At 60.4% G+C, this 57,157-nt stretch carries 51 protein-coding genes (1 of these 51 cut by a window edge); 26 read left to right on the top strand and 25 right to left on the bottom strand.

Going from position 1 to position 57,157, the window contains the following annotated elements; all coding sequences use genetic code 11:
* Positions 1–72 carry the 3' portion of a single-stranded DNA-binding protein gene (locus tag QF010_RS30060; RefSeq protein ID WP_010467282.1) on the top strand. 456 nt of this gene lie to the left of the window's left edge, so 72 of the gene's 528 nt are visible here — the last part of the coding sequence; its start codon lies off the left edge, out of view; its stop codon occupies positions 70–72.
* A gap of 65 nt (positions 73–137) precedes the next feature.
* Here the strand turns inward: QF010_RS30060 and QF010_RS30055 are convergent, their stop codons facing one another.
* The gene (locus tag QF010_RS30055; RefSeq protein WP_033059460.1) at positions 138–2,342 is read right to left on the bottom strand and encodes an OsmC domain/YcaO domain-containing protein; all 2,205 of its coding nucleotides are present in this window, start codon (positions 2,340–2,342) and stop codon (positions 138–140) included.
* 140 nt (positions 2,343–2,482) lie between these two features.
* Positions 2,483–3,037: a cysteine hydrolase family protein gene (locus tag QF010_RS30050; RefSeq protein ID WP_033059459.1), complete on the bottom strand. Its 555-nt coding sequence runs from the start codon at positions 3,035–3,037 to the stop codon at positions 2,483–2,485.
* Positions 3,038–3,138: 101 nt separating this feature from the next.
* On the opposite strand from QF010_RS30050, the gene QF010_RS30045 reads away from it, so the two are divergent.
* The 3 genes from QF010_RS30045 to QF010_RS30035 all read left to right on the top strand — a co-directional run bounded on the left by QF010_RS30045 (position 3,139) and on the right by QF010_RS30035 (position 6,159).
* Entirely contained in the window at positions 3,139–4,125 is a 987-nt protein-coding gene (locus tag QF010_RS30045; protein ID WP_429534535.1) for a GlxA family transcriptional regulator, read from the top strand.
* Positions 4,126–4,301: 176 nt separating this feature from the next.
* On the top strand, positions 4,302–5,411 hold the full coding sequence (locus tag QF010_RS30040; RefSeq protein ID WP_033059457.1) for a DUF3182 family protein: 1,110 nt from the start codon (positions 4,302–4,304) through the stop codon (positions 5,409–5,411).
* Positions 5,401–6,159 carry an alpha/beta hydrolase family protein gene (locus tag QF010_RS30035; protein WP_429534534.1) on the top strand — a complete coding sequence of 253 codons (759 nt, stop codon included), beginning with the start codon at positions 5,401–5,403 and terminating at the stop codon, positions 6,157–6,159. The genes QF010_RS30040 and QF010_RS30035 overlap by 11 nt, the downstream gene beginning before the upstream one ends.
* Before the next feature lie 15 nt (positions 6,160–6,174).
* Here QF010_RS30035 and QF010_RS30030 read toward each other — a convergent pair whose 3' ends face one another.
* The 5 genes from QF010_RS30030 to QF010_RS30010 form a co-directional block, all read right to left on the bottom strand.
* On the bottom strand, positions 6,175–7,164 hold the full coding sequence (locus QF010_RS30030; RefSeq protein WP_429534533.1) for a lysylphosphatidylglycerol synthase domain-containing protein: 990 nt from the start codon (positions 7,162–7,164) through the stop codon (positions 6,175–6,177).
* A complete protein-coding gene (gene clsB, locus QF010_RS30025; protein ID WP_033059454.1) occupies positions 7,164–8,447 on the bottom strand; it encodes a cardiolipin synthase ClsB in 1,284 nt (427 codons plus the stop codon). The genes QF010_RS30030 and clsB overlap by 1 nt, the downstream gene beginning before the upstream one ends.
* Entirely contained in the window at positions 8,444–9,241 is a 798-nt protein-coding gene (locus QF010_RS30020) for an endonuclease/exonuclease/phosphatase family protein (RefSeq protein ID WP_429511787.1), read from the bottom strand. The genes clsB and QF010_RS30020 overlap by 4 nt, the downstream gene beginning before the upstream one ends.
* Entirely contained in the window at positions 9,238–10,164 is a 927-nt protein-coding gene (locus QF010_RS30015; protein WP_429534532.1) for a DUF72 domain-containing protein, read from the bottom strand. Before QF010_RS30015 ends, QF010_RS30020 begins: the two co-directional genes overlap by 4 nt.
* Before the next feature lie 113 nt (positions 10,165–10,277).
* Positions 10,278–11,489 (bottom strand): MFS transporter, encoded by a 1,212-nt coding sequence (locus QF010_RS30010; protein WP_429534539.1) that lies wholly within the window; start codon positions 11,487–11,489, stop codon positions 10,278–10,280.
* 360 nt (positions 11,490–11,849) lie between these two features.
* On the opposite strand from QF010_RS30010, the gene QF010_RS30005 reads away from it, so the two are divergent.
* Positions 11,850–13,979 carry a mechanosensitive ion channel family protein gene (locus tag QF010_RS30005; protein ID WP_429534531.1) on the top strand — a complete coding sequence of 710 codons (2,130 nt, stop codon included), beginning with the start codon at positions 11,850–11,852 and terminating at the stop codon, positions 13,977–13,979.
* Positions 13,980–14,004: 25 nt separating this feature from the next.
* Here QF010_RS30005 and QF010_RS30000 read toward each other — a convergent pair whose 3' ends face one another.
* On the bottom strand, positions 14,005–18,324 hold the full coding sequence (locus QF010_RS30000; RefSeq protein ID WP_429534530.1) for a DEAD/DEAH box helicase: 4,320 nt from the start codon (positions 18,322–18,324) through the stop codon (positions 14,005–14,007).
* A 325-nt stretch (positions 18,325–18,649) separates the two neighbouring features.
* Between QF010_RS30000 and QF010_RS29995 the strand changes: the two genes are divergently transcribed.
* Both QF010_RS29995 and QF010_RS29990 read left to right on the top strand, forming a co-directional pair.
* Positions 18,650–19,534, top strand: coding sequence for a sugar nucleotide-binding protein (locus QF010_RS29995; RefSeq protein WP_033059446.1), 885 nt, complete (start codon positions 18,650–18,652; stop codon positions 19,532–19,534).
* Positions 19,527–20,456 carry an NAD-dependent epimerase/dehydratase family protein gene (locus QF010_RS29990; RefSeq protein ID WP_056743686.1) on the top strand — a complete coding sequence of 310 codons (930 nt, stop codon included), beginning with the start codon at positions 19,527–19,529 and terminating at the stop codon, positions 20,454–20,456. The genes QF010_RS29995 and QF010_RS29990 overlap by 8 nt, the downstream gene beginning before the upstream one ends.
* A gap of 57 nt (positions 20,457–20,513) precedes the next feature.
* Here the strand turns inward: QF010_RS29990 and QF010_RS29985 are convergent, their stop codons facing one another.
* The 5 genes from QF010_RS29985 to QF010_RS29965 form a co-directional block, all read right to left on the bottom strand.
* Positions 20,514–21,212, bottom strand: coding sequence for an OmpW/AlkL family protein (locus tag QF010_RS29985; protein WP_429511793.1), 699 nt, complete (start codon positions 21,210–21,212; stop codon positions 20,514–20,516).
* Positions 21,213–21,315: 103 nt separating this feature from the next.
* The gene (locus QF010_RS29980) at positions 21,316–21,834 is read right to left on the bottom strand and encodes a DUF3299 domain-containing protein (protein WP_033059441.1); all 519 of its coding nucleotides are present in this window, start codon (positions 21,832–21,834) and stop codon (positions 21,316–21,318) included.
* A gap of 11 nt (positions 21,835–21,845) precedes the next feature.
* Positions 21,846–23,111, bottom strand: coding sequence for an ABC transporter permease (locus tag QF010_RS29975; RefSeq protein ID WP_024164579.1), 1,266 nt, complete (start codon positions 23,109–23,111; stop codon positions 21,846–21,848).
* 1 nt (position 23,112) lies between these two features.
* Entirely contained in the window at positions 23,113–23,823 is a 711-nt protein-coding gene (locus QF010_RS29970; protein WP_033059437.1) for an ABC transporter ATP-binding protein, read from the bottom strand.
* Positions 23,824–23,846: 23 nt separating this feature from the next.
* Positions 23,847–24,425 carry a DUF2796 domain-containing protein gene (locus QF010_RS29965; protein ID WP_429534529.1) on the bottom strand — a complete coding sequence of 193 codons (579 nt, stop codon included), beginning with the start codon at positions 24,423–24,425 and terminating at the stop codon, positions 23,847–23,849.
* Positions 24,426–24,560: 135 nt separating this feature from the next.
* Here QF010_RS29965 and QF010_RS29960 point away from each other — a divergent pair, with 135 nt between their 5' ends.
* Positions 24,561–24,908: a hypothetical protein gene (locus QF010_RS29960; RefSeq protein WP_033059435.1), complete on the top strand. Its 348-nt coding sequence runs from the start codon at positions 24,561–24,563 to the stop codon at positions 24,906–24,908.
* On the opposite strand, the gene trxA is transcribed toward QF010_RS29960, so the two are convergent.
* The 3 genes from trxA to QF010_RS29945 are packed head-to-tail and all read right to left on the bottom strand — an operon-like array spanning position 24,905 to position 26,934.
* A complete protein-coding gene (trxA, locus tag QF010_RS29955; RefSeq protein ID WP_429511797.1) occupies positions 24,905–25,777 on the bottom strand; it encodes a thioredoxin in 873 nt (290 codons plus the stop codon). The genes QF010_RS29960 and trxA overlap by 4 nt on opposite strands.
* Positions 25,778–25,816: 39 nt before the next feature.
* Positions 25,817–26,473 carry a class I SAM-dependent methyltransferase gene (locus tag QF010_RS29950; RefSeq protein ID WP_429534528.1) on the bottom strand — a complete coding sequence of 219 codons (657 nt, stop codon included), beginning with the start codon at positions 26,471–26,473 and terminating at the stop codon, positions 25,817–25,819.
* Complete coding sequence (locus tag QF010_RS29945; protein ID WP_429534527.1) at positions 26,470–26,934, bottom strand: hypothetical protein; 465 nt, start codon at positions 26,932–26,934, stop codon at positions 26,470–26,472. Before QF010_RS29945 ends, QF010_RS29950 begins: the two co-directional genes overlap by 4 nt.
* A gap of 128 nt (positions 26,935–27,062) precedes the next feature.
* Between QF010_RS29945 and nrdR the strand changes: the two genes are divergently transcribed.
* The 12 genes from nrdR to QF010_RS29885 all read left to right on the top strand — a co-directional run bounded on the left by nrdR (position 27,063) and on the right by QF010_RS29885 (position 35,905).
* The gene (nrdR, locus tag QF010_RS29940) at positions 27,063–27,527 is read left to right on the top strand and encodes a transcriptional regulator NrdR (protein WP_003228656.1); all 465 of its coding nucleotides are present in this window, start codon (positions 27,063–27,065) and stop codon (positions 27,525–27,527) included.
* The gene (gene ribD, locus QF010_RS29935; RefSeq protein WP_033059430.1) at positions 27,524–28,657 is read left to right on the top strand and encodes a bifunctional diaminohydroxyphosphoribosylaminopyrimidine deaminase/5-amino-6-(5-phosphoribosylamino)uracil reductase RibD; all 1,134 of its coding nucleotides are present in this window, start codon (positions 27,524–27,526) and stop codon (positions 28,655–28,657) included. The genes nrdR and ribD overlap by 4 nt, the downstream gene beginning before the upstream one ends.
* A gap of 46 nt (positions 28,658–28,703) precedes the next feature.
* Entirely contained in the window at positions 28,704–29,366 is a 663-nt protein-coding gene (locus QF010_RS29930) for a riboflavin synthase (RefSeq protein WP_008033746.1), read from the top strand.
* A gap of 16 nt (positions 29,367–29,382) precedes the next feature.
* Complete coding sequence (ribBA, locus tag QF010_RS29925; RefSeq protein ID WP_033059428.1) at positions 29,383–30,474, top strand: bifunctional 3,4-dihydroxy-2-butanone-4-phosphate synthase/GTP cyclohydrolase II; 1,092 nt, start codon at positions 29,383–29,385, stop codon at positions 30,472–30,474.
* Positions 30,475–30,565: 91 nt separating this feature from the next.
* The gene (gene ribH / locus QF010_RS29920; protein WP_003185938.1) at positions 30,566–31,042 is read left to right on the top strand and encodes a 6,7-dimethyl-8-ribityllumazine synthase; all 477 of its coding nucleotides are present in this window, start codon (positions 30,566–30,568) and stop codon (positions 31,040–31,042) included.
* Positions 31,039–31,539 (top strand): transcription antitermination factor NusB, encoded by a 501-nt coding sequence (nusB, locus tag QF010_RS29915; RefSeq protein ID WP_008153530.1) that lies wholly within the window; start codon positions 31,039–31,041, stop codon positions 31,537–31,539. The genes ribH and nusB overlap by 4 nt, the downstream gene beginning before the upstream one ends.
* An 18-nt stretch (positions 31,540–31,557) precedes the next feature.
* Positions 31,558–32,523, top strand: coding sequence for a thiamine-phosphate kinase (gene thiL / locus QF010_RS29910; protein ID WP_429534526.1), 966 nt, complete (start codon positions 31,558–31,560; stop codon positions 32,521–32,523).
* Positions 32,520–33,023 carry a phosphatidylglycerophosphatase A family protein gene (locus QF010_RS29905; RefSeq protein WP_003228639.1) on the top strand — a complete coding sequence of 168 codons (504 nt, stop codon included), beginning with the start codon at positions 32,520–32,522 and terminating at the stop codon, positions 33,021–33,023. Before thiL ends, QF010_RS29905 begins: the two co-directional genes overlap by 4 nt.
* A gap of 22 nt (positions 33,024–33,045) precedes the next feature.
* Positions 33,046–33,783, top strand: coding sequence for a substrate-binding periplasmic protein (locus QF010_RS29900; RefSeq protein WP_429534525.1), 738 nt, complete (start codon positions 33,046–33,048; stop codon positions 33,781–33,783).
* 288 nt (positions 33,784–34,071) lie between these two features.
* Positions 34,072–34,689 carry a GTP cyclohydrolase II gene (gene ribA / locus QF010_RS29895; protein ID WP_033059420.1) on the top strand — a complete coding sequence of 206 codons (618 nt, stop codon included), beginning with the start codon at positions 34,072–34,074 and terminating at the stop codon, positions 34,687–34,689.
* Entirely contained in the window at positions 34,686–35,105 is a 420-nt protein-coding gene (locus QF010_RS29890) for a hypothetical protein (RefSeq protein ID WP_033059418.1), read from the top strand. Before ribA ends, QF010_RS29890 begins: the two co-directional genes overlap by 4 nt.
* Positions 35,105–35,905 (top strand): cobalamin-binding protein, encoded by an 801-nt coding sequence (locus QF010_RS29885; RefSeq protein ID WP_429511803.1) that lies wholly within the window; start codon positions 35,105–35,107, stop codon positions 35,903–35,905. Before QF010_RS29890 ends, QF010_RS29885 begins: the two co-directional genes overlap by 1 nt.
* Positions 35,906–35,954: 49 nt before the next feature.
* Here QF010_RS29885 and QF010_RS29880 read toward each other — a convergent pair whose 3' ends face one another.
* The 5 genes from QF010_RS29880 to QF010_RS29860 all read right to left on the bottom strand — a co-directional run bounded on the left by QF010_RS29880 (position 35,955) and on the right by QF010_RS29860 (position 42,354).
* A complete protein-coding gene (locus QF010_RS29880) occupies positions 35,955–37,838 on the bottom strand; it encodes a TonB-dependent receptor domain-containing protein (protein WP_429534524.1) in 1,884 nt (627 codons plus the stop codon).
* Positions 37,839–38,001: 163 nt separating this feature from the next.
* The gene (gene dxs, locus QF010_RS29875) at positions 38,002–39,900 is read right to left on the bottom strand and encodes a 1-deoxy-D-xylulose-5-phosphate synthase (protein ID WP_429534523.1); all 1,899 of its coding nucleotides are present in this window, start codon (positions 39,898–39,900) and stop codon (positions 38,002–38,004) included.
* 92 nt (positions 39,901–39,992) lie between these two features.
* A complete protein-coding gene (locus QF010_RS29870; protein WP_033054108.1) occupies positions 39,993–40,895 on the bottom strand; it encodes a polyprenyl synthetase family protein in 903 nt (300 codons plus the stop codon).
* Entirely contained in the window at positions 40,892–41,134 is a 243-nt protein-coding gene (locus QF010_RS29865; protein ID WP_007894317.1) for an exodeoxyribonuclease VII small subunit, read from the bottom strand. Before QF010_RS29865 ends, QF010_RS29870 begins: the two co-directional genes overlap by 4 nt.
* Positions 41,135–41,211: 77 nt before the next feature.
* Positions 41,212–42,354, bottom strand: coding sequence for a Fic family protein (locus QF010_RS29860; protein ID WP_429534522.1), 1,143 nt, complete (start codon positions 42,352–42,354; stop codon positions 41,212–41,214).
* A 277-nt stretch (positions 42,355–42,631) separates the two neighbouring features.
* On the opposite strand from QF010_RS29860, the gene QF010_RS29855 reads away from it, so the two are divergent.
* The 6 genes from QF010_RS29855 to QF010_RS29830 are packed head-to-tail and all read left to right on the top strand — an operon-like array spanning position 42,632 to position 52,819.
* Positions 42,632–43,423, top strand: coding sequence for a YfaP family protein (locus QF010_RS29855; protein WP_033054111.1), 792 nt, complete (start codon positions 42,632–42,634; stop codon positions 43,421–43,423).
* Positions 43,424–43,460: 37 nt separating this feature from the next.
* Complete coding sequence (locus tag QF010_RS29850; RefSeq protein WP_429534521.1) at positions 43,461–45,173, top strand: DUF2138 domain-containing protein; 1,713 nt, start codon at positions 43,461–43,463, stop codon at positions 45,171–45,173.
* On the top strand, positions 45,158–45,808 hold the full coding sequence (locus tag QF010_RS29845) for a DUF1175 domain-containing protein (protein ID WP_095131398.1): 651 nt from the start codon (positions 45,158–45,160) through the stop codon (positions 45,806–45,808). Before QF010_RS29850 ends, QF010_RS29845 begins: the two co-directional genes overlap by 16 nt.
* Complete coding sequence (locus QF010_RS29840) at positions 45,805–50,379, top strand: alpha-2-macroglobulin family protein (protein WP_429534538.1); 4,575 nt, start codon at positions 45,805–45,807, stop codon at positions 50,377–50,379. Before QF010_RS29845 ends, QF010_RS29840 begins: the two co-directional genes overlap by 4 nt.
* A gap of 1 nt (position 50,380) precedes the next feature.
* Complete coding sequence (locus tag QF010_RS29835; protein WP_429534520.1) at positions 50,381–52,000, top strand: DUF2300 domain-containing protein; 1,620 nt, start codon at positions 50,381–50,383, stop codon at positions 51,998–52,000.
* A gap of 3 nt (positions 52,001–52,003) precedes the next feature.
* A complete protein-coding gene (locus QF010_RS29830) occupies positions 52,004–52,819 on the top strand; it encodes a YfaP family protein (RefSeq protein WP_429534519.1) in 816 nt (271 codons plus the stop codon).
* Between the two features lie 244 nt (positions 52,820–53,063).
* On the opposite strand, the gene darG is transcribed toward QF010_RS29830, so the two are convergent.
* The 4 genes from darG to QF010_RS29810 all read right to left on the bottom strand — a co-directional run bounded on the left by darG (position 53,064) and on the right by QF010_RS29810 (position 56,455).
* Positions 53,064–54,149, bottom strand: coding sequence for a type II toxin-antitoxin system antitoxin DNA ADP-ribosyl glycohydrolase DarG (gene darG, locus QF010_RS29825; RefSeq protein WP_429534518.1), 1,086 nt, complete (start codon positions 54,147–54,149; stop codon positions 53,064–53,066).
* The gene (gene darT / locus QF010_RS29820; protein ID WP_429534517.1) at positions 54,146–54,790 is read right to left on the bottom strand and encodes a type II toxin-antitoxin system toxin DNA ADP-ribosyl transferase DarT; all 645 of its coding nucleotides are present in this window, start codon (positions 54,788–54,790) and stop codon (positions 54,146–54,148) included. The genes darG and darT overlap by 4 nt, the downstream gene beginning before the upstream one ends.
* Positions 54,791–55,369, bottom strand: coding sequence for a DarT ssDNA thymidine ADP-ribosyltransferase family protein (locus QF010_RS29815; protein ID WP_429534516.1), 579 nt, complete (start codon positions 55,367–55,369; stop codon positions 54,791–54,793).
* Between the two features lie 165 nt (positions 55,370–55,534).
* A complete protein-coding gene (locus QF010_RS29810; RefSeq protein WP_429534537.1) occupies positions 55,535–56,455 on the bottom strand; it encodes a restriction endonuclease in 921 nt (306 codons plus the stop codon).
* Between the last annotated feature and the right edge of the window lie 702 nt (positions 56,456–57,157).

Raw genomic sequence — 57,157 nt, 5'->3', positions numbered from 1 at the left:
CCGCCTCCACAGCAAGCCGCTCCACAGCCGGCTCCTGATTTCGACAGCTTTGATGACGATATCCCGTTCTAAAAAGCAGCGATCCAGTCAGTAAAAAAAAGCGAAGCCATCAGGCTTCGCTTTTTTTGTGGGCGCCGTTAACTGGATAGCGTCGTCACGTTGGTCCGCGCGGTATGCAGTTTTTTGTAGCTCTCGATCAAGCGCAAGTGCCTGTCGAGCCCTTCCAGTTTGATGCTGGTCGGCGTCAAACCATGGAAGCGCACACGGCCTTCAACCGAGCCGATCACTGCATCCATTCGTTCGTTGCCAAACATCCGGCGGAAATTGGCCTCGTAGTCTTCCAGTTCCAGGTCTTCGTCCAGCTTCATCTCCAGCACCGCGTTGACGGCTTGGTAGAACAAGCCGCGCTCAACCGTGTTGTCGTTGTACTGCAGGAACATCTCCACTGCCTCTTTCGCCTCTTCAAATTGCTGCAAGGCGAGATAAATCAGCAGCTTCAACTCCAGGATCGTCAGCTGACCCCAGGCCGTATTGTCGTCAAATTCGATGCCGATCAGGGAGGTGATGTCGGTGTAGTCATCCAGCTCACTTTCCACCAGGCGCTCAACCAGCGCTTGCAGTTCGTCGTCGTCCAGGCGATGCAGGTTCAGGATGTCGTCGCGGAAGAACAGTGCTTTGTTGGTGTTGTCCCAGATCAGATCGTCTACCGGATAGATTTCCGAATAGTCCGGCACCAGGATGCGGCAGGCCGTCGCGCCGATATGCTCGTAGACCGCCATGTACACTTCTTTGCCCATGCCTTTGAGAATGCCGAACAAGGTCGCAGCTTCGTCGGTATTCGAGTTTTCACCTTGGCCGGAGAAGTCCCACTCCACGAATTCGTAATCGGACTTGGAGCTGAAGAAGCGCCACGACACCACGCCGCTGGAATCGATGAAGTGCTCGACGAAATTATTCGGCTCGGTCACCGCATGGCCTTCAAACGTCGGCTGGGGCAAGTCGTTGAGGCCTTCGAAGCTGCGGCCCTGGAGCAGTTCGGTCAGGCTGCGCTCCAGCGCCACTTCCAGGCTCGGGTGCGCGCCGAACGAGGCGAACACACCGCCGGTACGCGGGTTCATCAATGTGACGCACATCACCGGGAATTCACCACCCAGGGATGCATCCTTCACCAATACGGGGAACCCTTGCTCTTCCAGCGCCTGAATACCGGCCAGTATCCCGGGGTACTTCGCCAGCACATCGGCGGGCACATCCGGCAGTGCAAATTCACCTTCGATGATTTCGCGTTTTACCGCACGCTCGAAGATCTCCGACAGGCATTGCACCTGAGCTTCAGCCAGCGTGTTGCCGGCACTCATGCCGTTGCTCAGGAACAGGTTTTCAATCAGGTTGGACGGGAAATACACCACTTCGCCGTCCGACTGGCGCACGTATGGCAGCGAGCAGATGCCGCGCTCTTCATTGCCCGAGTTGGTGTCGATCAGGTGGGAGCCACGCAACTCGCCGTCGCGGTTGTAAATCTTCAGGCAGTACGCGTCGAGGATTTCGGTCGGCAGTTCATCTTTACGGCCAGGCTTGAACCAGCGTTCGTCCGGGTAATGCACAAACGGCGCGTTGGCGATCTCTTCGCCCCAGAACTGATCGTTGTAGAAGAAGTTGCAGTTGAGTCGCTCGATAAACTCGCCCAACGCCGACGCCAGCGCGCCTTCCTTGGTTGCGCCCTTGCCGTTGGTAAAACACATTGGCGAATGCGCATCGCGGATATGCAGCGACCACACGTTGGGAACGATATTGCGCCACGAGGCGATTTCAATCTTCATGCCCAGGTCCGCCAGAATGGCCGACATATTGGCGATGGTCTGCTCCAGCGGCAGATCCTTGCCCGCAATATAGGTGCTCGCCTCTGAGGCAGAAGCAGGCATCAGCAACGCTTGGGCATCGGCGTCGAGGTTTTCCACCTCTTCGATCACAAACTCAGGCCCGGCCTGGACCACTTTTTTCACGGTACAGCGGTCGATGGAACGCAGGATGCCCTGGCGGTCCTTATCGGAAATATCCGCCGGCAACTCGACCTGGATCTTGAAAATCTGGTTGTAGCGGTTTTCCGGATCAACAATGTTGTTCTGCGACAGGCGGATGTTTTCGGTGGGAATACTGCGAGTGTCGCAGTAGAGCTTCACGAAATACGCCGCACACAACGCCGACGAAGCCAGGAAGTAGTCGAACGGACCCGGTGCCGAGCCATCGCCCTTGTAGCGGATAGGTTGATCGGCCACCACCGTGAAGTCGTCGAACTTGGCTTCAAGTCGAAGGTTGTCGAGAAAGTTGACCTTGATTTCCATGGGGGATTACCAGAATAACGGCTAGACGATTTGGCCGCCATTATCCGGCTTTTCGGCCGTAAGTCTCAGAAAAAAGGCCAGTCACGTGCGCGCGTGACTGGCCTTCTTTGTTTCGGGCGCGTCGGATGCAAAAGCGTTGATCAGTGTTGCGCTGCCAGGAACTCGTCGGTGGACACTACGCTGGCATAGGCAAAACCCAGGGCCGACATGAAGGCGGCGTGAACGTGGGCGGCCGGAACGGTGAGGCCGTTGAACTCCAGGTCACGGGAGGCACAGGCGTCGTGAATGACGGTGACGGCGTAACCCATGTCGGCGGCTGCGCGGGTAATGCCGTCGACGCACATGTGGCTCATGCTGCCGACCACCACCAATTCCTTGATGCCTTGTTCGTCGAGGATCGATTTCAGTTGTGTTTCACGGAACGAGTTGACGAAGTGCTTGAGCACGACCGGCTCATCGGCGCGATTCAGGACTTTGGGGTGCAGCTTCGCGCCTTCCGAACCCGGGGTGAAGAAAGGGGCTTCGTCGGAGGTGAATTCGTGGCGGATGTGTACCACCGAATCCCCCGCATCGCGGAAGGCTTTGAGCAGACGAACGGCGTTGTCCGCGGCGGCATCGGCGCCGACCAGCGGCCACTTGCCTTGGGGGAAGTAGTCATTTTGGATATCGACTACGATGAGTGCTTGCTTGGCCATGACTGTTTCCTCGAAGTGCTTGTTGGTGTGGAATGAAGTATTGGGTCTGGCAGGCCTTCCGAGGATTGGCCGCACCGACAATAGAAGGGGGAAAACTGACAATGGACGCAGAAAGGCCAATCGCCGAGTTGGGCGTGCTGATCTATCCCGGTGCGCAGATGGCGGCGGTGCATGGATTGACCGACTTGTTCGGAGTGGCGAACCGGATTGCCGCCGAGCATCAGGCGGCGCAGTTGCCGTTGCTGCGGGTCAGCCATTGGCAGGTTGATGGCGAACAGACGCCCGAGCGGGTCTACGACAGTCATCCCGCTGCGGACGGTGCTTTGGTGGCGGTGTTGATCCCGCCGTCGATTGCCGGTTTTTCCGAAGGCCAGGCACCGCAGGCGCTGTTTCGCTGGCTGCGTCAGCAACACGCCAATGGCGCGACACTCGGCGGGGTTTGTGTGGGGTCGATTCTGTTGGCCGAGAGCGGCCTGCTCGACGGTCGCAGCGCCACCACCCACTGGACCTCGGCCAAAGCCTTCGCCGAGCGTTACCCGGCGATCAAGCTCAAGGTTGACACTCCCATCGTTGACGACGGCGACCTGATCACGACCGCCGGGCTGATGGCCTGGTCCGAACTGGGCTTGCGCCTGGTCAACCGCCTGCTGGGGCCAAGCATCGCCACCAGCACCGCGCGGTTTCTGGTGGTGGAACACAGCGACAGCGCGAGTGAATGCGGCAGCAATTTTTCACCGATTCTCAGCCATGGCGATGCCTCGATTCTCAAGGTCCAGCATTGGCTGCAGAGCACCGGAGCGACCGATGTGTCGGTAGCGACGATGGCCGAGCGGGCAGGGCTGGAAGAGCGCACGTTCCTGCGTCGATTTCGCGCGGCAACCGGGCTCAAACCCACTGAGTACTGCCAGCACCTGCGGGTCGGCAAGGCCCGGGAAATGCTGGAGTTCACCAACGGCACCATCGATCACATTGCCTGGACGGTGGGTTATCAGGACCCGAGTGCCTTCCGGGCGACGTTCAAGAAGATTACCGGGTTGGCGCCAAGTGATTACCGGACACGGTTTGGGGTTGGAGCGAGTCAGGGATGAGCGTCAGTCGTGCAAAATGCCAGAGTTGAAGCCCTTGTCGTGCAGAATCAAACAGGCAGGGTGCCATCATGTTTTTCGTAACGGGCTGATTTGAAAAACGTTTGTCTTTTGGCCCCCTTGGCCTGATCTCTGCACCCCTTCTACTACATTCATCAAGCGCAGATTGAGGGGGACGCATGACCCCGGCAAATCGCAAGAAACTGGTGGTCGCCCACTCCGTGCGCCCCGAGGCTCCGCTGCACGAAGTGGAAACCAATCGTGCGCTGGCCCGTTGGCTGGCGCAGATCCTGGGGCTTAAATACGGCGGCAGTTACGACCCCGAATTGCACAACGGGCGAGACCTGTATCTGTTGCCGACCCAGACGCTTGTGGGCGTCGCTGCCGCCCGGCAATTAGGCGTTAAAGGGCCGGAGGATTTGTGGGGCGGTTATGTCGACCATGATTTCATCTGCACCAAAGCCATCAGCCACGGATTGCGCAACAAAGATGCTCATGCACCGGAAGGCTGGTCACCGTTGTTTTCCGAACGCGTGCGCAGCGTGGTGCTCGACGGCCTCAGTGTTTTTTCCATGGACGATGCGCGTCCTGCGGCGGAGCATCTGCTCTACAGCGGCCCGATCCGCATCAAGCCGATTCATGCCTGCGCCGGACGCGGTCAGGAAGTGATCAAAAGCCTCGACCAGTTCGATGCCATCCTCGCCAGACCCGAGGCCAAAGCGCTGTTCACCGAAGGTGTGGTGCTGGAACAGGACCTGGACCAGGTGATCACCCACAGCGTCGGTCAGAGTTTTATCGGCGACACGGTGCTGAGTTATTGCGGTGATCAGTACTTGACCGAAGACGGTCAGGGCGAGCAGGTTTATGGAGGGTCCAACCTGCTGGTCGTGCGGGGTCATTACGACGATTTGCTCGAACTGGAAATACCGGACGATGTGCAGCTGGCGATCCGTCAGGCGCAAGTGTTCGACCGTGCCGCGGATGAGGCTTATCCCGGTTTCTACGCCTCACGGCGCAACTACGACATCGCCCAAGGCGTGGACAGTAACGGCAAAAAGCGCAGCGGCGTGCTCGAACAATCCTGGCGGATGGGCGGTGCCAGCAGCGCTGAAGTTGCCGCGTTGCAGAGCTTCGTCAACGACCCCGGGATGCGCGCGATTCGCGTGTCGTCGGTCGAGACCTACATCGACCAGCCGTTGCCGGCGGACGCCATCGAGGTGTATCGCGGGCCGGCGCAAAACAGTGACTTTCTCCTCAAGTACGTAACGGTTAAATCCTATGACGGCTAGAAGCGAAACCATTCAAATCGACATCGACGATGAACAGATGGTCGGGACCTTTCTCAGTCCCAAATCGAAAGTCCCCGGCGTGCTCTTTGTGCACGGTTGGGGCGGCAGTCAGGAGCGGGACCTGGAGCGGGCCAAAGGTATCGCCGGTTTGGGGTGCGTGTGCCTGACGTTCGACTTGCGCGGACACACCGGCGGGGCCGGTATTGCGCTAAGTCGAGTCACACGCGAAGACAACCTGCGCGACCTGCTGGCGGCGTATGACCGCTTGCTCGCACACCCGGCGCTCGATACATCGGCGATTGCCGTGGTCGGCACCAGTTATGGCGGTTACCTGGCCTCGATCCTGACCTCGTTGCGCCCGGTGCGCTGGTTGGCGCTGCGGGTGCCGGCGCTGTATCGCGATGATCAATGGCACACGCCCAAACGTGACCTGGACAAGCTCGATTTACGCGATTACCGCAGCACGTTAGTCCGCGCCGACAGCAATCGTGCGCTGCATGCCTGTTCGCAGTTCACTGGGGATGTGCTGCTGGTCGAATCAGAGACCGACGACTATGTGCCCCACGCGACGATCATGAGCTACCGCGCAGCCTGTCAGCAGACCCACTCGCTGACCCACCGGATTATCGACGGCGCCGATCACGCCTTGAGCGAACCTGTTTCGCAACAGGCATACACCTCGATTCTGGTGAGCTGGATCACCGAGATGGTGGTGGGCGAGCGGTTGAGCATTATTCAGTCATCGTGAAAACGTCGCAGCCTTCTAATCTCGGGGATTTTTCGAGATCCGCAACGACTTGGCCTTGGCTTCCACGATCAGGTACATCACCAAGGTAATCAGTAGCGGCAAGATGAAATAAATCGCCCGATACGCCAGCAATCCGGCCACCAGGCTGCCTCGGGACACTTCATGTTGCAGCAGCGCCACGAATACGGCTTCCAGCACGCCAAGCCCTGCGGGGATGTGCGTGATGACGCCGGCAATCGCGCTGATCAGCAACACCCCGAGCACCAGCGGGTAATCCAGCTTGCTCGGCAGCAAGGTGAAAATCACCGCCGCCATCAGCGCCCAGTTCAGCGCCCCGAGGGCCAGTTGCAGCACCGCCATGCGCAGGGACGGCAGGTTGATTTCCACCCCACGTATCGCCCACTCCCGCCGCTTGGAAAACTGACACGCTGCCAGGTACCCCGCGCTCACCAGCAGCAGCAACACGCCCACGCCTTGCAGCGCATCGCTGCTCAGCTTCCAGCCTGGCGGCATTCGCACCAGGCCGCTGCTGAATACTGCACCGGCAATCACCATGTAACCGAACCAGTTTGTCGCGAGGCTCAGCCCGAGAATTTTCGCGATGTTGCCCTTGCTCACCCCGAGTCGCGAATACAGCCGATAACGCATGGCAATACCGCCGACCCAGGCACTCAGGTTGAGGTTGAAGGCGTAGCTGATAATCCCCACCGGCAGGATCTGCTTCCACGTCAGGTCCTGGCGAATGTAGGTACGGCCGATCAGGTCGAAGCAGGCGTAGACCAGAAAACTCAGCACGGTCAGACCGGACGCGATGATCAGCGTGCGCACCTTGAAATCGGCGAGGTTGTCGAACACTTCATCCCATTCGAGGCGCTGGGCAAGCATCGTGAACAGCACGATCAGCGCCAGGAAAAACAGCATTGTCAGCGGCCGTTTCCAGCGGCTCCAGCGGGATTTGTCCGTTGTTTCGGCGTGGGTCGCCGGTTGTGTCTCAGAGTGGCTCATCAGGTGTCACTCCCGGCGGAATGGGTAAACGGTTTCAGGCGCGGTTTATGCGCCGGCAACCAACCGGCCCAGGCCGGGAAGTGCCGCAGAAAGTGAAACACCAGAAAGCCGACGGTCATGTGCCAGACCCGACCGCGCGGGGACTTTTCTGCGGACATGGCCTTGCAATGGTTGTTACTCAGGTCTTCGAGGCGCTCGAACAGGTCGCGGTTGAAGGTGCGATCGCGGATCAACACATTGGCTTCCAGGTTCATCGACAGACTCAAAGGGTCGAGGTTGCTGGAGCCGACGGTGCTCCAGTCCTCATCCACCAGCGCGACTTTGCCGTGCAGTGGACGCTCGCAATATTCGTGAATCTGCACACCGGATTTGAGCAGGTAGTCATAGGTCATGCGCGCGGCGAGTTTGGCCACCAGCATGTCGGGCTGACCTTGCAGGATCAGTCGCACATCGACGCCACGGCGCGCCGCGTTACGGATCTCGCGCAGCAGGCGATAGCCCGGAAAGAAGTAGGCATTGGCGATCACTACCCGGCGCTGGGCACTGCGCAGCACCTGCCGGTAAACCTCTTCGATGTCGGTCGGATGCTCGCCGTTGTCGCGGTACACCAGGCGAACCTGGCCGTCATGATCGGTGAACGCCAGTTCCGAGCGCCGTTGCCTGCGTCGTTGCCACCAATATTTGGCGTGAGCCGGGCGACCGCATTGCAGCAAGGCGAAGTGATGGATGTCGGCCACCGCCGGGCCTTGCACTTCAACGGAATAATCCTGCTTGGCCTCAGGGCCGAAGTCAGCCAGATGGTCGGCAGAAAAGTTGATGCCGCCGATGAACGCGATCGTGCCGTCGACCACTACAATCTTGCGGTGCAGGCGGCGGAACCAGTTGGTGCGGATCCCCAGACGTTTGGGCGCCGGGTCGAAAATCTGAATGCGCACGCCGGCCTCGCTCAGGGCGGCGAGGTATCCCGTGCTCAGTTCACCGCAGCCAAAGCCATCGAGATTGGCGGTAATCCGCACGCCGCGTTGAGCGGCGGCGATCAGGACTTCTTGCAGCTCATCACCGACCTTGTCCTCAAACACAATGAAGGTTTCCAGCAGGATTTCAGTCTTCGCCTGACGCATGGCCTCGAACACCCGAGGGAAATACGCTTCGCCGTTTTCCAGCAGCTCTACGCGGTTGTTGCCTTGCCAGCCATATTCGACGTCGACCACGCCCGGTTCACGGATCGGCGGGGTTGTGGATAAGTGCTCCACGTTGGTTTTATCCATCGATGAGCTGCTCATAGCTCGATCTCCACCGACAGCGGTACGTGGTCGGAAAGGTGTGACCAGGGCCGCGCGGCCAGCACTTGTGGTTGGCTGGCCTTGAGGTTGCGCACGTAGATGCGGTCAAGGCGCAACGCTGGCAAACGCGCTGGAAAACTGCGCGCCGGTTTGCCGTGGAGTTCGGCGAAAACCTCCCGCAAACCGCAGGGGTTGAGCAGTGCATCGGCGCGCTGGCGCCAGTCGTTGAAGTCACCGGCAACGATCACCGGGGCATCGCTGGGCAGTTCTTCGAGGCGCTGGGCCAGCAACTTGAGTTGTTCGGTCCGGTGGGTTTCGTGAAGGCCTAGATGCACACAAATGGCATGCACTTCCTGGCCGTCACCGGGCAGGCGCAGCACGCAATGCAGGATGCCGCGGTTCTCGTGACCGCTGATGGAAACGTCGAGGTTGTCGTGGCGAATGATCTGGAATTTCGACAGCAACGCATTGCCGTGATCGCCCGCCGGATAAACCGCGTTACGCCCATAGGCGAACTGCGGCCACAGCGTGTCGGCGAGGAATTCGTATTGCGGCATCGCCGGCCAATTGCTGTAGCGCTGGGGGTGATGCTCGTGGGTGCCGTGGACTTCCTGCAAAAACACCACGTCGGCGGACACACTGCGCACCGCTTCGCGCAGTTCCGGCAGGATGAAACGCCGGTTGAGCGCGGTGAACCCCTTGTGCGTGTTGACCGTCAGCACGGTGAAGCGGTGCACGGAGGTGATGATGGGTTGCTGTTCGTCGGTGGTGCCGATCGGTTCGGAAATGCTCATGGCAGCACTCCTTCGGGGGCCAGTTCACCGGGACGGGTGGCGAGGTCTTTATCCAGATGAAAGCGCTCCAGCAAGCGACGGGCATCGAAGGGCGCGCGGACTTTGATGTCGTTGTCGAAGTAGCAAAACACCTCACGGGACTTGCGCGCCTTGGGCTTTTGCCGGGGGGCGATCAGGTGTGGGTCGGGCGGTTGCTGGCCGTGGTACCAGGCTTCGATCCGGTCACCCCAGCGTTTCAGTGCCTCGGGGGTGTAACCGCTGGCATAGAGCTCTTCGGCACCGTGCAGGCGCAGGTAAACGAAGTCGCTGGTGAGGTCTTCGCGGTACGGCCATTTACCGGCGGTGTCGGCGATAACCAGCGCGGCATTGTGGCGTTTGAGCAGGCGGATGAAGGCGGGGTCGACGAAACTCTCGTTTCTGATTTCTACGGCATGGCGCAAAGGCTTTTTTCCGTAGGCGTGCAGGCTGGCGTGACCGTTCACGTGCGAATCATGCTGGTGGGCGAGGGCGGCGGCCTCTTCGGTGTTGTGCGGCAACTGCTCCAGAAAAGTCTCGAACAGCTCGGCATCGAATTTGAAGTTGGGCGGAAATTGCCAGAGGATCGGGCCGAGTTTTTCTTTGAGTTCCAGCACCCCGGACGCAAAGAAATTCGCCAGGGGTTTATGGACGTCCCGCAGTCGTCTGATGTGGGTGATGAAACGCGGGGCTTTGACGCTGAAAACGAAGCCCCTCGGGGTTTCGGCGTACCACTGGGCATAACGTTCGGGCCGTTGCAGGGCGTAAAACGATCCATTGATTTCGATGCTGTTGACCGCCCGTGAGGCGAATTGCAATTCGCGCTTGTGGGTCAGCCCCTTTGGGTAGAAATCCCCCCGCCAGGGCGTGTAGCGCCAGCCTGAAATACCGATATGGATCGCCGCCATGTCGCCTCCCGTCTAATGCTTCTCGGACTGCCCCTGTCTTTTGATGACTGCGGGGCGAGCGAGAAAGTTTCGACGGGACTACGGACGGTAAAGCAAAGGTCGCAGCCTATTTATCAGTGACCGGCGACGATGCGGGTCGAGCCTTCAGCAGGTTCGGCATACACCGGACCCAACCGGTCAAGACGCCCGCTCCACGCGGTCAGCGCCAACGCGACAAGCACCACCAGGCCACCAATCCACGCGGTGTGAATCAGGCCCATATGGGCAACGATCAAGCCACCGCCCCACGCGCCACCGGCAATGCCGAGGTTGAACGCGGCGATGTTCAGGCCCGACGCCACGTCCACCGCATGCGGGGTGTGATGTTCGGCCTGACGCACCACGTAAACCTGTAGGCCCGGCACGTTGCCGAACGCAACCGCACCCCAGAGCAGCACGGTGGCCAGGGCCAGCCATGGGTTGCCGGCGGTAAAGGTCAGTACGAACAACACCGCAGCGAGCAAAGCGAAGATGATTTTCAGGGCGCTGATCGGGCCGCGTTTATCCGCCAGTTTGCCGCCCCAAATGTTACCGACGGCCACCGAGATGCCGTAGACCAGCAACACCAGGCTGACGGTGCTGGCGCTGAAGCCGGAAATGTCCTGGAGAATCGGTGCCAGGAAGGTGAACGCGATGAACGAGCCGCCGTAACCGACCGCGGTCATGGCGTACACCAGCAGCAGACGGGGCTGCTTGAGCACCTGCAATTGCTGCAACAGTGAAGCCGGTTTGCTGTGGGCAATGTTTTTCGGCACGTAAAGCAGGCTGCCGATGAACGCGATCACGCCCAGTGCAGACACCGCGAGGAAGGTTTCACGCCAGCCGAAATGCTGACCAATGAACGTCCCCAGTGGCACGCCGGTAACCAGTGCCACCGTCAGGCCGGTGAACATGATGGCAATCGCGCTGGCGGCTTTTTCCTTCGGCACGAGGCTGGTGGCGATGGTCGAACCAATCGAGAAGAACACCCCGTGGGCCAGGCCGGTGACGATCCGCGCAATGACCAGCGACTCGTAACTCGGCGCTTTCCAGGCCAGCAGGTTGCCGAGGGTGAACAGCACCATCAGCGACAACAGCAGCATTTTGCGCGGGACTTTGCCGGTGAGGGCGGTCAGCACCGGGGCGCCGATGGCAACGCCCAATGCGTAGAGGCTGACCAGCAGGCCGGCGGACGGCAGGCTGACGCCGAGGTCGGCGCCGATGGTGGGTAACAGGCCAACGATGACGAACTCGGTCGTCCCGATGGCGAAGGCGCTGAGGGTCAGCGCGAGCAAGGCAATGGGCATGGCTGCAACTCCGGTGGATTGATTGATGGAGCGCAGTGTCGGGGTTTGGGTTATGTAGAAAAATACAGGGATGGACATTTGATATTTGCTTTGTGCGCAAAGATCAAAAGCGCCCCCCTCACCCCAGCCCTCTCCCCCCAAGGGGGGCGAGGGGGAAAGGGAGCAGATTTGTGTTGTTTTCAAAACCTGAGTTCGACTCGATGTTTCAGGTCGACGTAGCTCCAAGAACACCTCGGTAGGCTCCCTCTCCCTTAGGGAGAGGGCTGGGGTGAGGGGTGGCCCTTGATTTCACCCAATAACCGAACTTGCCTACACTTTCCCGATCAGTTCCTTACAGACCCATTTGCAGGAGCGCCGCGTTTGTTCAAGTTCAAGACCGCGATACTACTGGGGGCGTTGCTGATTCTGGGCAGCAACGAGCTGGAGGCTGCCGCACTACCGGGTGTGCCGGCGGCGGCCACCGCCACGACACCGCTGGCCCACCCCGAACCGCTGGTACAGGGTGGTTTGCTGGGTGCCATCAGTTCGAGCATTGAGGAAGTCCAGGGAAAACTCGATCTCAACGAGGACCTGCTGGACGCCTGGCGTCTGCGTGCAGACCGGGCAGCGGTTGAGGTGGATCAACTGGTCAATCATCGGTCGTCCCGCTCGAGCTGGAGCGTGGCGGGGGATTTCCTGCTGTTGTCCGGTGTGTGGATTGGCGTCTTTGCACTGCTCTGGCTGCTGGGAGGGTTGCTCACCAAACGCCTGTGTCAGAACCGCCTGCTGCTCACTCGCGAGCGCGGTCAGGCTTTACTGGGTTATGTGTTGCCCTACACGATTCCGGCGCTGATCAGCCTGCCACTGACGCTGTATGTCAGCCATTTCTTGCAAGTGTCCGCCGGCCGGGCGCTGGCATTGTGTTTCGCCTATGCCACCAGCAGCGGCATTTTTGCCGCGTCGTTGCTGTTGTCGCTGGTGGTGGTGTTCAACGCCGGCCACAAGCGCAGGGCGGTGCAGATTATTCGTCAGTGCAGCCCACGACCGCTCTTTGTCATCGGCTTCCTCGTGGCCCTGAGCGACGCCTTGACCAGTCCGCAGATCGCCCGCCTGCTCGGCGGTAATCTCACCAGCAGTATCGCGGTGTTCACCGGGATGGCGGCTTCGATCGCCTTCGGCCTTCTGGTGTTCAAAATGCGCCGTCCAGTCGCCCATCTGATCCGCATTTTGCCGTTGGCCCAGCGCCTCAGTCAGCCGGCCTTGCGTGAAATGCTGCGGATCTTTTCCGGGCTCTGGTACTGGCCGATTCTGTTGATGGTGCTGGTGTCGGTGATCAACCTGATCGGCATCGGCGATGACAACCAGAAAGTACTGCGCTGTGCGTTGTTTACTACGGTGTTGCTGATTGCGACGGTGTTTCTCAGCACGTCGCTGCATCACCTGTTCAAGTCGCGCAGTGAGTTGTCCGTGCGCCGCAGCAGTGCCTACAAAGAACGCTTTCTCAGCCTTTCGCACGCGTTGCTGCGCATCGCCCTGGCGATTGTGTTCATCGATGTCCTGGGGCGCATCTGGGGCGTGTCGTTGTTCGAGTTTGCAGTGAGCAATTCGGTCGGCCGGGCGATCAGCGATTCCCTGAGCCGTATCGGTTTGATTTTCCTGGTGACCTGGATGGTCTGGGTGGTGTTGGACACGGCGATTCAGGAAGCCCTGAAACCACCCGTCAGCAAACGCTCGGCGCGCCAGCCCAGTACCCGGATCAAAACCATCCTGCCGCTGCTGCGCAACGCGATCAAAATCATCCTGGTGGTGATCTGCGCGATCACCACCATGGCTAATCTGGGGATCAACGTTGCACCTTTTCTGGCCGGTGCCGGTGTCGTGGGGCTGGCCATCGGTTTCGGTTCCCAGCAACTGGTGCAGGACGTGATCACCGGGTTGTTCATCATCATCGAAGACACATTGTCGATTGGCGATTGGGTGGTGCTCGACTCTGGCCACGCCGGCACCGTCGAAGGCTTGACCATCCGCACCTTGCGCCTGCGCGACGGCAAGGGGTTTGTGCACTCGGTGCCGTTCGGTCAGATCAAGGCCGTGACCAATCAATCACGGCAATTCGCCTATGCATTTTTCTCGGTGCAGTTCACCTACGACACCGATGTCGACAAGGCTATCGAGTTGATCCGCGAGGCCGGGGATTCCATCCGCGACGATGCGTTCCTCAAGTACAACCTGCAAGGGCCGCTGGATGTCTTTGGTGTCGACAAGATGGACCTCAACGGCGTGGTGCTGACGGCACAGTTCCGCACTGTGTCGGGTGGGCAATATGCGGTGAGTCGCGCATTCAACCAGCGTTTGAAAAAGCTTGTGGATAACAGCCCGTGGGTGCATTTCGCGCAAACTTATCCACAGCAGGTGTTGATGCCCAGACAGGCTGTTGAGTCGCCGCAAAGCAATGAGCTTGCATCGGAGCATTCATCGGTGTTCCTGCCGGATCAGCCGAGAACGCAGTAAACACGCGGATACCTGTGGCGTCTGGTTATCGGTGTTGGATCAGTTTGCTACGGACATCAGTACTGGCCTGCTGATCCAGCACCAGCCAGAAAATCTGCTTGCCGGCGATCTCGGCGGCGGCCGGAAGACCATCGCGATACACCAATCGATTGCTCGCCAGCGCCGGTACTTTTGCACCCGGTAAAAGCGTCCCGGCGAGGTTCAGCGGATCAACCCCGCACACGGCAATCAAACTCCCGTCATGCGGCCGTCGCCGCACCTCGCGCAGCAACGGTATGGCCTCGGGCAATGCAAACTGCTCACCGGCCAAGCCACTGACAAACCGCCCGCCGCGAATCTCGCCGCGCGCTTCCAGCCGATGGAAAGTGCGCAGCAATTCCCGCCAGCTCGGCAACCAATCCGCTTCACGTTCCAGCAAGCGCCAGAACACCACGCCGTAGCGTCGCAGCAAGGTCATGGCGATATGTTCAAGGGTGTCGGTCGGCGTCGGTGCCGGACGTTTGTTATCCACAAGCGGAGCTTGCGCGCCGCGTCGCAGCAAGGCCCAGCGCCCGGCATCGTCCATCCCGCCAACAAACGCTCCGCGCCCGCGTCGGCTGCTGCGATTCTGGCGTTTGCTGGCCGGGGTGATCAGCGCCCGCAGACCGGCGAAACTGTCGGCGTTCACCAGCCCGGCGCCGACCAATTCCTGCAAGGCGATTTCCAGCTCCGAGCGCAGCAGGTGGGCTTCGTGAGTCAGCTCATCGAAAAACAACGCACCGTGTTGGCTCAGGGCTTCGTAGACTTTTTGCGTCTTGGGCGACAGTTCGTTGACCGGCGTCTGCTCGGTCAACCCGCTCCACAACCCGACCTGACTGCGCGGCAGCAGCAGAATCGGCGTGCTGCGCAGCGCCGTGCTGGCGCTCTTGTTGCGTGCGGTCAGGCGAGTCCAGACCAGTTTGCCGCTGCGACACAGGTCATCCAGCCAACTCGCCGAATAGTCTTTTATTCGCGCCGGCAAAATATCGCTGTCCCAGGCTGAAGCGGCGGCGGGGTAGCCTTCGAACTGACCGACTATCGCGGGCAACACCGCGCTGCCCTGACCCTGGGTCGCGGTGGACAGATGTTGCCAGTCGAACAGGAAACGCATGAAATCCTGCAACGCCACGGGCTCGATTTCCCGCCGCAGACGCTTGACGGTGTAGCGGTGAATCCGCGCCAGCAAATGCCGTTCGCACCATTCTTCCTCAGCCGTGCCGGGCGTGAATTGGCCGCGCAGCACATAGCCTTCGCGCTCCAGTTGCGCCAACGCCTGGGTGACTTGAGTCGCCGGTAAACCGAGCGGTTCGGCAATCGTGTTCAGCGGCAACGGACCGAACGCGCTGAGCCGCGCACGAATCACTTCCAGCACCGCTTCGTCCGCCGTCCAGACTTCATCGAACCCGGGCAAAGCCTCCAACGGTGGCTGCAAAATCGCTTGTGGATAAATCGAGTTCAGGCAAGTCAGCCGCTCCAGCGCCAACCACAGCGCTTGGCCGACATCGACTTGCAAGCGGCTGGCGCGACCGCTGTCGGCCAGGGCCTTCAGCCAATCGAGCCAGTCGGGATGGGCCTGGGCTTCGGCGTCGGTGATGCACGCGAGGCTCATCAACGCTTCATGCATTTCATCGACGCCAGTCGGCGTTGGCCAGGCTTCCTCGCGCACGGCTTGAATCGCGTCCGCATCCAGCGCACCGAGGTCGTCGGTGGACTGCGGATCGCTCCAGCGGCGGTTGAGTACCGCTTGAGTGCGGCGCTCTTCCAGCGGTGCATCGTCGAGAAAAGTGTAGGGGCGGGCGCTGAGAATTTCCGCTGCCAGCGGCGAGGGCGCCGGCAGGTCGCGGCTGATCAGGCGGATGTCGCCACGTTCCATGCGCCGCAACAACGCCAGCCAGCCTTCGCTGTCCATGGCCTCGTGCAGGCAATCGTCGAGGGTTTGTTCCACCAGTGGATGGTCGGGAATTTCCCGTTCGCCGGCGAGGTTTTCCACGCACGCAATCTGATCGGGAAATACGCTGGCGATCAGGTCTTCGCTTTTCATCCGCTGGATCTGCGGCGGGACTTTGCGTCCGCCACTGTAGCGCGGCAGCGCCAGAGCGACCCCGGCATTCCAGCGCCAACGCACGCCGAACAGCGGCGCATCGAGCACGGCTTGAATCAGGGTGTGCTCGGCGCTGTTGCTGTGCAAATAGCGCCAGACATCATCGAGTTCGAAACTGTGGCTGGTGGACAGCGACAGGACGATGGCGTCTTCGCTGGCGGCGGCCTGCAATTCAAAATTGAAGGTGCGGCAGAAACGCTTGCGCAGAGCCAGGCCCCAGGCACGGTTGATGCGGCTGCCGAACGGCGTGTGGATGATCAATTGCGTGCCGCCGGACTCGTCGAAAAACCGCTCCATCATCAGCGTGTCTTGTGACGGCAGGGCGCCGAGGGTCAGGCGCGCACGGGCCAGGTAATCGACCAATTGTTCGGCACTGGCCAGGTTCAGGCCGAGGGTGTCGGTCAGCCAGTCGGTCGCGGGCTGCAAGTGACCGGGTGTAGCGCCGAGCAGCTCATCGAGTTGCGCTTGCAGGCGGGCCACGGCGAACGACAGTTCAGCGCTGCGCCCCGGCGCTTCGCCGAGCCAGAATGGAATGGTCGGCGGTTGGCCCTGGGCATCTTCGACCCGGACCTTGCCGGTTTCGACCCGCAGAATACGGTAGGAGGTGTTGCCCAATTGGAAGACATCCCCGGCGATGCTTTCCACCGCAAAGTCTTCGTTGACGCTGCCGATGTTCAGCCCTTGGGGTTCGAGTAAAACGCTGTAGTCGGCGTTGTCCGGGATCGTCCCGCCGCTGGTCACGGCCGTCAGCTTGGCGCCCCGGCGACCGCGCAGGGTGCGGGTCACCGCGTCGCGGTGCAGGTAAGCGCTGCGGATGCCCAGGCGACCGTTGTAGCCTTCGGCGAGCATCTGCAACAGCGCTTGATAGTGTTTTTCGTCGAGTTCGCTGTACGGCGAGGCGTTGCGGAACATCTCCAGCAACGCCTGCTCCTGCCATTCCTGGCAACTGACCTCGGCGATGATTTGTTGCGCGAGTACATCCAGCGGTGCCTTGGGGATCAGCAGCGTGTCGAGTTCGCCGCGACGCACACAGTCGAGCAGGGCGGCGCATTCGATCAGATCGTCGCGGGTGGTGGCGAACAAACGGCCCTTGGGCGTGCCACCCACCTGGTGCCCGGAGCGGCCGACTCGTTGCAGAAACCCGGCAATCGAACGCGGCGAAGCAATCTGGCAGACCAGGTCGACATCGCCGATATCGATCCCCAGTTCCAGGGACGCCGTGGCGATCAGCACTTGCAGGTCGCCGCGCTTGAGCCGCTGTTCGGCGTCGAGACGAAACTCCTTGGCCAGACTGCCGTGGTGGGCGGCGACGGCTGCTTTGCCGAGACGCTCGCTCAAGTGACGGCTCAGGCGTTCGGCGAGGCGTCGGGTGTTGACGAAAATCAGGGTGGTGCGGTGTTCGCGGGCGAGGGCGGCGAGGCGGTCATAGACCAGTTCCCAGATGTCGTTGGCCATCACCGCCGACAAAGGCACGGGCGGTACTTCGATGTCCAGATCCCGCGGGCGGGCGTGGCCGATGTCGATGATTTCGCACGCGCGATCACGGCCAACCAGAAACTGCGAGACGGCTTCAATGGGTTTTTGCGTGGCAGACAGGCCAATCCGCATCAGCGGTTGCGGGCACAACGCTTGCAGCCGCTCGAGGCTCAAAGCGAGATGACTGCCGCGCTTGCTGGCGGCGATCGCGTGAATTTCGTCGACGATCACCGTGCGGGCAGTGCTGAGCATTTGTCGGCCGGAGTCGGAACCGAGCAGCACGTAAAGGGATTCCGGGGTGGTCACCAGAATGTGTGGTGCGGTCTTGCGCATCGCCGAGCGGTCTTTTTGCGGGGTATCGCCGGTGCGCACGGCGGTGTTGATCTGCAATTGCGGCAGGCCCATCGCGCGTAACTGCTCGGTGATGCCGGCCAGCGGGTCTTGCAGGTTGATCTGGATGTCGTTGGACAGGGCCTTGAGCGGCGAAACGTAGACCACCAGGGTTTCGTCCGGCAGATGACCGCCGTTGGCCATTGCGCGGTGGACCAGGTCGTCGATGACCGCGAGGAACGCGGTGAGGGTCTTGCCGGAGCCCGTGGGTGCGGCGACCAGGGTCGAACGGTGCTGGCGGATCAACGGCCACGCCCGGGCCTGGGCGGCGGTGACCGTCGGGAAGGTGCTGCTGAACCAGGCGCTGACGGCGGGGTGGAAGCCTGCCAGGGCGCTGTCCGTCGGGATTGGCAGATTCATGCAGCAATTTATGCGGGTGAGCCGGGGAAGTTGCAAGTACCGCTCAAGACCTTCGCTGGTCTCCAGGGCCCCTTCGCGGGCAAGCCCGCTCCCACAGGGATCTTCTGTGAATACAAAATTTGTGGACAACATAGAACTCTGTGGGAGCGGGCTTGCCCGCGATGAGGCCAGTAGCCGCGCCACAAATCCCCACGATCTACACTTTACGGATGACGGTTGCGCACTAAACCCGCAAAATGCAACGATTCCGGCAACTATCGACGGCATCGCCCGCGAGCGGTGTCGATAAAGCCATTGTTTCAATCAGACTGGGCCTGCTGACTCTATGCGAATGCGCCTTATGTTACTGGGCGGCGGAAATGCCCTTGGGCAGGCGCTGATTCGCCTCGGTGCGGAGGAAGACATCGGCTTCCTCGCCCCCCGCCCACCGCAAGACGGCTGGGACGCCGCGAGCCTGACGCAACTGCTCGACGACACCCGTCCGGACGCGTTGATCAACCTCGCCTATTACTTCGACTGGTTTCAGGCGGAGACGGTCAGCGAACAGCGTCTGGCCGGGCAGGAACGGGCGATCGAGCGTCTGGCCGAACTGTGCCAGCATCACAACATCGTGCTGCTGCAACCGTCGAGCTATCGTGTGTTCGATGGTTCCCGGGCGACGGCCTACAGCGAAAAAGACGAACCGCTGCCCTTGGGCCTGCGCGGTCAGGCTTTGTGGCGGATCGAACAAAGCGTGCGCGCCACCTGCCCGCAACACGTGTTGCTGCGATTCGGCTGGCTGCTGGATGACAGCCCCGACGGCACCCTCGGGCGTTTCCTCGGTCGCGCCGAACTGCCTGAAGAATTGCTGATGGCCGATGACCGTCGGGGCAATCCGACGCCGGTGGATGACGCCGCGCGGGTCATCATCTCGGTCCTCAAGCAACTCGATTGCTCGGCGCCGCTGTGGGGTACCTACCATTATGCCGGGCATGAGGCGACCACGCCGCTGGCGCTTGGGCAAGCGATCCTCAGCGAAGCACGCGCGCTGCATCCGCTCGCCATCGAAGCGCCGACCGCCCAGGCTCACGCCGCCCGGCCCGACGCTGCCGAAGAGCCGCAACACGCGGTGCTGGCCTGCAAGAAAATTCTGCACACTTTCGGGATCAAGCCCCGCGCCTGGCGTGCGGCACTCCCGGGCTTACTGGATAGGTTTTATCGCCATGGCTGACGGCCCTGTTTTAATCACCGGCGGCGCCGGTTTCATTGGTTCGCACCTCACCGATGCCTTACTCGCCAAGGGCCATTCGGTGCGCATTCTCGATGACCTCTCCACCGGCAAACGCAGCAACTTGCCGCTGGACAATCCCGGCGTCGAACTGATCGTGGGTGATGTGGCCGATGCCGCGCTGGTCGCGCAGGCGATGGTCGGTTGCAGCGCTGTGGCGCACCTGGCCGCAGTGGCGTCGGTGCAAGCGTCGGTGGATGATCCGGTGAAGACGCACCAGAGCAATTTCATTGGCTCGCTGAATGTCTGCGAAGCCATGCGCCAGAGCGGCGTCAAACGCGTGCTGTACGCGTCCAGCGCAGCGGTCTACGGCAACAATGGCGAAGGCGAGTCGATCGACGAAGACACGCCAAAGGCGCCGTTGACGCCTTACGCTTCGGACAAATTGGCGAGCGAGCATTACTTCGATTTCTACCGCCGCCAGCATGGTCTGGAGCCGGTGATTTTCCGCTTCTTCAACATCTTCGGCCCGCGCCAGGATCCGTCCTCGCCGTACTCCGGGGTGATCAGCATTTTCAGCGAGCGCGCGCAGAAGGGCCTGCCGATCACTGTGTTCGGTGACGGTGAGCAGACTCGCGATTTCGTCTACGTCGAAGACCTGGTCGACTTGCTGGTGCAAGCGATCGAGAAACCGCAGGTCGAAGTCGGCGCGGTGAACGTCGGCTGGAACCAGGCCACGACCCTCAAGCAAATGCTTGAAGCCCTTGAAGCGGTGGTCGGTCAATTGCCGCCGGTGAGCTATGGCCCGGCGCGCTCCGGTGACATCCGCCACTCGCGAGCGAACAATCAGCGTTTGCTGGAGCGCTTTACCTACCCTGAGCAGACACCGATGAGTGTCGGCCTGGCGCGGTTGTTGGGGCGCTGAGGTTTTTGCAGCCATGAAAAAGGCGCCTTTCGAGGCGCCTTTTTTTGTGCGGCACTTTTAGAACTTGTAACCCAGGCCAACCATGTAGATGAACGGGTCTACGTCCACATCGACCTTGGCGCGAGTGCCCTGCGCCACCGCGTTATTTTGCACCGTCGCGGTGGTGTCGATGTCGATGTAGCGCACCTGGGCGTTGATCATGATGCTGTCGGTCAGCATGTAGTCGGCGCCGACCTGGAACGCCATACCCCAGGAGTTATCCGCCTTGAAGTTGCTGAAGCCGTTGGCGCTGGCTTCGCTGCCAACGTGCTCGTCGTAGATCCAGGTGTAGTTGATACCGGCACCGACATACGGCTGGAACGCGGACTTGCCGTCCAGTGGGTAGTACACAATGCTCAGCGTCGGTGGCAGGTGTTTCAGCGAACCGAGTTTGCCATTGGCCGCGCCGAGAGCGGTGCCTTTGAGCTTCACGTCATGCTCGAACGGCGAGGCCGCCAGCAGCTCGATCCCCCAGTGGCTGTTGAGCATGTAAGCGAAGTTCAGACCCAGTTGCGTGTCGCTGCTCATGGTGGCCTTGCCACCCAGATCGGCACCCTTCAGCGGACCTTGATCAACCTTTACGCTGGAGCTGTCGGCTTTCGGGTTGACGGTGATTGCACCGGCACGAACGATGATATCGCCGGCTTCGTGGGCGTAGGCTAACGGTGCTGCGAGCGCGAGGGCAAACAGCGAAGCGCTGAGCAAAGACTTGTGCATGGAGGGCTCCAAAGGACGTTAAAAATGTTCGATGTCCAATGGTACGGAGCCGTCTGGTACGGTCTTTTGACTCAGCTCAATGAAACAGTGATGGGGGCGTCATTCACTCCGGCAGCTCATACACATAGATCTTGTCGGCCTCCATCTGATACCCCGCATCAGCCAATTCGCTGCTGGATGCCTTGACCTGCAGCGCACCCTCGATCCAGTACGGCTGATACAACTCGTCGAGCTTCACACCCACCTCGCTTTTGACGTGCACGATCTGGTTCGACGGCGGTGGCGGCACGTGGATGCAGGCGCCGAAATACGGCACCAGCAGAAACTCCGTGGTACGACCTTCTTCACTCACTTCCAGCGGCACGATGTAGCCCGGCAGCCGAATGTGCTGACCGTTGAGGCTTTTCACCACCGGTGCATTGGGCATGTCTTGCTTGGCCGCTGGCGCCGATTCGGCGGCCAACGCGTTGCCCATCTGCGACAGGTCGTGCAGTGGCGTCATGTTCGGCACTTCCGGTGCAGCGTCCGGCGGGATCATTTCCGACCAGGTCAGGTCTTTCGGCTCGGCCGCCCACAGGGGCAAGGCGACCAGCATCAACAGCGCAAGCACGGCACGGGGCATGTTCAACGTCCTCATAAACGGATCGACAGGCCATCGGCCAGGGATTGGCGATACGCGCGCCAGGCCGGCACGCTGCCCATCAGTAACGCGGCGATCAGGATGCCGCCGAGCAGCGTCCATTCATATTCGCTCGGCCAGGCGAGCGGCAGGTACAAGCCGTAATTGGCTTGCACATAACCTTGGGCCAAGGCGATGCCCACATACAAAAGCGCCACCCCGGCAATCACGCCAGACAGCGCCAGGGCAAACGCCTCCAGCACCAGCAACGTCGCGATGTGCCACGGCCGGGCACCTACCGAACGCAGAATCGCCATCTCCCGACGGCGTTCGTTGAGGCTGGTGAGGATCGCCGTGAGCATGCCGATCAACCCGGTCAGCACCACGAACAGCGAGACCACGAACAAGGCTTTTTCCGCCGTGCTCATCAAACTCCACAGCTCTTGCAGCGCCACGCCCGGCAGGATCGCCAGCATCGGTTCACCGCGAAATTCATTGATCTCACGCTGCAGCGCGAAGGTCGAAATCTTGCTGTTGAGGCCGAGCATGAAGGCGGTGATCGCTTGCGGCGTCAGGTCCATGTTGCGTGCCTGATCGGCACTGATCCGACCGTTGCCGCGCGCCGGCACGCCGTTGTGCCAGTCGATGTGAATCGCTTCCATGCCGCCGAGGCTGATGTGCAGCGTGCGGTCCACCGGGGTGCCGGTGCGTTTGAGAATGCCGACCACGGTGAACGGCTTGTCGTCGTGCTTGACCAGGCTGATCACTGCCACGCCGTGGGCCAGCACCAGTTTGTCGCCGAGTTTGTAGTGCAGCGCGTCGGCCACTTCGGCACCGAGTACGACTTCAAACGGATCGGTGGCGAAGGCGCGGCCGTCGGCCAGTTCCAGGTGTTGCTGATGACCGTACTGATAGTGCTCGAAGTATGCCTCGGTGGTGCCCATCACGCGGTAACCGCGATGGGAGTCGCCGAGGGACATCGGGATCGCCCACTTCACTTTCGGGTTGTTGGCGAAGTGTTCGAAGCTGTCCCAACGGATGTTGTTGGTGGCGTTGCCGATGCGGAACACCGAGTACAGCAACAGGTTCACCGAACCGGAACGTGCGCCGACGATCAGGTCGGTGCCGCTGATGGTGCTGGCGAAACTGGCTTTGGCTTCGGTGCGCACCCGTTCCACGGCCAACAGCAGGCAGACCGACAAGGCAATGGCGAACGCGGTGAGGATCGCGGTGAAGCGGCGGTTAGCCAGGCTGGCCATGGCTAGACGAAACAAATACATCTCAAACCTCGGACGGGGTGGCGGCGCGATTGAGATCGGCCAGCGACAGGTGGCGATCGAACAGCGGTGCCAGGCTCTGGTCATGGCTGACAAACAGCAGGCTCGACCCGGCTTCGCGGCATTCGGCGAACAGCAAGCGAAGGAAGTTCTCGCGAGCGTCGTAATCCAGGGCCGAGGTCGGTTCGTCGGCGATCACCAATTCAGGCTGACCGATCAACGCGCGCGCAGCGGCAACCCGTTGCTGCTGACCGATGGACAGCGAATCGGCGCGACGACTGAGGATGCTTTCATCCTTCAGACCCAAGTGGGCGAGGAGGGTGGCCGCCGCCTGATCGACGCTGCCGTGGCGCTGGATCGCCCGTTCCGCGCGCAGTTTGGAAAAGTGGCAGGGCAACTCGACGTTTTCGCGTACCGAGAGAAACGGCAGCAAGTTGAACTGCTGGAAGATGTAGCCGGTGTGATCGACCCGGAAGCGGTCGCGAGCGCCAGCACCGAGTTCGGTCAGTTCCTGGCCGAGCAATCGGATGCTGCCGCGATCAGGCTTCTGCACTCCGCCGAGCAGGCCGAGCAGAGTGGTCTTGCCACTGCCGCTGGGGCCTTTGAGGAACAGGGTTTCCCCGGGTTCCAGGCGAAACGCCGGGATATCCAGCAGCGGCGGATGACCGGGCCAACTGAAGCCCAGGTCGGACAGTTCGATGAGTGCTTGGGTCATGTGAGCCAATTTCTATAAGAGTGTCAGAATTTCAGGGCGGCAGCCTTGGCCGTCACTTCAACCCCTTGCTGCCCGCTCGGGCTGATCAGTTGTACCTGAATCTTCTGGGTTGCCGGGAAGGTGTTGAAGATGTTCGCCAGGTCCAGGTTTTTCAGCGCGCCCGGTGCCGAGCAACTGAATTGGTAATGCGCGTGGATTTCGCTGTGGTCGTGGTGATGCCCATCTTTGGCATCTTCGTCGTGATCATCATCGGCATCGGGCTTGTCGCCAAACAACGGGCTTTCCAGTTCCTGCGTCGCCACCACGCAACCAGCGGCTTTCGGCAGGTTGAACAACACCAGCGGTTTCTCAAGCTGCGCACGAACGGCGGCGACTTTGGCTTTGTCGGCGTCGGTGGTGGCGGCGTGTTCGAAGCCCACCAGGTTCATCGCCGGGCTTTCCAGTTCCAGCTCCAGGGTCTGACCGTCCAGCGCTGCGTTCAGGCGACCGACACCATGTTCGTGAGCGCCGAGGCTGCCCTGCTCATGATCATGTTCATCGGCCGCGTGGGCGACGGCCAGCGGCAACAGGGCAAACGGCAGAGCGAGAAGCAGACGGCGCATGGAGGGTCTCCGAAAAGTAAAATGAAGAATTTGTTATGTAATCTTATAACGTAAGTGGCGAGAGTTTGACCGCCTGCTTGGCGTTGCACAAGTCCCATGGGAGCATGCAAGTCAGAAATGTGCAGGAGCAGACTTATGTTGCGTATACGCGGAAGCATCGGCGACTGGCCGGTGGATTTGACGCTGGAGATGGATGACGGCGACTGGGCGCGGCTCGGTGCGCAGTTGCAGGTGGTGAAACCGGAGGCCAGTGCTGCACCGGCAAAACCGGTCAATCAGGATGATGCGCTGTGGCAGATCACCAAGGATTTGCTGCGCAAGGCCGGGCAATTGAGCGGACCGGATTTGCTGGATCAGTTGGAAGGGCTGACCGGCAGCGCGGCGTCGGGCAAACGCTTGCTCGTGCGTTTGCGCCACTGCTCTGATGTGAAAGTGACGAGCGGCGGGGATACGCCGCTCTACAGCTGGATCAACGCAGGTTAGTACAGCGCAGCAAACAACTTGCGGCGGTACGTGGTCACCAGCGGGTGATCGTTGCCCAGCAGTTCGAACACCTGCAGCAAGGTCTTGTGCGGCAAGCCTTCGTTGTAGCTGCGATTGCGCACGAACAGCTTGAGCAACGCATCCAGCGCTGCGTCGTACTGCTGACGGGCCAGTTGCTGGATCGCCAGCTGATAAACCGCTTCATCGTCCTGCGGATTTTTCGCCAGGCGCGCTTTCAGGTCTGCCGCATCCGGCAAATCCTTGGCCTGGCCGAGAAACTGGATCTGCGCCTTGGCACCGGCGAGGGCCGCCTTGTGCTCATCGCTCTTGACGGCATCGAGCACGATTTGCGCTTCGCCCAGCTCGCCACGTTCGGTGAGGCAGCGGGCGTAGAGAATCAGCGCCTTGGCATTGGTGTTGTCTTCGCCCAGCAGCACTTTCAGTGTGGCTTCGGCGTCGGCAAAGCGGTTGTCATCAAACAGCGCCTGAGCCTGTTCGAACGGGTCGGAAGCAGCCGGCGGTGGCATTTGCACGTGAGGTTCAAGCATCGCGCGCACGGCGGATTCCGGCTGTGCTCCGGCGAAACCATCCACGGGTTGACCGTCCTTGAACAGCACCACCGTCGGCAGGCTGCGAATGCCGAAGCGCGAAACGATGTCCGGCTCGACGTCGCAGTTGACCTTGGCCAGCAGCAACTCACCCTGATAGCTCTCGGCGATGGTTTGCAGCATCGGCATCAAGGCCTTGCACGGCGCACACCATTCGGCCCAGAAATCCACCAGCACCGGTTTGTGGAAAGAGTTCTCGATCACCGACTGCTCGAAATCGGCAGTCGTGGCGTCGAAGATGTACGGCGTTTCCTGACTCATGGGGGATCTCGTAAAAGCGTGAATGGGGCAACTATAAGGCTAGCCGCGCCGCGCGTGGTAGAGGCTCACATGCCGAAACTCTTCGGGCTCGGCCAGATCGGGCAAGGTCATCGCTTCCAGCATCTCGATGCGTCGATACAACGGATGGCGAAAATCCCTTACGCGTGAATCAGCCACCAGCGCTTCCTGGCCGCGACTCAGGAATTCATCGAGCAACGGCAGATTCGCCCGGTCGTACAGCACGTCGGCCACCAGAATCAGATCAAACCGATCTGCTTCGGCGAAAAAATCCGTGGAGTAGTTGAGGTGTACGTCATTGAGTTCGGCATTCGCCCGACACGCGGCAATCGCCAGCGGATCGAGGTCACAGGCCACCACTTCCAGCGCTCCGGCCTTCACCGCCGCGATCCCCGCCACCCCGGAACCGGCACCGAAATCCAGTACCCGTTTGCCTTTGACCCACTCAGGGAATTCTGCGAGATAGCGGGCGACCGCCAGGCCACTGGCCCAGCAAAAACTCCAATACGGCGGCTCATGGAGAATCCGCTGGGTTTCTTCCGGGCTGAAGGCGCGGTCCATGTTGTCGCCGTCGATCAGCCAAAGCTTCAGGTCGGTGTCCGGCAATGCGACAGGCACAAGCTGCGCATCACCGAGCAACTCACCCAACGCCTGTTGCAGGTCGAGCGGTGCAATCATGGCGCTTTGACGAATTGCAGCTGACCCAGCACTTGCGTCGTTGGCTGGCTGATGACTTGCGACGGCAGATGCAAAATCAGCTGGCCGGACTGGCTGGCCCGGCCACGCAGTTCCACGCGGGCGCCGACCGGGAAGAATTCCGGGTTGAAACGCAGGTGAAACGGCAGAATCTGATTGGTGCCGATCAGGCTGGAGCTGGCCAGCAATTGTTGCGGGCGGCCCTTGTCGTCGATCACCAGCAGCGCCAGTTCGACTTCGGCGTCGGCCGGCACGCCTTGCAGGGTGCCGCTCAATTCACGCTGATACGCGGGCAGCGGGCCGAGGTTGGCCGATTCCCTGGCTTTCTTCTGTGCCTGTTGTGGCGCGGGGCCTGGCGTCGGCGGCTGGGGCTTGGGCGCATCGCTGCCGCAGGCCACCAGCAGGCTGAAAAGACTGAGCAAAACGAGCGGTCTTAGGGGCATTTTCGGCTCCAGCAAGGTGAAATCCATGGATCTAGCTCTATAGCCCGTCTGTATACCGCAAACCCTATGGCTTGTCTTGCCACGGGGATGCGCTACCATGGCCCTCCCTTTTTTTGTTGCCTGCCACCATGCACTGTCCCTTCTGCGGTGCCAACGACACCAAGGTCATCGACTCGCGTCTGGTCGCCGAGGGCGAACAGGTGCGCCGCCGGCGCGAATGCCTGGCCTGCGGCGAGCGTTTCACGACATTCGAGACGGCCGAACTGGTGTTGCCGCGCCTGATCAAAACCGACGGCAGCCGCCAGCCGTTCGACGAAGAAAAACTCCGCGCCGGCATGCAGCGTGCGCTCGAGAAGCGCCCGGTGAGTGTCGAGCGCCTGGAATCGTCGTTGGTGCACATCAAACACAAACTGCGCGCCACCGGTGAGCGAGAGGTTAAATCCCTTGTCGTCGGTGAACTGGTGATGGCCGAGCTGCAAAAGCTCGACGAAGTCGCCTACATTCGTTTCGCCTCCGTGTATCGGCGCTTCCAGGACCTCAACGAGTTCCGCGAAGAGATCGATCGCCTGGCCCGTGAGCCGGTGAAAGAATGACCACGTCCCCAGAGCAAGCCATCCTCGACGCCCATTACATGGCCCGTGCCCTGGAACTGGCGCGCAAAGGTCATTACACGACACATCCAAACCCTCGGGTGGGCTGCGTGATCGTGCGTGACGGGCAAATTGTCGGCGAAGGCTGGCACGTGCGCACCGGCGAACCCCACGCCGAAGTCCACGCCCTGCACGCCGCCGGCGATAAGGCTCGAGGCGCCACCGCGTACGTGACCCTTGAACCTTGCAGCCACCACGGACGGACGCCGCCTTGTGCGGATGCGCTGGTACATGCGGGTGTGGCTCGGGTCGTCGCGGCGATGCAAGACCCGAACCCGTCGGTTGCCGGTCGTGGCATGCAGCGCCTGGCCCAGGCCGGCATCGCTACCGAAAGCGGTGTGCTGGAAGGTGAAGCGCGCAAGCTCAACGAAGGTTTCCTCAAGCGCATGGAACACGGCTTGCCGTTCGTGCGGGTCAAGTTGGCCATGAGCCTCGACGGTCGCACGGCGATGGAAAGCGGTGAAAGCCAATGGATCACCGGCCCTGCTGCGCGTTCTGCGGTACAGCGTCTGCGCGCCCAGGCCAGCGTAGTGTTGACCGGCGCCGACACGGTGCTGGCAGATAATGCCCGTTTGACCGTGCGTGCCGATGAGTTGGGCCTGGATCCTGAGCAAACGGCCCTGGCCATGAGCCGTCCGCCGTTGCGTGTGTTGATCGACGGTCGTCTGCGGGTGCCGCTGGATGCACCGTTCTTCAAGGCTGGCCCGGCGCTGGTCGCCACGTGCATGGCGATTGAAGAGCAATACGCCCATGGCCCGGAGTGCTTGATCGTGGCGGGCGAGGATGGCTTGGTCGACCTACGCAAACTGCTGGTCGAACTGGCCAATCGCGGGGTCAACGAAGTGTTGGTCGAAGCGGGGCCGCGTCTGGCCGGGGCTTTCGCACAGCAAGGGTTGGTCGACGAATTCCAGATTTTTATCGCCGGCAAGTTTTTAGGTTCGTCTGCGCGTCCGTTGCTGGATTGGCCGCTCGCGCAAATGAAGGATGCGCCTGAACTCAAAATCACCGAAATTCGCGCGGTTGGCGATGACTGGCGAGTCATCGCCATTCCTTCGCCAGCGGCGAGCGTATAATTCCGGGCCTGCGCCACGCGACGGCCCTGTTCTCGAGGAGGACTCCATGTTTACCGGCATCATCGAATCCATCGGCAGTATTCGTGCATTGACCCCAAAAGGCGGAGATGTGCGGGTACACGTAGAAACCGGCAAGCTCGATCTGAGCGACGTCAAACTGGGCGACAGCATCGCGGTCAACGGCGTGTGCCTGACGGCGGTTGAGTTACCAGGCAACGGCTTTGCGGCGGACGTCAGCCGCGAAACCCTCGACTGCACCGCGATGAACGACCTCAAAAGCGGCAGCCCGGTGAACCTGGAAAAAGCCCTGACCCCGACCACTCGCCTCGGCGGGCATCTGGTCAGCGGCCACGTCGATGGCGTGGGTGAAGTGGTTGCCCGTACCGAGAATGCTCGCGCTGTGGAGTTCCGCATCCGCGCTCCCAAAGAGCTGGCCAAGTACATCGCCCATAAAGGCTCGATCACCGTCGACGGCACCAGCCTGACCGTGAACGCGGTCGATGGCGCGGAGTTCCTGCTGACAATCATTCCGCACACCCTGAGCGAAACCATCATGGCGTCTTACCAGCCAGGTCGCCGGGTGAATCTTGAAGTTGACTTGCTGGCACGTTATCTGGAGCGCCTGTTGTTGGGCGACAAGGCCGCAGAGCCGACTTCCAGTAACATCACCGAAAGCTTTCTGGCCGCCAACGGCTACCTCAAATCCTGACCCAAGGGGGTGCCTTGTGGCGCTCAATAGCATCGAAGAACTGGTTGAAGACATCCGCCAAGGCAAGATGGTCATCCTCATGGATGACGAAGACCGCGAGAACGAAGGCGACCTGATCATGGCCGCCGAGTGCTGCCAGCCAGAACACATCAACTTCATGGCCAAGCACGCCCGTGGCCTGATCTGCATGCCGATGAGCCGCGAGCGCTGCGAACTGCTGAAGCTGCCTCTGATGGCGCCGCGTAACGGCTCCGGTTTCGGCACCAAGTTCACCGTGTCCATCGAAGCGGCCACCGGCGTGACCACCGGCATCTCCGCCGCCGACCGTGCGCGCACCGTGCAGGCCGCTGCCGCGAAAGACGCCAAGGCGGAAGACATCGTCAGCCCCGGCCACATCTTCCCGCTGATGGCTCAGGCTGGCGGAACGCTGGCTCGCGCCGGCCACACCGAAGCGGCGTGCGACCTGGCGCGCATGGCCGGTTTCGAGCCGAGCGGCGTGATCTGCGAAGTGATGAACGACGACGGCACCATGTCCCGCCGCGCGGAACTGGAAGCGTTTGCTGCCGAACACAACATCAAGATCGGCACCATCGCCGACCTGATTCACTATCGGATGATCCACGAACGTACCGTTCAGCGGATTGCCGAGCAGCCACTGGACAGCGAACTGGGCCAATTCAACCTGGTGACCTATCGTGATTCCGTGGAAGGCGACGTGCACATGGCCCTGACCCTGGGCACCGTATGCGCCGAAGAGCCGACCCTGGTTCGGGTGCACAACATGGACCCGCTGCGCGACCTGTTGATGGTCAAGCAGCCTGGCCGCTGGAGCCTGCGCGCCGCGATGGCCGCGGTTGCCGAGGCTGGCAGCGGTGTCGTGCTGTTGCTCGGTCACCCGCTCGATGGCGACGTGTTGCTGGCGCATATCCGCGAAACCGCGGAGCACGTACCGGCGAAAAAACCGACCACCTACAGCATCGTGGGTGCCGGTTCGCAGATCCTTCGGGACCTGGGCGTGCGCAAAATGCGCCTGATGAGTGCGCCAATGAAATTTAATGCGATATCCGGTTTCGATCTGGAAGTTGTAGAATACGTGCCCTCCGAATAATGACCGGTTGTTTCCAGTCCTTGATTCGCGGTTAACACATCACTGAGGGACGCGTAGAAAACGCGTCCCGGCTCTTTAAGAGATCTAACGAATGACCCTGAAGACCATCGAAGGTACCTTCATCGCCCCTAAAGGCCGCTACGCTTTGGTAGTAGGCCGTTTCAACAGCTTCGTCGTTGAAAGTCTGGTCAGCGGTGCAGTTGATGCCCTGGTTCGCCACGGCGTGAGCGAAAGCGACATCACCATCATCCGCGCACCTGGCGCCTTCGAAATTCCGCTGGTTGCGCAGAAAGTCGCTCAGAAGGGCGAATACGCGGCAATCATCGCCTTGGGCGCGGTCATTCGTGGCGGTACTCCGCATTTCGAATACGTGGCGGGCGAATGCACCAAGGGCCTGGCCCAGGTGTCCATGGAGTTCGGCGTTCCAGTCGCATTTGGCGTGCTGACCGTTGATTCCATCGAGCAAGCCATCGAACGTTCCGGCACCAAGGCCGGTAACAAAGGTGCTGAAGCTGCCCTGTCCGCTCTGGAAATGGTCAGCCTGCTGGCGCAGTTGGAGGCCAAGTGATTAGCGACGAAAGCGATCGTTTCAACCCGCGCGATCCAAAGCCTGCGGATGCCGGCAAGCCATCGAAAAGCGTCAAGCGTCGCGAAGCCCGTCAGCTCGCGACTCAGGCGCTGTACCAATGGCACATGGCCAAGCAATCTTTGAACGAGATCGAAGCGCAGTTTCGGGTCGATAACGATTTCAGCGATGTCGATGCCGCTTACTTTCACGACATCCTGCACGGCGTTCCGGCTCACAAGCCTGAGATCGACGCTGCACTGACGCCGTGCCTGGACATCACCATCGAAGAGCTGGACCCGGTTGAACTGGCCGTTCTGCGTCTGTCGACCTGGGAACTGCTCAAGCGCGTCGACGTGCCGTACCGCGTTGTGATCAACGAAGGTATCGAGCTGGCGAAAGTCTTCGGTTCCACCGACGGCCACAAGTTCGTCAACGGTGTACTCGACAAGCTGGCCCCGCGTCTGCGTGAAGCTGAAGTGAAGGCGTTCAAGCGCTAATCCGCGCTTGGAGATGCCATGGGCGAGTTTGAGCTGATCCGTAACTTTTTCGCCGCCGCGCCTTGTGCGCAGGGCGGCGAAGGCGTTGCCCTTGGGATCGGCGATGACTGCGCCTTGCTGGCTGTTCCCCCCGGGGAGCAGTTGGCCATTTCCACCGACACACTGGTTGCCGGTGTGCATTTCGCAGATCCTTGCGACCCGTTTCTGCTCGGTCAGCGCTCGCTGGCCGTGGCTGTCAGCGATCTGGCGGCCATGGGCGCCACTCCCGTTGCCTTTACCCTTGCCCTGACCTTGCCGACGGTGACCGCCGATTGGCTGGACGCCTTCGCCCGTGGTTTGAACCTCATGGCGCAAAGCTGCGGTGTGGCGCTGGTGGGCGGTGATACCACCCGCGGACCGTTGAGCCTGACCATGACCGTGTTCGGTCGTGTGCCGGCCGGCAAGGCGTTGACCCGCAGCGGTGCGCAGCCAGGCGATTTGCTGTGCGTTGGCGGTGAGCTTGGCAACGCGGCGGGGGCATTGTCGCTGGTACTCGGACAGCGAACGGCTGAAGCCGCCATCGCCGATCCGCTGCTGGCGCATTACTGGTCGCCGCAGCCGCAACTCGCGTTGGGCCAGGCGCTGCGCGGTAAAGCCACCTCGGCGCTGGACATCTCCGACGGCCTGCTCGCGGACTGCGGGCATATTGCCCTCGCATCGAAGGTCGGCATTCAGGTTGAGCGGGACTCGCTGCCATTGTCGAAAGCTTTAGTCGCCTTCCTCGGTCAATCGGATGCAGAAATTGCGGCCCTGAGCGGCGGTGATGATTACGTTCTGGCCTTTACCTTGCCGTCCGTCGAGTTGCCGAAATTGGTGGCCGATGGCTGGCCGATCCATGTGGTCGGGCGTGTTGTGACGGGGCAGGGTGTAGTGCTGCTGGACGCCGACGGTCAAGACATCACCCCGCAAACCCGGGGCTATCAACATTTTCGGGAGACACCGTGACAGATCATCCCAAACAGGTCCCGGCGGAATTCGTACCGCCCTCGGTCTGGCGCAATCCGTGGCATTTCCTGGCGTTCGGCTTCGGTTCGGGTACCTTGCCAAAAGCACCGGGCACCTGGGGCTCGTTAGTTGCGCTACCCTTTATCCCGTTGTGGCAGATGCTGCCCGATTGGGGTTACTGGCTGATGCTCGGCATCACCATGCTGTTTGGCTTCTGGCTGTGCGGCAAGGTCGCCGATGATTTGCGGGTACACGACCACGAAGGCATCGTCTGGGATGAAATGGTCGGGATGTGGATCACCTTGTGGCTGGTGCCGGAAGGTTGGTACTGGTTGCTGGCGGGGTTTTTGATGTTCCGCTTCTTCGACATCCTCAAGCCGTGGCCGATTCGCTGGATCGACCGGCATGTGCATGGCGGTGTCGGGATCATGCTCGATGACGTATTGGCCGGGGTGTTTGCGTGGTTGGCGATGCAGGGGCTGGTATGGATTTTTGCCTGATGGGCAAAACAGAGGACTAGGGATGGCTCGACGCTGGTTGGCTCTGATGATTTTCGCGATGTTTTGCTCGTTCGCCCAGGCGGGTGACGAGGCGACGACGCCGTCGGTGATTCATCTGGCCAGCGAAGACTGGGAAGACTACACCGCCGCCGATGGCCACGGTCTGGGCTGGGACGTGTTGCGGGAAGTCTTCGAGCCGGCGGGGGTCAAACTGGACATCCGCAGCGAACCCTACGTGCGCTCCATGGGCCTGGCCCAGCGCGGTGAAGTGGATGCCTGCGTCGGCTCCTATCTTGATGAGTCCAGCGATCTGCTCTATCCGCGCTGGAACTTCGATACCGATCACATCTATGCCTTGGGCCTGGCCAGCAATCCCGAGCCGACCCCGGAAACCCTGGGCAACTATCGACTGGCCTGGGTCCGCGGCTACGACTATCAGGATTACCTGCCCAACATACGCCGCTATAACGAAGTCATGCGGCGCACCGGAATTTTGTCGATGTTGACCCGCAACCGCGCCGACTTTTACATCGACGCGCTGACCGAGGTCGACTACGTCCTCAAGTGGGCCAAGGATCCGACGCAGTTCCGTCGCACCCACATCGCGGAATTGCCGCTGTATCTGTGCTTTGCCAAGACTCCCAAAGCCCGAACACTGATGGCACTGTTTGATCAACGCATGGAGCAACTGGTGAAAAACGGTCAGCTGAAACCGATCTTCGAGCGCTGGAAACAACCCTATCCGTTTGACCCGAACTGAACACGACCCCTGTAGCAGCTGGCGAAGCCTGCGTTCGGCGGCGAAGCCGTCGTAAATTCAGGCACCGCGGTATATCAGACTGACCGAGTCGGCAGGTTTCACGACGGCTTCGCCGCCGAACGCAGGCTTCGCCAGCTGCTACAAGGCGTGCGTAGACAGGGCCTTAGGCACCAGTGATCTAACTTTTTGATTGTTATGCCCCATAATTCAGCCTAAGCGTCTGTCGGAACGTGCTGTTACAATGCCGCGTCTGCGAATCTCCAGTACTTATTGATCAGGAGCACACCGGTGCCTGTCGTTTTTGTCGCCGCTTCCAAGCTGCCAACGCCTTTTGCGCAATTCACCATGCACGGCTTTCTCGATGAAGAAAACGGGCGCGAGCACGTTGTGCTGAGCCTGGGTGAGTTCGTCGACGGTGCCCCGGTACTCGGCCGGTTGCATTCCGAATGCCTGACCGGCGATGCCTTGTTCAGCCAGCGTTGCGACTGCGGCTCGCAACTCGAGGCCGCCTTGCAGGCCATCGCCCGTGAAGGCCGTGGCGTGTTGCTGTACTTGCGTCAAGAAGGCCGTGGCATTGGCCTGTTGAACAAGATCCGCGCCTATGAATTGCAGGATGGCGGTGCCGATACCGTTGAAGCCAACGAGCGTCTGGGCTTTGCCGCCGACCAGCGCGACTACGCCATGTGCCTGCCGATGCTGGAGCACCTGGGCGTGAAATCCCTGCGTTTGATGACCAACAACCCACGCAAGGTCAAAGCCTTGACCGACATGGGCATCGTGGTCGCCGAGCGCGTGCCGCTGCACACCGGTCATAACCCACACAACAAACTCTACCTGGCCACCAAGGCCAGCAAGCTCGACCACATGATGGGCAACGAGCACCAAGGTGAGGCTGACCGGGCGTGACCCGCGGTCAGGTTCGGCGGCGACTGTCCGTCAATTGGTGGCAATACCTGGCGCTGGCCTTGGTGCCGCTGTTCGTGATCAACGGTGTGTTTGGCCAGAGCGAAGCGATCTTGCCGGTGCTGGCGATGCCGTTGTTCATCGCCGGTGTGGCATCGATGTTTGTCAGCCTGAAATTCTTTGGCGGCTACAAGCACGCGTTGATTGCCACTCAAAAAGCCCTCGACACCCCTGAAGAACCTGCTGCCTGGATCGCTCTGGCGGCCAAGCGTCGCACGGCATTCCTGGCTGCCGGCCTGCCGGCCTGGATCGGCGCGCTGGCGGTATTCGTCGGTCTCGAAGCCGTGCCGTTGATGCTGCTGGCGCTGTCGACCCTGGTGCTGTTCTACCTCTACCGTATTCCGCGTCAACTCGGCTGATGCGGCCCGTCTGGCTGACGGTTTTGCTGCTGGCCGTCTGTTTCCCGGCGGCTGCGGTCGAACGCGTTGTCAGCCTCGCGCCATCGCTCTCTGAAATCGTTGTTGAGCTGGGCTCAGCCGACCTGCTGGTGGGTGTGCTGGATGCCGGTGAGCGTCCTGCCGAGCTCAAAGACCTGCCTTCGGTTGGCCGCTATGGCCAGCTGGACATGGAACAGCTGCTCAGCCTCAAGCCCGATCTGCTGTTGCTCTGGCCCGGCAGCGTTGGCCCGGCCCAGCGTGAACAGCTCAAGCGGTTGAACATTCCGACCTACGTGGCCGAACCCCGCAACCTCGAACAACTCACTTCGCAGATTGAGGCGATTGCCGCACAGCTCGGCCGTCCGGAGCGTGGCATTTCATTGGCTGGAAAATTGCGTCAGCGGGTGGATTCGTTGCGCCAGCGGTATCGTCGGGATGTGCCATTGCGGGTGTTTTATCAGGTCTGGGATCGGCCGCTGTACACCGTTGGCGGCGGGCAGATCATCAGCGATGCGCTTGAAGTGTGCGGAGCGCGCAATGTGTTTGCCGACCTGACCCTGCCAGCGCCGCAGGTCAGTATTGAAGCAGTATTGCAGCGCAATCCGGAAGTGATTCTGGCCGGCGATCGGGCGCAACTCGATGCGTGGAAAGCCTGGCCGCAGGTTGCCGCAGTAGCGCAGGGGCAATTGCTGTTGGTGACGGATAAGGGGCTGGAGCGGCCGAGCGGGCAGATGATCGAAGCGACGGCCAAGTTGTGCCAAGTCATCGAGCCTGATCGCTGATACCGAGGTGCCTGCTTCGCGAGCAAGCCCAAACACCGCTGGTTTCAGATCAGAGCTCCGGCGTCCAGGTCACCCCAAACATCCACGCCCGACCTTCCTCACGATACCCATGCTGACTGCCGTCATGGCTGTACAGCGCCCGGCTATAACCCTTGTCCAGCAGGTTATCGACCTTCAGCTCAAGCTTGATTTCACGATTCAATTCCCAGCTGCTGCGCAACCCCAGCAACGCATAACCGCCCAATGGCTGCTGATTGTTCTCATCGTCGTAGCTGCTGCTCACGGCCTGCCAACTGGCGCCGAGCCCTAGCCGGTCGAACTGCCGATCCAGATCCAGGCTCAAGGTCCGCCGCGCACGCCGAGCCAGGGTGTGGCCGCTGTCGCGATCGCGCGGGTCGATGATCGCCACGCCGAGGTTGCTCTGCCAGCCGAACAGTTCCTGTTTCAATGCCGCTTCGAATCCGTTGATCCGTGCCGAGGCCACGTTCTGCGGCCGCGAGTTGCTACCGAAAATAATCGCGTCTTCCAGGTCCGTCCGGTACAGAGAAGCTTCAAGGCGAGCGGTGTCGGTCAGTTGACTGCGCCATTGCAGCTCATAGCTTTTCGACGTCTCGGGTTTCAGATCCGGATTACCGAAGTCGGGGTAGTACAGATCATTGAACGTCGGCGCGCGGAAGCCTTCGCTGTAGGTCAGCAGCACATCGTTGTCCGGATTCAGCGGCAGGGTGAAGGTGCCGCTCCAGCTGTTCTGGCCGCCGAACTGCTGGTTCTGGTCGCGGCGCAGGCCCAGTTCGGTGGAGAAGCTATCCGTCTGGTAATGATGCTGAATGAACGCCGCACGGTTCCAGCGGCTGTCCTCATCGAATGGCGTGCTGCTATTGATCCGGTCTTCGTACCAGTCGCCGCCGAGGATCAGGCTGTTGCGCTCGTCGAGGGTCAGGTCGTTCTGCCAGTTCACCGAGTTGCGATACGTGTTGAACACGCTGCGTTCGTCACTGAGCTTGTCCAAAGTCTTTTCGCGGTTTTCACTGTGGCCGAACTCGACGCGGGTTTTCCACAGGTCATTGATATGCGCATCGACATAACTACTGACGCTGCTCACCGCGAAGTCGCTGTAGGGCTGCTGCTGGACTGACTCGAACGTGTCCATGTCGAAGCGGCCGAATGGATTGTCGAACTCACTTTTGCCACGGTTATCCAGCAGGTTGGCGCCGATTTCGAGGTCATCGGTGAGGGCGTGACTCAGGCTCAAACTTAGCGATTTGTTGCGGTATTCGTCATGATCGCCATCGCTGGGATAGGACTTGCGGGTGCGATTGATTCCGGCGGTTTCATCGAGGCTGGCGCCGAGATTGAATCGGGTCTGCTCGTCGCCGCCGGACAGCCCGAGGCTGCGTTCCCAGGTCTGGTTGCTGCCAAAGCCCACATGCATTCGCGGTTGCAGGCCTTGCTCGTCGCCACGGCGGGTGAAGATCTGGATCACCCCGCCAATCGCATCGCTGCCATAAATCACCGAGCGGGAACCGCGCAGCACTTCCACGCGTTCGACCTGTTCGATGTTGATGTGTTGCAGGTTGCTGTCGCCCGAAGTGGAGTTGCCGATGCGCTGGCCGTCGACCAGCACCAGGCTTTGGGCCGACTTGGTGCCGCGAATGTAAATCCCCGGCAGGCTGCCGCGCCCGCCGGTTTGCCCGACCTGCACACCCGGCACACGACGCAGCAAGTCAGTCACACTGTTCGGTTGCAGACGATCGATGTCTTCGCGGGTGAACACGGTGTTGGCGGCGCTGCTGTCATTGCGCGCTTCGACCTGACGGTTGGCGCTGATCAGCACGTCGGGAAGCTTCAGGGCCTGATCGCGTTCGAAGGTGTCGGCCAGCAGTTGGCCGGCCGGCAGGAGCGTCAGCGTCAGGGCGAGAGGGGAGAGTTTCATCGGGCAGTCCGTTGGCGCTAAAGCGAATACAAATTTTGAAGGGCACATAAAACCAATGTGGGAGCGGGCTTGCTCGCGATGACGGTGTGTCAGTCAACGAATATGTCGACTGTCAGACCGCTATCGCGAGCAAGCCCGCTCCCACAGGGTTTTGTATGTGTCTTTAGAGGTCCAGCAGTTGCAGACGCTCACGAACCGAAGCTTCGATCCCGGGCTCATCCAGCCCGCACTCGGCCAGCATTTGCGCAGGCTTGGCGTGCTCGACGTAACTGTCCGGCAAGCCCAGGTGCAGCACCGACTTGAGGATGTTTTCGCGGGCGAGAAACTCGCTGACAGCGCCACCGGCACCGCCCATGATCGCGTTCTCTTCGATGGTCACCAGCAGATCGTGGCTGCCGGCGATATCGCGAACCAGTGCTTCATCGAGCGGTTTGACGAAACGCATGTCGACCACGGTGGCATCCAACGTCTCGGCGACTTTCAGCGCCTCGGCCAGTTGCACGCCGAACACCAGCAGGGCGACTTTGCTGCCCTGGCGACGAACCACACCCTTGCCGATTTCGATCGGTTCGAGGTTTTTCTCGATCGTCGCGTTCGGGCCAGAGCCGCGCGGATAACGCACCGCCGCCGGGCCGTTGAACAGGTGGCCAGTGGTGAGCATTTTGCGCAGTTCGTTTTCGTCGCTCGGGGTCATCACCAGCATGCCGGGGATGCAGCGCAGGAACGACAGGTCGAAGCTACCCGCGTGAGTCGGGCCGTCTTCGCCCACCAGACCCGCGCGGTCGATGGCGAACAGCACGTCGAGGTTTTGCACCGCGACGTCATGAATCAATTGATCGTAGCCACGTTGCAGGAACGTCGAATAAATCGCCACCACCGGTTTCGCGCCTTCGCAGGCCATGCCGGCAGCGAGGGTCACGGCGTGCTGTTCGGCAATCGCCACATCGAAATAGCGCAGCGGGAAACGCTCGCTGAAAGCTACCAGATCGGAGCCTTCCTTCATTGCGGGAGTGATGCCCACCAAACGCGGATCAGACGCGGCCATGTCGCACAGCCATTCACCGAACACGCCGGAATACTTCGGTCCGCCAGCTTTCTTCGGCGCGGCGGCCGGAGCGTCCAGCGGTTCGAGTTTGGTGATCGCGTGGTAACCGATCGGGTCGACTTCCGCCGGAGCGAAGCCTTTGCCTTTCTTGGTGACGACGTGCAGGAACTGCGGGCCTTTCAGATCGCGCATGTTGCGCAGGGTGGCGATCAGGGTCGGCAGGTCGTGGCCATCGATCGGGCCGATGTAGTTCCAGCCCAGTTCTTCAAACAGCGTGCCGGGGACCAGCATGCCTTTTGCGTATTCTTCGGTGCGACGGGCGATTTCCCAGGCGCCGGGCAGGCGCGACAGAACCTTTTTGCTGCCTTCGCGCATGCTCGCGTAAGTGCGGCTGGAAAGGATCTTCGCCAGGTAGTTCGACAGCCCGCCGACGTTGCGCGAGATCGACATGTCGTTGTCGTTGAGGATCACCAGCATGTTGGCGTCCACTTCCGGCGCATGGTTCAGCGCCTCGAAGGCCATGCCGGCGGTCAGTGCACCATCGCCGATCACGGCGATCGCCTTGCGATCACTGTTTTGCAGGCGGGCGGCAATGGCCATGCCCAGCGCTGCGCTGATCGACGTGCTGGAGTGGCCGACACCAAAGGTGTCGTACTCGCTCTCGGAGCGACGCGGGAAGGCTGCGACGCCGTCCTTCTGGCGCAGGGTGCCCATGCGCTCGCGACGGCCGGTGAGGATTTTGTGCGGATAGGCCTGATGACCCACGTCCCACACCAGCCGGTCGTCCGGGGTGTCGAAGACGTAATGCAGCGCGATGGTCAGCTCGATGACGCCCAGGCCGGCACCGAAATGCCCGCCGGTCTGACCGACCGTGTAGAGCAATTCCAGGCGCAACTCATCGGCCAGGGTTTCCAGCTCGGCTTCGCCTAACCGGCGCAGGCCGTCCGGCGTGTTGGCACGGTCGAGCAGGGGCGTGGTCGGGCGCTTGCGGGGAATCTCATGAAACGTCGTGGGCATCAGGCGAATCGTTATAGGTATAAAAGATGCGGCAGTTTACCTGATGCGTCGCCCCCTGCCCACGCGTTGCTTTTAACTTGGCGGATACGCCGTCAGCTGCGCCGGTCAACGATGTACCGGGCCAGATCGCGCAACGGCTCGGCTGCCGCGTCAAACGGTCGCAGCGCATGCAGGGCTTGATCGCGCAGTTCCAGGGCGTAGGCCTTGGCAGCGTCGAGACCGAGCAGGGCCGGGTAAGTTGGCTTGTCGCGTGCGATGTCGGCGCCCTGGCGTTTGCCGAGGGTTTCGGTATCGCTTTCGACGTCGAGAATGTCGTCCTGCACCTGGAACGCCAGGCCGATGGCCTGTGCATAAGTCTGTAAGGACTTCAGTTCGTCCTTCTCGGCGCGTCCGCTGGCCAGGGCGCCGAGTTTGACGCTGACCTCGATCAGCGCGCCGGTCTTGTGCCGGTGCATGGTTTCGAGGGCTTTTTGATCGAGTTTCAAACCGACCGAACCGAGGTCGATGGCTTGACCGCCGACCATGCCTGCCGGGCCCGCGGCCAATGCGAGAGCACTGACCATTTGCAGGCGGAGGTGATCGGAGGTGAGAGCCGCGTCAGAGTTGCTCAGGCGCGGGTCCAGCAGGGCGCTGAAGGCCAGGCTCTGCAAACCGTCACCGGCCAGAATCGCACAGGCTTCATCGAATTTTTTGTGAGTGGTCGGCTGGCCGCGACGCAGATCGTCGTCGTCCATGGCCGGCAAATCGTCATGCACCAGGGAATAAGCGTGAATCAGCTCCACCGCGCAAGCCGCGCCGTTGGCTTGCTCAGCCTTGCCGCCCAGCGCTTCGCACGCGGCGTAGGCCAGCAACGGGCGAACCCGTTTACCGCCATTCATCACGCTGTAGCGCATGGCCTCGTACAGACGCGCGAGCTCAGGGCTCGGCGCGTTGAACAGGGTTTCCAGTGCTGCGTTGACGCGGGCCTGGCTGGTCGCCGAATACGCTGCAATCATTCTGGTTGATCCGCGTCGAAGGGTTCCTCGGCCAACTCGCCATCGCGCTCGAGCAGCACCTGAACCTTTTGCTCGGCCTGGGCCAGCGCCGCCTGGCAATCGCGGGTCAGACCGATGCCTTGCTCGAAAGCCGTCAGCGAGTCTTCCAGCGACAATTCGCCGTTCTCCAGACGCTCTACCAGCGTTTGCAGGTCAGCGAGAGATTGTTCGAAATCCAGTGCAGCTTTTTTGCGGGCCATGGCGGCTATTTCCGGTTGACGTTAAACCGGCGCGACACTAGCAGACATGGGGGTTATGGGCAAATGAGGGTGGCATTTCAGCCACTGCTTTCGGGATGACTGAGCTGGTATCGAGTGTTGCGCCCGCCACCCGGAAGCCGCTTCAAGTAGCCTTTCTCCAGCAATTCAGCCAGATGGCGAGTGGCAGTGGCCTTGGACACCTTCGCCACGGCTTGATACTGCGCCGCGCTGATACCTTCCTCGAAACCCCGTTCCCCGCCATCAAGCAATCGATTCAATACCTTGATCTGCTCCGCCGTCAAAGCGGACTCGCGATGTGCCTGCCAAAAACGCGCCTTGCCCAGCACGCTTTCGATCCGAGCCATAGCTTGTTGCAAGCTGCGCAGCAGGGTTTTCAGGAACCACTCCAGCCAATCAGTGATATCCACGGTAGCTTTCTGGCTGGTTTCAAGCACCCGGTAATAGCCGGACCGATCTTCGAGGATGCTCGCTGACATCGCATAGAAGCGGATGGCCTGCGCCTCGCCCTGAGCCAATGCCAGATCGGTGATCGTTCGCGTCAGACGACCGTTGCCGTCATCGAAGGGGTGCAGGGTGACAAACCAGAAGTGTGCGATGCCGGCCCGCAGCAGTGGATCGAGTCCGATCTGACTGCGGCTGGATTCAAACCAGGAGAGGAAGGTATCCAGTTGTTGCTCAAGACCTTGGCGAGGCGGTGCTTCGAAGTGAACGGTGGGTCTGTCGAGACGCCCGGAAACCACTTGCATCGGCTCATCGCCGCGCAATGCACCGACATGGATCGAGCGGGCGGCGAAGTCTGTTTCCTGAGCCGGGAACAGCCATTCATGCCATGCCAGCAAGCGCGTCAATGTCAGGGGCTGTGAGAAATGCTGGGTGGCATCGAGCATCAACTGCGCCAGCCCTTCGCTGCGTTGGCTGACTTGATCGCCATCGACCGCTTCCAGACCCAGGCGCCGAGCCAGCGAAGAGCGCACCGAGCCAACATTCAGTTGTTCACCCTCGATAGCCGACGACGTCACGATGTTCTGCAACAACGCATCCAGTTCGTTCTGTGCGCTGAGTGAGCTGCCCACGGAACTGACCATGCCCATCAGCCGACCTTGGGCCTGCACGCACTCGCGCAAAAGCGGCGTCAGGCGCTCGGCTTGCCAGTTGAAGTTTGGCCAATCGGGCTTTTGCCAGATCCAGTGGGGTGCCATGGATTTGGGGTCTCCAAGGTGAATGAGCCGAATAATAGCCGTATTCGGCTCATTTGGTGAGCCGAATAACCGCGCTATTCGGCTCACGCCCCAAAATATGCGTGATTGCCACCGCAAATTAAGATGTATCCGATTGTTAAAAAACCGCTGAATGGCTAATCTTCGCGCCTTCAAGGGCCCGATAGTCACGGGTCTTTCTGACGAAACGCAGTTTTTGGATCTGTAACGCGCCGAGGATCGGGCGCAAGGTTTCGTTATGCATGGCAGGAGGCGTCACATGCGTTCATTTCTTCTATTGCTGATAGGGCTCGTCTGCGCGACCGCAGCGTTGGCCGAGCCTTCGGCCGAGGTGTCGGAACCCGTGGGTGGCTGGCGTTATTCCGGCCTGCTGGACCGCAGTGAAAATCCTCAAGTCGCCTACCCCACGCCACCGATCGACCGCGGTGTGCAGCGCAATCGCACCATGATCCAGGGCCAGCTCAAGGCCATCGGCACTCAGCGTGGGCCGCACACGCTGGCGGTCAACGGCAATCCACTGAATCTGTATACCGACGACCAAGGGCGTTTCGCCCGGCCGTATGCGTTTGGCGCTGGCTCCAACAGCGTCGAAGTGCGCAGCTCCGAAGGCCAGTCGCTCAAGCGCGTTCAATTCTATGAAGCCAACAACCTGCGCACCCCGGCGCGGATTCGCGTGGTGCTGGGTTGGGATGACCCGAAAGCCGAACTCGATCTGCACATCATTACCCCCGACGGCCAGCACGCGTTCTGGGCTCACTCGGCGCTGACCAATGGCGGCGGTCTGGACCCTGACGGCGTCGATGGCCCTGGCCCGGAAATGTTCACCATGACCGCGCCGATGCATGGCACCTATCTGGTTTACGTGAACTATTGGGGCAACTTCGGCAGTGGCGGCTATAACTTCGATGAGACCAGCAACCAGAACGAGGTGATCACCTCGCAGATCAACCTGGTGCTCAACGAAAACACCGTCGACGAAAAACGCGAGACCTTCATCGTGCCCCTGCGGGCCATCGGTGACCTGCTGCTGGTCAAGACTTTCAACTATTAAGCATCCCGCTCCACGGATGACATCGGGTTTTGTGAACATGAGCGATAACACTGTTTCTCCGGCCGCCGACACGCCTGCAGCCAAACCTTCCCGTCGCTGGCCAGCCGTGCTGATCGGGCTGTGCCTGGTGGCCGGTGTTGCGGCCGGTTTGGGCTGGTTCATGCACAAACCCAAGGCGCCGCCGGCGGAATTGGCCAGCGACAAACTGGGCATGAGCCGGCCGGACGGTCTGCTCGAAACCCACTCCTTGAGCCAATTGCCCAAGGACTTGCTGGCGGTGCCGTTCCTCAAGGAAACCCTGACTGAAGATTTTGTCTTCTATTACGAAGCGCATGCGGATCGTCTCGGTTTGATCGGCAGTCTGCGGCGGATCATTTACGAGCATGACCTGAAGTTGCAGGACAGTTTGATCGAACAGCTTTTCGATCAACCGGCAGACGTGGCGCTGTGGCGCGGAGCGGACGGTCGTCTCAAAGACTTTTTGTTGGTGATGGATCGCGGTGGTCTGGCCAAGGTGCTGGAGCCGCTGGCGAAAGTGGCGCTGGATGATTCGCAGCTGACCAAACTCGGTGACGTGAAAGTCGGCGCCGACGATGTGGCGCTTTATCAGCTCAACTACAACGCCAGCAAAGCGCTGGTGTTCGCCTCCCACGGCGACAAACTGGTGGTGCTGTCCAACCCGACCAAACTCTACGATCCGGAAGGCGGCTCGTCGCAAGAGTCAGGCAGCGTGTCGACCAAGGCCATCGCCGCCTTGCTCAACGGCGACAAACTGTTCCCCGAAGCCTTCGGCCTGCCACCCCGCGCCCCTGAAGTGAAACAACGCCTGTCGGTGAATTCCAGCGTTCTGGCCATGGGGTATCAGCGCTTCATCCCGAACTTCGCCGGGCTGCGTTTCGACATGGACGACAAGGGCTGGCACAGCTTCCTGGCCATGGACGAACTGGAGAACCAGCCGGACTTCGATTTCAAACCGATCTGGCAAGCCATGCCGATGGGCGCCAGTGCCTGTGTCGCCTTGCCGCTCGCTGCGGAACAACAAAAACCGCTGCTGGTGAAACTCGGTGCCGAAGAGTCGGTGGCTCAGGCCCTGACCGAGCACATGGCCGGTGCCGCCGGCCTGTGCTGGTACGCCGATTCGCGGTTGTACACGCCGCTGTTGGTGGCCAGCCTGAACGATGATGACAGCGCCAAACTCGACGGTGACTTGGGCAACCTGTTCGGCTCGATGGTCGGTGCCTACGAAGGCAACGTCGAAGAACACGCGTTCCCGGTGGTCGAGAAACAGGAAGGCCAATCCCATCAATGGCAGCGTCAGGTCAGCTCCAACTTTGGTCCTTACAAAGCCAAGGATGCCGAGCAACCGGACGCGATCACCGGCAAGGCTTTCATGAAAGTCAGCCTGGTGCGCCACGGTTCGACGCTGCTGTTTTCCCTCGACGACAAGCTGGTGGACAAGGCCCTCGGTACTCTCGACAAACGCTTCCCGCCGATGGCCGACGTGGTACCAAAGGACCTGCTGATGCCGGTCTACTTCGGCCCGGATTCGATGGCGCAACTGATGCAGCAGGAAACCCTCGACAGCCTGCCGCAAGACATGGAGCCGGTGTTCTTCAACGCCGCGCAAACCTACCTGATCCCGAAACTGCGCAAGCTCGGCGGTTACGGCAAGTACGCCCTGACCTTGCCGGAAGGCAGCGAACCCGACGGCCACTGGCAATGGCTGCCGCTGGAATGGAAAGCCCTGTGACAGCACTTATCCGAGGCCTCGGCCTGCTGGCGTTGCTGCTGGGCACCCGGGCATTTGCCACTGAGGCGCCGCCGCTGGACGTGCAGCAATCCCAGGTATTCCGTGCCTGGTTCGTGCGCATCGCCCAGGAACAACTGACCCAAGGTCCGAGCCCGCGTTGGTATCAGCAGGATTGCGCCGGCCTGGTCCGTTTCGCCGCCAACGAAGCGCTGAAAGTCCATGACGATAAATGGCTGCGCAGCAATGGCCTGTCCAACCGTTACCTGCCGCCGGAGCTGCAACTGAGCGAGGCCCAACGCGGTCTCGCCCAGCAATGGCAGCAGGGCGGCGGCAAGGTCGGGCCGTATGTCAACGCGATCAAACTGATTCAGTTCAACAGCCATCTGGTCGGTCGCGATCTGGCGCAAGCCCGGCCCGGCGACCTGATGTTTTTCGATCAGGGCGACGACCAGCACCTGATGATCTGGATGGGCCGCTACATCGCCTATCACACCGGCACCACCACCCCGACTGACAACGGCATGCGCTCCGCAAGCCTGCAGCAACTCATGACATGGAAGGACACCCGATGGATACCCGACGCAGCCAACCCCAACTTCATCGGCGTCTATCGACTGAACTTTCTCTCCCAATGATCGGTGCCCGCATGCTGCGTATCTGTTCAAAACTGCCTCTGTTGCTGGCGCTACTTCTACCTCTGTCGGCGGTGAATGCCGAAGACACCGTCGAGCCAAGCGGTTACACGCCGGTGGCCGGTGAAAGCTTTTTCCTGCTGGCCGACAGCAGTTTTGCCAGCGACGAACAGGCGATGGTTCGCCTCGAAGCGCCGGGCCGTGACTATCGTCGGTTCCGCATGGAGCCTTACGGCGGCGCCGACATTCGCGTGTACCGCATCGACAAGCCGCTGGACTTCCTCAAGCGCCAGAAGAACCTGCACCGTGTGGTCAGCGACGGCCAGTTCAAGGGCGAAGGCCTGTCGAACACCCTCGCGTACCTGTGGGACAACTGGTATCGCAAATCCCGTCGCGTGATGCAGCGGGCGTTCTCCTACGAATCGCGTAAGCAAGTCACCGAGGAAGTGCCGGAACTGAAGATGGGCACCGCCATCGCCGCACCAACTCCTTACGACGCTCAGCCGCAATTCGCGCTGATTCCGGGCTTGCCGGTGGTCAGCCAATTCCGTTATCCGCTGTGGCAAGCCAAACCGATCCAGCCGCCTGAAGGCGTGAACCTCGCCGGTTCTTCCAGCGAGTTCGTCAGCGTTGCACCGGGCAATGTGTACATCCCGTTGGGCAACCTGAAACCGGGTCTGTACTTGGTGGAAGCGCTGATCGGCAAGTACCGTGCGACCACCATGGTCTTCGTCTCCAACACCGTGGCCGTGAGCAAGATTGCCGGTGATGAATTACTGGTGTGGGCCGCGCGCAAACACGAAGGCAGTTCGGTGCCGAAGGTGAATGTGCTGTGGACCGATGGGCTGGGCGTGATGAGCAGTGGCGCCACCGATGCCGATGGTTTGCTTCGCTTGAAACACGTCAGCCCGGAGCGTTCGTTCGTGATCGGCGAGGACGAAGAGGGCGGGGTGTTTGTCTCCGAAAACTTCTATTACGACAGCGAAATCTACGACACCAAACTCTACGCCTTCACCGACCGGCCGCTATATCGGCCGGGGGATTGGGTGTCGCTGAAAATCGTCGGTCGAGAGTTCAAGAATGCCCGTGACTCGGTCTTGCCGACCGCTGCCGACGTCAACGTGACGGTGCTCGATGCCACCGGCACGGCACTGCAATCGCTGGCGCTGAAACTCGATTCCAAGGCTGGCACTCAAGGCCGCTTCCAGTTGCCGGACAACGCTGTTGCGGGCGGTTACGAGCTGCGTTTCAGCTACAAGGATCAGGCCTACAGCAGCGCCTTCCGTGTCGCTGAATACATCAAGCCGCACTTCGAAATCTCGCTGAACCTGGCCAAGCAGGATTACCGCACTGGCGAACCGGTGAAAGGCAGCCTCGTGCTGTTGTACCCGGACGACAAACCGGTGGCCAACGCGAAGTTGAGCCTGAGCCTGCGCGCCCAACAACTGTCGATGGTCGACAACGAACTGCAATACCTCGGGCAATTCCCGGTGGAGTTGACCAGCACCGAACTGACCACCGATTCCAAGGGCAACGCGACGCTGGATCTTCCGGCCGCCGAGAAGCCGAGCCGCTACATGCTCACCGTGTTCGCCAGCGACGGCGCGGCGTATCGGGTCAAGACCACCAAGGAAATCCTCATCGACCGCGGCGCCGCGAGTTTCAGCCTGCGCGCGCCGCAGCGTTTTAGCGCGGTGGGCGACAAGGTTGCATTCAGTTATTTGAATGAAGGCGGCAGCGAGCAAAGCAAATCGGTTACGCCGAGCAGCTACAGCTGGGTGCGTCTGGAAGATCAGACGGTTGGCGAAGGCAAACTGGCCGCGAAAGACAAAGGCTTCACTTTGGCCTTCGACCGTCCGGGTACTTACAACCTGACGCTGAAGGATGACCATGGCCGCGTGGTGGGCGCCACCGGTCATTCGGTCACTGGCGACGGCGTCAAAGCCGTGCCGGGCACCGTGGAAATTGTCCTCGATAAACCCGAGTACAAGTCTGGCGACGAAGCCCTCGCATTGATCACGTTCCCTGAGCCGATCAGCGATGCGCTGCTGTCGCTGGAGCGCGACAAGGTCGAGGCCACAGCGCTGCTGTCCAAGGGCGGCGACTGGCTGAAGATGGAAAAACTCAGCGAGACCCAATACCGCGCGCGGATTCCGGTGAAGGACAATTTCGCACCTAACCTGACGTTCTCGGTGCTCTACACCAAGGGCGGTCAGTACAGCTTCCAGAACGCCGGTATCAAGGTGATCGCGCCGCAAATCGACGTGGTCATCGCCACCGATAAAGAGGCGTATCAGCCGGGCGATACCGTGTCGGTGGACTTGACCACGCAGTTCGCTGGCAAGCCTGTCCCGGCGCACCTGACGGTTAGCGTGGTGGACGAAATGGTCTACGCGCTGCAACCGGAAGTCGCGCCGACCATCGACCAGTTTTTCTACCACCCGCGCCGCAACAACGTGCGCACCAGCGCCAGTCTGTCGTTCATCAGTTACGACGTCGCGTTGCCGGGCAGCCCTGGCGCGCCGGGCAAAGCTAACCGTAGCGAGCGGGGCGTGAAAGTGCTGGAGCGGCCGCGTCGTGAAGACGTCGACACGGCCGCGTGGCAACCGGAATTGATCACCGACGCCAACGGCAAAACCCGTTTCACCTTCAAGATGCCGGACTCGCTGACCCGCTGGCGCATCACCGCCCGGGCCATCGCCGATGACGGTCAGGTCGGGCAGAAGAAGCAATTCGTACGCTCGGAGAAACCGCTGTACCTGAAGTGGAGCGGCCCGACCAAATTCCGCAACGGCGACAAACCGGATCTCGGTGTGTTTGCTTTCAGCCAAGCGGAAAAACCGGCCAAGGCTGAGTTGGTGATTCATTTCGGCGGTACCGAACAACGCGTCCCCGTGACGCTGAATAACGGCATCAACTACATCGCGCTGCCGGCGTTTGCGTTGGCCAGTGGCGAGTGGACGGCTGAGCTGGTGCAGGACGGTAAAACGGCTGATGCCTTGGCTGTGCGACTGACCGCGACCGGCGAAGGCTGGCAGGTGACCCAGAGCCAAAGCCTGGACGTGGTCAGCGGTGATACGCCGCTGACCTTGCCAGCGGACGCGACGGATATTCGCCTGCGTCTGGATGACAGTCCACAAGCGCTGTTCCGCTCGGCACTCGACGATCTGTTGAGCTATCCGTACGGCGGCGTCGAACAAACGGCCAGTCGTTTGCTGCCGCTGAGCATCGCGTATCCGACCTTGTCGTCGAACCCGCAGATCCGAGATCGCTTGCGCCTGATCATGCAGAACAGCCGCCTGCGGCTGGTGCAAATGGCCGGGCCTTCGGCAAGCTTCACCTGGTGGGGCATGGACGGTGAACCGGATGCGTTCCTCACGGCTTACGCTTACTACGCCGACTGGCACGCCAGCAAAGTGTTGGAACTTAGCCTGCCGCCGGAGCATTGGCAGCGAGTGCTGGAGGTCTATTCGAAGCAGGCCAAAAACACGCCGCTGTTGCAGCGCGCGCTGATTCTGTCGTTCGCCAAACAGATGCAATTGCCGGTGAACACCTTGCTCAGCGGTTTGATGGATGATCTGTCGAAAGCGGGCGAAGGCAATGCGGCGAACCTGATGGACGATGGCGAAGACAGCATCGTCATGAGCGATCCGGATTCGGCGCTGGGTCTGGCGGCCGCTCGTGCGCTGACGGCCTCGTTGGCGAAGCAATCGAAGGTGACTCTGCCGGACGCCTTCAATCGTCAACTGGCGGATGCGCAACAGCGTTTGGCCGTCAGCTCTCAGCCGTTTGCCGAAGCATTAAACCTGTCGTTGCAAGCCTTCGATCAGGCTCACGCGCAAGCGTTGTTGCAACGACTGTTGCCACAGCAATCGACCCTGGAACGTGCGTTGGCATTGACCTGGTTGCAGCGCAGCATCGAGCAGGCATCGCCCACCATCGCACTGGCACCGGGTGAAGGCTGGAAGAAAAAATACGGTAATACCGGGGAGACTTATTGGACGTGGCAGGGGGCTGCGCCTGTGCCCGCAGTACTGTCGCTGACCGGTGCGCAAGAACGTCCGTTGCGGGCAGCTTTGAGCTTCCAGACCAAACAACCGCTGGTTGATCCGATGGCCGTGACCATCACCCGTCGCCTGTCGCGTCTGGTGCCGGGTGACGAAGCCTTCACCTTCAAACTGGAAGCGGTCGGTACCAAGCCGCTGTCCAGCGACAGCCTGTATCTGGACGAAGTGATCATCACCAGCAAAGCCGCCAAACCGCTGCGCTACGGCATGCTCGAAGTGCCGCTGCCACCGGGTGCCGATGTCGAGCGCACCACGTGGGGCATCAAGCTAATGGGCAAGGCCGGCACCGAACCGTCCGCGTTGGAGAAGGCGCGTTTCGAGCCGGGACAAATGGCCTATGCCATTCCGGTCGATGCCTTGAGCGGCGAATTGCGTCTGCGTCATTTGGTGCGCTTCTCGCAGAAAGGTCAGTTCAACCTGCCGCCGGTGCGTTTCACTCAGGTCTACGCGCCGCAGCATCAGGCTCAGGAACAGAAACCGGCCCTCGGCCAGGTCACGGTCAACTGACATGACCCGGCGTTTGCTCTGGTGGTGGCTGTGTCTGATCCCTGCGCTGGCGACAGCGCAGGAGGAGCCGCTGCGGCTGGCTTTTAAAGGTGAGTTGCTGTCGTTGAGCCGGACTCAGGTGATCGCGCGCGAGCCGTTGCCTGCTGATGTGCAGACTCCGCTGGGCAGTGTGTGGAAGTTGTTTGTCTACGGCTGGCTGGTGGATACCAACGCACATGAATCGCCTTACGAGTGTCGCGGTCAGTCGAAAGACGAAGTTTACTGCTGCACGGCGGGCGGCAAGATTGAGCGCGATCAGGCCTTGGTGAAGTCGTGCGGTTTGTACTTTGAACCGCAACGGCTGGGTATTGCTGGCGCTGACTGGCGCACGTATTGGCAAGCGCGGCAGGCACCGGAGTGGTTGCTGGATTTGGCTTCGTTGCAGCCTTCCACGCGCGTTTCAGTCACTGAGTTGCTGCGAATGCTGGCCGTAATGCCGGCGCAGGATCAAGCGCGTCGGGTGTTGCTGGATGTGGTGTTGAATGCGGCTGACGGCAATGTCGTGGGCGAACTCGGTGGCCGGTTGCGGGTGAAAACCTGGAGCTGGTTGGGGGATCAGGACCCTGCGTCGCGTCAGGGTGGTTTTGCCGGGTGGACGGTGGATGGCACGCCGGTTTGGGCGGGTGGGCGTGGGACCAGTCAAATGGTCTTGCGTCACTACGGTGGGGCGTTGGCTTCGGTGTTGCCGGTGGATTGGCCTGTGGATGCGGGACGCTGTGTCGAGGTGGGGCTGTTTTCACGCTATCCCATCGGGCGCGTTCTGGCGGGGGATCGTGTCGTTGAGTCCGGGCCCTTGCTGGGCGATTACCGCGTCGAATTCACCAAAGGCAATCAACTCGATATCCACAGCGACGGCGAACTGTTTTTGGTGAAAGACAAACTGATCGCCCGTCTGGACCGCGAAGAATACGTCGCCCGCGTCCTCCAACGCGAAGCCAAACCCGAACCCGCCGAAGCCGCCAAAGCCCTGGCCATCGCCATCCGCACGTACCTGCTGCAAAACGCCACCCGCAACGGCGACTGCCTGAGCATCGACGACAGCAGCAGCCGGCAACGCGTCGCCCCACGCCCTGCCACCGCTGAATCACGCAACATCGCAGCGTGGACCAGCGACCTGGTCCTCGCCGGTAGCACCGTCACCTACCACTCCGACCAACCCGGCCCGGACAAACTTTCCTGGCAGCAAGCCGTTGAGCAAGCCAATGCCGGTCAACGCTACGACGCCATCCTGCTCCACGCCTACCCACGCGCCAGCCTCAGCCGCTGGGACAACCCCGTCGCCTCCTGCGAAGCACTCCCCGCCGCGCAAGACTGGCTGCTGAACCAACGACGCGGCTGGCGTCCGCGGTTGGAAAACGAGGTTGGCTACAACGAAGTCAGCACCTTCGCCGTCTGCCGCCTGGCCTTCGGCCGCCCCTACGTCGACCGCGAACGTCAACGCATCTACGTGCGCGGCGTGCTGTCGCTGCAAGACCGCCTCGACCTGACCCACGAATACCTGCACCTGGCCTTCGAAGCACACCCCAACGGCCAGGATGAAACCTACATCGAAGGGCTCGCCCGCCACCTCTTGCTGGAATAGGCCATGAAACTCCGTTATCCACAGGTCCTCCTGTTCCTTTGCTCTTTTTGCGTATGGCCGACCACATTCGCCGCCGAAAGCGCCGCCAAACTCGACACACCTGTTGGCGGCTGGCGCACTGGCGCACCTGAAGGCGAAGGCGAAAACTTTCGCCAGATCGTCAACTACCCGGCCTCCTCGGTGAACACCCCGGTGGGCCAGGCCAACACTGCACGCATCACCGGTCAGATCAACGCGACGCCCAAGTCTGGTGAGCCGGGCCGGTTGATCGTCAACGGCGTCAGCATGCCACTGAAGATTGATCCCGCCGGCCGCTTTGATCGCCCGTTCTCATTCCCCAATGGCAGCAACAGCGTCGAAGTCCGCAGCCCCGATGGCCAACAGCGGCATCGCACGCAGTTCCTGAATGCCAGTGGCGGCGCCACTCCGGCGAAGTTGCGGGTGTTATTGGCCTGGGACAGCGATGGTACGGATCTGGATTTGCACCTCATCACCCCCGACGGCGCCCACATCTGGTACGGCGACCGCGTTGCCCCCAATGGCGCTGCGCTCGATGTTGACGTGACGACGGGCTACGGCCCGGAAATCTTCGCCATGCCGGCGCCGATCAAAGGCCAATACCTCGTCTATGTGAACTACTTCGGGGGCGGGTATCGCAGTGATGACGAGGGGCAGGAGGAGGCGGTACAGCCGCTGACGACCGCACAGGTGACGGTGATCACGGAGGAAGGGACGCCGAACGAGAAAATGGAGACGTTCCTGGTGCCGATGCGGGCGGTGGGGGAGTTGACGTTGGTTAAGGGGTTTAGTTATCCATGAGGGGGATTGTGCAAGTAGCTCTTGCACAATTGAATTGGGCAGCAGCTTGCTGCCCAATTGCTTCAAAGCGATCAGATAGAATTGGTCAGCAGGCTGCTGACCAATTTCGGAGTGTTCAGGTGTCGTCTAATTTGGCAGCTGAACAGTCGAGATGATCCAGACAGACCTTTGCTCGCTGAGATGCTACAAGCCGTTCCCTAACTGTCCAACGGTTGTTGGACAATCATCGACGGTAGTGAGGTTATCAGGCAGCCATTTCAGGCTTAAAACTACTGGATGTCAGGCGTTTGAGTGCAATAGTGAGCGCCGAGTCGTCAAACAGCCTGCTCTTGCGGGCTGCAGCACCGGATCCACCTTCCCAATGCTTCAATGCTTCACGCACAGCAGGAACAGTCGGGGATACCTTCTTCTGACTCAGTAACCAATCGACCGTCGCCAATAATTCCATGCCGAAGGGCGACTCGAAGCCGTCAATCAATTTAGCGGTGCGCTCCAAAGCTTCGGAATACTCCTTGGCCTCTGTCTTGAGATAGGTTTGCAGAAAGGCTTTGCGCTCTTGGTCAAACCAGATCACATCGCTGATATCTGCATCACTGATGCGCTTGTCACAATGCAGATAGCTGCCATCCAGGTTATTGAGCAGATGCTCCAGCCGATTGGCATACGGTCCGTATTTATGAGCAACGAACTTAAGATCCAGAGGGTTTTTGGTGTCTGGTAGCTGTTCAATAGCACGCTCCAGAAACCAGGCAAGCTTCTGAATCTCAAGCAGGCTGCATTCCATGCCTAAAACCCAGTAGCGTCGGACCAGTTCGGCGATCAGCGCGCGAGCAGGCGTCAGTTTTTCCACGCCAGTACGCTTGGCGACATTCAGATACTGATTGGACGGTTCGAACACCAGCACATCGACATCCAGATCACTCAGGACATCAACAATCTGTTCGCGAACTTCTGGCCATTTCAAACCACCGTTGCCCGCGCCTAGCGGTGGAACCGCCACGGACTTCACGTTGTTTTCAATCAGGAAGCGACGCAGATCTTGTAAACCTTCGGTAATCCAAGCCATCTGCGACGGCGATCGCCAGTGACGTTTGGTAGGAAAGTTTACGATCCAGCGAGGACCGTCAAGCTCGTTGGCTGCCGTTACGTGAACCTTGCCCGTTTCTACCTCACCAGCCTTGCAGGCCGCCGAATACAGACGGTAGTTCTCCGCGAAGCGCTCTTTGAACATCAGCGCGATACCTTTGCCCATCACGCCTACGGTATTCACCGTATTGACGAGGGCTTCGGTTTTGGCTTCGAGAAGGTTGCCTTGGGTAAATCTGATCATTGGAAATACCATCCCGGACGCGCATGAACTGACAACGTCAGGCCTCTAGCGGCGACGTCTTGTTCTATGCGTTCTTTCATTGCATCGGTGTAGCACATGATGCCAAGGAGTCCTGTAATCGGTAGGTGATGGTGAATCAGCGCTTCGGCCTGATAACGCTCCATCTTTCGAGGGTCATCAGGATCACGTTTGAAGTCGCGTCGTTGAAGGATAGACCAATCAATCTCGCCGAGATTCGCCAGATCGCTGTAATAGTCTGTCCAATCCGGGTAGGCATGTGCGTTTGTGAAGACAAACGGTAGGCCAAGCTGTTCGACGCGGTACAGGCTGGAGACCAGAATCACGATCTCGTCGTTGCTGCGCTGCTGAACGCTCCACCCGGAGTGGATGTTTTTCATCATCACAGAGAAGGGTGTGAAATAGAAGGGTACGTAGTCGGCCAAAAAACCCTCTGGCTCGATGGGCACATGGCGGGATCGGCGCTTGTCGATCAAATCGACGTTGCCGATATTCACGTACTGGGGGGCCAGCACCTTCGAGTTCGCGCAGTGCAGCCCATTGTCCAGAATCCACGGCAGGTTATCGCGATGGACGATCCGCCAAATCAGAGCCTTCTCTGGATTCAGACTGCTGTAATTCATTTATAAGAACATTCCGGAATTCACAGTGATGGGAGTCTTGAGTTTGGCCTCGCGCATTTTAGCCTCACAAAGCAGCCTGACTTCATCGTTTGGTACATAAATCCTGGAAAAGTTTTGGGGAGATACCACGTGAGGGGATAGGCATTCAGCCATACAGACGCTTTTGCAATCAGCGTTTTGATAGGCGCGAGTGTTCATTAGCTCCCAATTAATGGCTTGGAAGCCTGCGTTGTAGTCGAGTAGCTGAATAGCGTCATCAGCAAGGGGATGATGCGGGATGATTTTCCAGCCATGATCCCTGGCAAATGATCTGAAAACGGAGATCAGTACGAATTTTGATTTGGGGCGATCGAGTTGCACACGCCCATCAAACGGATTGGCACCAAACCAATGAAAGGGGACATATTGGTCAAGATTAAGTGCTTTGCGCTTCTTGAGAATTTCACTGTCTGCTACGTCAGTGAAATTAGTGAGACTGGCCCGAGGCTTCAGACCCTCTGCGAAAATCCCATCAAGATTTTCAACGGAGGTTAGATGGTAGACAAAAAATTGATCCTTGATGCTTTTGGCGTCCGACATTGCGGTCTCCTTGACCTACGCATTTATCTAAACGAGCTTCAGTCCTAGCTGTTCCCAGCCCTCAATCCGTGGGGTTAGCAGGGAAGCGTTTTGATTCTAATGTGCCATTATCGAAAGCCACAAGTGTTATATGGGTACTGGCCTGTTTATTAGAAAACCTACAAATTACTCCTCATCAAAATAATCACGATCCAATGCCGGCAATCGAAGCAATCGTGATGTAACCCCCACCTCATGATCCATCATCAGATGCACCAGTCGTGTGCCATCCATCAATACAATGCCATCCACCGATTTAGCGAAATCGATCGCGTGTGCGGTGAAACCAGAGGTAGTGATGAAAACCCCGCGCTTGGCTTTTTGCCCGGCGAGTGCTCCGTAGAAAGCCTGCAACTCAGGGCGCCCCACCGTGTTCTGCCAGCGCTTGGCTTGAACGTAAACCTTCTCTAATCCCAGTTTGTCGAGCGAAATAATGCCGTCGATGCCGGCATCGCCAGAGCCGCCGACACGCTGCAGGTCGTTGCGACTGGCGCCGTATCCCAGGCGATGAAGCACATCCAGCACGATCACTTCGAAGCGGTTGGGGGTGACCTGTAACAAGTTATCCAAAAGGTCGGCCGCTGTAGCGTCGCGTAATTCCTGGAGGGCTTGTTCAAGTCGATCATCCGGGCTGGCGGTGGCGGAGGTTACGTCCGGTTCAGCAGGTGTTTCGTCATCAAGCGGTGCGGCGTCAGGGGCAACCTTCAGCTTCACATTCATATAGCCAATGGCTAAATGCTCCACTTCATCAGCAGGCATGGGAGCTGGATGCTCCTTGGCGTAGGCCACACCCGCGTCAGTCAATTTCCAGTACCCGCGTTTGGCACTGCTGGAAAGGCCGGCACGCTTGAGCCGATCGTGTGCCCAGCCTGCTCTGTTCTTATAGGTGGCCTGTCCACTGGCGATCAGTTCTTCACGCTGCTCTAAAGTCAGTTGCAACATTTTTGCTGCAGCTTCATAGGCATCCCGAGCGGGTGCTCCATCGGGTTTCGTGGCGAGAAACCGCAGGATGGGCTCGATGAACTGATCGTAAGTTGGAACGGATATGGACGCTTCCCTGTGATGGCTACGGTTTTGTGCTGATTGGCGGGTGAGTATAAATTAACGGCCATTCAGATAGCCTTCATCGGTGAGGCATTGGCACCGAGAAAGCGCAACGCGCCGTGTATCGTTCGGTGATGGGCCAATTTGGGTGTGGGCGGAGGGTTTTGTACTGCAAAACATCCCTGCGCAATATTTTCCGACATCAGGCGTACACATGCCTTTCCAGTCGGTTCATCGCCATTTTTTAGCGTCTGTTCGGCGGGCGGGTGAGTTATGAAGCACCATTTAAGTGGCTGCGCCTGCAATTCGATTGAGATATACAATCTGAGTTGCTGGTTTTTAGGGGGGAAGGTTTTCTTTCAGACATTAAAAAGCCGGCTTGTGGCCGGCTTCTCGGGGACTGGCTTGGTTCATTTTTGGTAAACCGCGCCAGCCTTCAAAACGTACACCCGGATCTTGCGTCCGGCTGTGGGACTTGGCGAGAAAGTCATCTGCCTTGTCGGTGCGATCTGAGCCGCGAGGCGGGTCGATGCGCAAATGTGGGGCGCAGCATACTGATTTTTTTGTGAAATTCCCAGCGTGGTGTGCGGGGTAGAGCTATCCCGTGACTTGTAATTGAATGGACTCGCCCAAGCCGAGGCGTCTGTGCGCCACGGTGGCATTCTTATAGAAGCCAACGACAGCGAGGGCGAGGCCATGAAAAAG

Origin of the sequence: Pseudomonas silensiensis (genome assembly GCF_050434865.1) — a bacterium.
GTDB lineage: Bacteria > Pseudomonadota > Gammaproteobacteria > Pseudomonadales > Pseudomonadaceae > Aquipseudomonas > Aquipseudomonas fluorescens_W.
The sequence above is the reverse complement of the archived record's forward strand: the minus strand, read 5'-3'. Positions and strand labels throughout refer to the sequence as shown.

Excerpts from the sequence above, each read along its gene's own strand:
- QF010_RS29975 (WP_024164579.1), bottom strand. The coding sequence starts at position 23,111 with ATGTATTTGTTTCGTCTAGCCATGGCCAGCCTGGCTAACCGCCGCTTC.
- QF010_RS29990 (WP_056743686.1), top strand. The coding sequence starts at position 19,527 with ATGGCTGACGGCCCTGTTTTAATCACCGGCGGCGCCGGTTTCATTGGT.
- QF010_RS29850 (WP_429534521.1), top strand. The coding sequence starts at position 43,461 with ATGAGCGATAACACTGTTTCTCCGGCCGCCGACACGCCTGCAGCCAAA.
- QF010_RS30015 (WP_429534532.1), bottom strand. The coding sequence starts at position 10,164 with ATGGCGGCGATCCATATCGGTATTTCAGGCTGGCGCTACACGCCCTGG.
- QF010_RS30030 (WP_429534533.1), bottom strand. The coding sequence starts at position 7,164 with ATGAGCCACTCTGAGACACAACCGGCGACCCACGCCGAAACAACGGAC.
- QF010_RS29855 (WP_033054111.1), top strand. The coding sequence starts at position 42,632 with ATGCGTTCATTTCTTCTATTGCTGATAGGGCTCGTCTGCGCGACCGCA.
- ribH (WP_003185938.1), top strand. The coding sequence starts at position 30,566 with ATGACCCTGAAGACCATCGAAGGTACCTTCATCGCCCCTAAAGGCCGC.
- ribD (WP_033059430.1), top strand. The coding sequence starts at position 27,524 with ATGACCACGTCCCCAGAGCAAGCCATCCTCGACGCCCATTACATGGCC.
- QF010_RS29970 (WP_033059437.1), bottom strand. The coding sequence starts at position 23,823 with ATGACCCAAGCACTCATCGAACTGTCCGACCTGGGCTTCAGTTGGCCC.
- QF010_RS30055 (WP_033059460.1), bottom strand. The coding sequence starts at position 2,342 with ATGGAAATCAAGGTCAACTTTCTCGACAACCTTCGACTTGAAGCCAAG.
- QF010_RS29950 (WP_429534528.1), bottom strand. The coding sequence starts at position 26,473 with ATGATTGCACCGCTCGACCTGCAACAGGCGTTGGGTGAGTTGCTCGGT.
- QF010_RS29865 (WP_007894317.1), bottom strand. The coding sequence starts at position 41,134 with ATGGCCCGCAAAAAAGCTGCACTGGATTTCGAACAATCTCTCGCTGAC.
- QF010_RS29995 (WP_033059446.1), top strand. The coding sequence starts at position 18,650 with ATGCGAATGCGCCTTATGTTACTGGGCGGCGGAAATGCCCTTGGGCAG.
- clsB (WP_033059454.1), bottom strand. The coding sequence starts at position 8,447 with ATGAGCAGCTCATCGATGGATAAAACCAACGTGGAGCACTTATCCACA.
- QF010_RS29960 (WP_033059435.1), top strand. The coding sequence starts at position 24,561 with ATGTTGCGTATACGCGGAAGCATCGGCGACTGGCCGGTGGATTTGACG.
- QF010_RS29815 (WP_429534516.1), bottom strand. The coding sequence starts at position 55,369 with ATGTCGGACGCCAAAAGCATCAAGGATCAATTTTTTGTCTACCATCTA.
- QF010_RS30020 (WP_429511787.1), bottom strand. The coding sequence starts at position 9,241 with ATGAGCATTTCCGAACCGATCGGCACCACCGACGAACAGCAACCCATC.
- QF010_RS29985 (WP_429511793.1), bottom strand. The coding sequence starts at position 21,212 with ATGCACAAGTCTTTGCTCAGCGCTTCGCTGTTTGCCCTCGCGCTCGCA.
- thiL (WP_429534526.1), top strand. The coding sequence starts at position 31,558 with ATGGGCGAGTTTGAGCTGATCCGTAACTTTTTCGCCGCCGCGCCTTGT.
- QF010_RS29840 (WP_429534538.1), top strand. The coding sequence starts at position 45,805 with ATGATCGGTGCCCGCATGCTGCGTATCTGTTCAAAACTGCCTCTGTTG.
- QF010_RS30050 (WP_033059459.1), bottom strand. The coding sequence starts at position 3,037 with ATGGCCAAGCAAGCACTCATCGTAGTCGATATCCAAAATGACTACTTC.
- QF010_RS29900 (WP_429534525.1), top strand. The coding sequence starts at position 33,046 with ATGGCTCGACGCTGGTTGGCTCTGATGATTTTCGCGATGTTTTGCTCG.
- QF010_RS29835 (WP_429534520.1), top strand. The coding sequence starts at position 50,381 with ATGACCCGGCGTTTGCTCTGGTGGTGGCTGTGTCTGATCCCTGCGCTG.
- nrdR (WP_003228656.1), top strand. The coding sequence starts at position 27,063 with ATGCACTGTCCCTTCTGCGGTGCCAACGACACCAAGGTCATCGACTCG.
- QF010_RS29945 (WP_429534527.1), bottom strand. The coding sequence starts at position 26,934 with ATGCCCCTAAGACCGCTCGTTTTGCTCAGTCTTTTCAGCCTGCTGGTG.
- dxs (WP_429534523.1), bottom strand. The coding sequence starts at position 39,900 with ATGCCCACGACGTTTCATGAGATTCCCCGCAAGCGCCCGACCACGCCC.
- QF010_RS29980 (WP_033059441.1), bottom strand. The coding sequence starts at position 21,834 with ATGCCCCGTGCCGTGCTTGCGCTGTTGATGCTGGTCGCCTTGCCCCTG.
- QF010_RS30040 (WP_033059457.1), top strand. The coding sequence starts at position 4,302 with ATGACCCCGGCAAATCGCAAGAAACTGGTGGTCGCCCACTCCGTGCGC.
- darG (WP_429534518.1), bottom strand. The coding sequence starts at position 54,149 with ATGATCAGATTTACCCAAGGCAACCTTCTCGAAGCCAAAACCGAAGCC.
- trxA (WP_429511797.1), bottom strand. The coding sequence starts at position 25,777 with ATGAGTCAGGAAACGCCGTACATCTTCGACGCCACGACTGCCGATTTC.
- QF010_RS29930 (WP_008033746.1), top strand. The coding sequence starts at position 28,704 with ATGTTTACCGGCATCATCGAATCCATCGGCAGTATTCGTGCATTGACC.
- QF010_RS29845 (WP_095131398.1), top strand. The coding sequence starts at position 45,158 with ATGGAAAGCCCTGTGACAGCACTTATCCGAGGCCTCGGCCTGCTGGCG.
- QF010_RS30035 (WP_429534534.1), top strand. The coding sequence starts at position 5,401 with ATGACGGCTAGAAGCGAAACCATTCAAATCGACATCGACGATGAACAG.
- QF010_RS29885 (WP_429511803.1), top strand. The coding sequence starts at position 35,105 with ATGCGGCCCGTCTGGCTGACGGTTTTGCTGCTGGCCGTCTGTTTCCCG.
- darT (WP_429534517.1), bottom strand. The coding sequence starts at position 54,790 with ATGAATTACAGCAGTCTGAATCCAGAGAAGGCTCTGATTTGGCGGATC.
- QF010_RS30000 (WP_429534530.1), bottom strand. The coding sequence starts at position 18,324 with ATGAATCTGCCAATCCCGACGGACAGCGCCCTGGCAGGCTTCCACCCC.
- QF010_RS29965 (WP_429534529.1), bottom strand. The coding sequence starts at position 24,425 with ATGCGCCGTCTGCTTCTCGCTCTGCCGTTTGCCCTGTTGCCGCTGGCC.
- QF010_RS30045 (WP_429534535.1), top strand. The coding sequence starts at position 3,139 with ATGGACGCAGAAAGGCCAATCGCCGAGTTGGGCGTGCTGATCTATCCC.
- QF010_RS29860 (WP_429534522.1), bottom strand. The coding sequence starts at position 42,354 with ATGGCACCCCACTGGATCTGGCAAAAGCCCGATTGGCCAAACTTCAAC.
- QF010_RS29880 (WP_429534524.1), bottom strand. The coding sequence starts at position 37,838 with ATGAAACTCTCCCCTCTCGCCCTGACGCTGACGCTCCTGCCGGCCGGC.
- QF010_RS29870 (WP_033054108.1), bottom strand. The coding sequence starts at position 40,895 with ATGATTGCAGCGTATTCGGCGACCAGCCAGGCCCGCGTCAACGCAGCA.
- QF010_RS30010 (WP_429534539.1), bottom strand. The coding sequence starts at position 11,489 with ATGCCCATTGCCTTGCTCGCGCTGACCCTCAGCGCCTTCGCCATCGGG.
- QF010_RS29830 (WP_429534519.1), top strand. The coding sequence starts at position 52,004 with ATGAAACTCCGTTATCCACAGGTCCTCCTGTTCCTTTGCTCTTTTTGC.